Annotated in this window: 51 protein-coding genes (1 of these 51 running past the window's edge); 44 read left to right on the top strand and 7 right to left on the bottom strand. The window is 34.8% G+C overall.

The window, feature by feature from the left end:
• On the bottom strand, positions 1–235 hold a 235-nt coding region (locus HZY91_RS05450; RefSeq protein WP_197115240.1), incomplete at its 3' end, for a transposase.
• 758 nt (positions 236–993) lie between these two features.
• Here HZY91_RS05450 and HZY91_RS05445 point away from each other — a divergent pair.
• The 10 genes from HZY91_RS05445 (at position 994) to HZY91_RS05400 (ending at position 11,156) form a co-directional block, all read left to right on the top strand.
• The gene (locus tag HZY91_RS05445) at positions 994–2,316 is read left to right on the top strand and encodes an ABC transporter substrate-binding protein (protein WP_197115239.1); all 1,323 of its coding nucleotides are present in this window, start codon (positions 994–996) and stop codon (positions 2,314–2,316) included.
• A gap of 67 nt (positions 2,317–2,383) precedes the next feature.
• Positions 2,384–3,283, top strand: coding sequence for a carbohydrate ABC transporter permease (locus HZY91_RS05440; protein ID WP_197115270.1), 900 nt, complete (start codon positions 2,384–2,386; stop codon positions 3,281–3,283).
• Between the two features lie 80 nt (positions 3,284–3,363).
• A complete protein-coding gene (locus tag HZY91_RS05435) occupies positions 3,364–4,125 on the top strand; it encodes a carbohydrate ABC transporter permease (protein WP_438940336.1) in 762 nt (253 codons plus the stop codon).
• Positions 4,122–4,727, top strand: a complete 606-nt coding sequence (locus HZY91_RS05430) for a hypothetical protein (protein WP_197115237.1) — start codon at positions 4,122–4,124, stop codon at positions 4,725–4,727. Before HZY91_RS05435 ends, HZY91_RS05430 begins: the two co-directional genes overlap by 4 nt.
• A gap of 480 nt (positions 4,728–5,207) precedes the next feature.
• Positions 5,208–5,864, top strand: coding sequence for a hypothetical protein (locus tag HZY91_RS10970; protein ID WP_235991596.1), 657 nt, complete (start codon positions 5,208–5,210; stop codon positions 5,862–5,864).
• 488 nt (positions 5,865–6,352) lie between these two features.
• Positions 6,353–7,024, top strand: a complete 672-nt coding sequence (locus HZY91_RS05420) for a response regulator transcription factor (RefSeq protein ID WP_197115236.1) — start codon at positions 6,353–6,355, stop codon at positions 7,022–7,024.
• Positions 7,014–8,006 carry a sensor histidine kinase gene (locus HZY91_RS05415; RefSeq protein ID WP_197115235.1) on the top strand — a complete coding sequence of 331 codons (993 nt, stop codon included), beginning with the start codon at positions 7,014–7,016 and terminating at the stop codon, positions 8,004–8,006. Before HZY91_RS05420 ends, HZY91_RS05415 begins: the two co-directional genes overlap by 11 nt.
• Positions 8,007–8,105: 99 nt before the next feature.
• A complete protein-coding gene (locus HZY91_RS05410) occupies positions 8,106–8,870 on the top strand; it encodes an ABC transporter ATP-binding protein (protein WP_197115234.1) in 765 nt (254 codons plus the stop codon).
• Positions 8,860–10,857: an FtsX-like permease family protein gene (locus HZY91_RS05405; protein WP_197115233.1), complete on the top strand. Its 1,998-nt coding sequence runs from the start codon at positions 8,860–8,862 to the stop codon at positions 10,855–10,857. Before HZY91_RS05410 ends, HZY91_RS05405 begins: the two co-directional genes overlap by 11 nt.
• 17 nt (positions 10,858–10,874) lie before the next feature.
• Complete coding sequence (locus HZY91_RS05400; RefSeq protein WP_197115232.1) at positions 10,875–11,156, top strand: hypothetical protein; 282 nt, start codon at positions 10,875–10,877, stop codon at positions 11,154–11,156.
• A gap of 388 nt (positions 11,157–11,544) precedes the next feature.
• Here the strand turns inward: HZY91_RS05400 and HZY91_RS05395 are convergent, their stop codons facing one another.
• On the bottom strand, positions 11,545–12,216 hold the full coding sequence (locus tag HZY91_RS05395) for a metal-dependent transcriptional regulator (RefSeq protein WP_197115231.1): 672 nt from the start codon (positions 12,214–12,216) through the stop codon (positions 11,545–11,547).
• A 258-nt stretch (positions 12,217–12,474) separates the two neighbouring features.
• Here HZY91_RS05395 and HZY91_RS05390 point away from each other — a divergent pair, with 258 nt between their 5' ends.
• From HZY91_RS05390 to pepT, 20 genes are all read left to right on the top strand, one after another.
• The gene (locus tag HZY91_RS05390; protein WP_197115230.1) at positions 12,475–13,206 is read left to right on the top strand and encodes a metal ABC transporter ATP-binding protein; all 732 of its coding nucleotides are present in this window, start codon (positions 12,475–12,477) and stop codon (positions 13,204–13,206) included.
• Between the two features lies 1 nt (position 13,207).
• Positions 13,208–14,053, top strand: a complete 846-nt coding sequence (locus tag HZY91_RS05385; RefSeq protein WP_197115229.1) for a metal ABC transporter permease — start codon at positions 13,208–13,210, stop codon at positions 14,051–14,053.
• Positions 14,043–14,975 carry a metal ABC transporter substrate-binding protein gene (locus HZY91_RS05380; protein WP_197115228.1) on the top strand — a complete coding sequence of 311 codons (933 nt, stop codon included), beginning with the start codon at positions 14,043–14,045 and terminating at the stop codon, positions 14,973–14,975. The genes HZY91_RS05385 and HZY91_RS05380 overlap by 11 nt, the downstream gene beginning before the upstream one ends.
• 72 nt (positions 14,976–15,047) lie before the next feature.
• Positions 15,048–15,542, top strand: a complete 495-nt coding sequence (locus HZY91_RS05375) for an arsenate reductase/protein-tyrosine-phosphatase family protein (protein ID WP_197115227.1) — start codon at positions 15,048–15,050, stop codon at positions 15,540–15,542.
• A 192-nt stretch (positions 15,543–15,734) separates the two neighbouring features.
• A complete protein-coding gene (locus tag HZY91_RS05370; protein ID WP_197115226.1) occupies positions 15,735–16,604 on the top strand; it encodes a DegV family protein in 870 nt (289 codons plus the stop codon).
• A gap of 40 nt (positions 16,605–16,644) precedes the next feature.
• Complete coding sequence (locus HZY91_RS05365) at positions 16,645–16,983, top strand: hypothetical protein (protein WP_197115225.1); 339 nt, start codon at positions 16,645–16,647, stop codon at positions 16,981–16,983.
• A 113-nt stretch (positions 16,984–17,096) separates the two neighbouring features.
• The gene (locus HZY91_RS05360) at positions 17,097–17,696 is read left to right on the top strand and encodes an HAD family hydrolase (protein ID WP_197115224.1); all 600 of its coding nucleotides are present in this window, start codon (positions 17,097–17,099) and stop codon (positions 17,694–17,696) included.
• Between the two features lie 114 nt (positions 17,697–17,810).
• Positions 17,811–18,224 carry a hypothetical protein gene (locus tag HZY91_RS05355; protein ID WP_197115223.1) on the top strand — a complete coding sequence of 138 codons (414 nt, stop codon included), beginning with the start codon at positions 17,811–17,813 and terminating at the stop codon, positions 18,222–18,224.
• Between the two features lie 382 nt (positions 18,225–18,606).
• Positions 18,607–19,770, top strand: coding sequence for a DUF819 family protein (locus HZY91_RS05350; protein WP_197115222.1), 1,164 nt, complete (start codon positions 18,607–18,609; stop codon positions 19,768–19,770).
• 253 nt (positions 19,771–20,023) lie between these two features.
• Positions 20,024–21,211, top strand: coding sequence for a pyridoxal phosphate-dependent aminotransferase (locus tag HZY91_RS05345; RefSeq protein ID WP_197115221.1), 1,188 nt, complete (start codon positions 20,024–20,026; stop codon positions 21,209–21,211).
• 357 nt (positions 21,212–21,568) lie between these two features.
• Positions 21,569–22,468, top strand: coding sequence for a LysR family transcriptional regulator (locus HZY91_RS05340; RefSeq protein ID WP_197115220.1), 900 nt, complete (start codon positions 21,569–21,571; stop codon positions 22,466–22,468).
• Between the two features lie 215 nt (positions 22,469–22,683).
• Positions 22,684–23,871 (top strand): acetyl-CoA C-acetyltransferase, encoded by a 1,188-nt coding sequence (locus tag HZY91_RS05335; protein ID WP_197115219.1) that lies wholly within the window; start codon positions 22,684–22,686, stop codon positions 23,869–23,871.
• Between the two features lie 26 nt (positions 23,872–23,897).
• Complete coding sequence (locus HZY91_RS05330; protein WP_197115218.1) at positions 23,898–25,016, top strand: acyl-CoA dehydrogenase family protein; 1,119 nt, start codon at positions 23,898–23,900, stop codon at positions 25,014–25,016.
• A 24-nt stretch (positions 25,017–25,040) separates the two neighbouring features.
• Complete coding sequence (locus tag HZY91_RS05325) at positions 25,041–25,892, top strand: 3-hydroxybutyryl-CoA dehydrogenase (RefSeq protein ID WP_197115217.1); 852 nt, start codon at positions 25,041–25,043, stop codon at positions 25,890–25,892.
• Positions 25,893–25,911: 19 nt separating this feature from the next.
• On the top strand, positions 25,912–26,697 hold the full coding sequence (locus HZY91_RS05320) for an enoyl-CoA hydratase-related protein (RefSeq protein WP_197115216.1): 786 nt from the start codon (positions 25,912–25,914) through the stop codon (positions 26,695–26,697).
• Positions 26,698–26,715: 18 nt separating this feature from the next.
• Complete coding sequence (locus tag HZY91_RS05315; protein ID WP_197115215.1) at positions 26,716–28,014, top strand: acetyl-CoA hydrolase/transferase family protein; 1,299 nt, start codon at positions 26,716–26,718, stop codon at positions 28,012–28,014.
• 48 nt (positions 28,015–28,062) lie between these two features.
• The gene (locus HZY91_RS05310; protein ID WP_197115214.1) at positions 28,063–28,962 is read left to right on the top strand and encodes an MBL fold metallo-hydrolase; all 900 of its coding nucleotides are present in this window, start codon (positions 28,063–28,065) and stop codon (positions 28,960–28,962) included.
• Between the two features lie 44 nt (positions 28,963–29,006).
• The gene (fadE, locus tag HZY91_RS05305; RefSeq protein WP_197115268.1) at positions 29,007–30,209 is read left to right on the top strand and encodes an acyl-CoA dehydrogenase FadE; all 1,203 of its coding nucleotides are present in this window, start codon (positions 29,007–29,009) and stop codon (positions 30,207–30,209) included.
• A gap of 886 nt (positions 30,210–31,095) precedes the next feature.
• Entirely contained in the window at positions 31,096–32,682 is a 1,587-nt protein-coding gene (locus HZY91_RS05300) for a YfcC family protein (RefSeq protein WP_235991503.1), read from the top strand.
• 29 nt (positions 32,683–32,711) lie between these two features.
• Complete coding sequence (gene pepT / locus HZY91_RS05295) at positions 32,712–33,929, top strand: peptidase T (RefSeq protein ID WP_218957751.1); 1,218 nt, start codon at positions 32,712–32,714, stop codon at positions 33,927–33,929.
• Between the two features lie 256 nt (positions 33,930–34,185).
• On the opposite strand, the gene HZY91_RS05290 is transcribed toward pepT, so the two are convergent.
• Complete coding sequence (locus HZY91_RS05290) at positions 34,186–35,484, bottom strand: MFS transporter (protein ID WP_197115213.1); 1,299 nt, start codon at positions 35,482–35,484, stop codon at positions 34,186–34,188.
• Between the two features lie 164 nt (positions 35,485–35,648).
• On the opposite strand from HZY91_RS05290, the gene HZY91_RS05285 reads away from it, so the two are divergent.
• From HZY91_RS05285 to HZY91_RS05275, 3 genes are all read left to right on the top strand, one after another.
• A complete protein-coding gene (locus HZY91_RS05285; RefSeq protein ID WP_197115212.1) occupies positions 35,649–36,308 on the top strand; it encodes an ABC transporter ATP-binding protein in 660 nt (219 codons plus the stop codon).
• A complete protein-coding gene (locus HZY91_RS05280; protein WP_197115211.1) occupies positions 36,298–37,062 on the top strand; it encodes an ABC transporter permease in 765 nt (254 codons plus the stop codon). Before HZY91_RS05285 ends, HZY91_RS05280 begins: the two co-directional genes overlap by 11 nt.
• Positions 37,063–37,248: 186 nt before the next feature.
• A complete protein-coding gene (locus HZY91_RS05275) occupies positions 37,249–39,282 on the top strand; it encodes a DUF2079 domain-containing protein (RefSeq protein ID WP_197115210.1) in 2,034 nt (677 codons plus the stop codon).
• A gap of 47 nt (positions 39,283–39,329) precedes the next feature.
• Here the strand turns inward: HZY91_RS05275 and HZY91_RS05270 are convergent, their stop codons facing one another.
• From HZY91_RS05270 to HZY91_RS05260, 3 genes are all read right to left on the bottom strand, one after another.
• Entirely contained in the window at positions 39,330–40,292 is a 963-nt protein-coding gene (locus HZY91_RS05270) for an asparaginase (RefSeq protein ID WP_197115209.1), read from the bottom strand.
• A 123-nt stretch (positions 40,293–40,415) separates the two neighbouring features.
• A complete protein-coding gene (locus tag HZY91_RS05265) occupies positions 40,416–41,264 on the bottom strand; it encodes a YsnF/AvaK domain-containing protein (protein WP_197115208.1) in 849 nt (282 codons plus the stop codon).
• A 252-nt stretch (positions 41,265–41,516) separates the two neighbouring features.
• Positions 41,517–42,926, bottom strand: coding sequence for an aspartate ammonia-lyase (locus HZY91_RS05260; protein ID WP_218957750.1), 1,410 nt, complete (start codon positions 42,924–42,926; stop codon positions 41,517–41,519).
• A gap of 127 nt (positions 42,927–43,053) precedes the next feature.
• Here HZY91_RS05260 and HZY91_RS05255 point away from each other — a divergent pair, with 127 nt between their 5' ends.
• The 4 genes from HZY91_RS05255 to HZY91_RS05240 all read left to right on the top strand — a co-directional run bounded on the left by HZY91_RS05255 (position 43,054) and on the right by HZY91_RS05240 (position 48,101).
• Positions 43,054–43,995, top strand: coding sequence for a LysR family transcriptional regulator (locus HZY91_RS05255; protein ID WP_197115207.1), 942 nt, complete (start codon positions 43,054–43,056; stop codon positions 43,993–43,995).
• A gap of 88 nt (positions 43,996–44,083) precedes the next feature.
• Entirely contained in the window at positions 44,084–45,448 is a 1,365-nt protein-coding gene (gene fumC, locus HZY91_RS05250; RefSeq protein ID WP_197115206.1) for a class II fumarate hydratase, read from the top strand.
• A 17-nt stretch (positions 45,449–45,465) separates the two neighbouring features.
• Entirely contained in the window at positions 45,466–46,635 is a 1,170-nt protein-coding gene (locus HZY91_RS05245; protein ID WP_197115205.1) for an NAD(P)-dependent malic enzyme, read from the top strand.
• Between the two features lie 128 nt (positions 46,636–46,763).
• A complete protein-coding gene (locus tag HZY91_RS05240; RefSeq protein WP_235991595.1) occupies positions 46,764–48,101 on the top strand; it encodes an MATE family efflux transporter in 1,338 nt (445 codons plus the stop codon).
• 44 nt (positions 48,102–48,145) lie between these two features.
• Here HZY91_RS05240 and gdhA read toward each other — a convergent pair whose 3' ends face one another.
• Positions 48,146–49,492, bottom strand: coding sequence for an NADP-specific glutamate dehydrogenase (gene gdhA, locus HZY91_RS05235; RefSeq protein ID WP_197115204.1), 1,347 nt, complete (start codon positions 49,490–49,492; stop codon positions 48,146–48,148).
• A gap of 162 nt (positions 49,493–49,654) precedes the next feature.
• On the opposite strand from gdhA, the gene HZY91_RS05230 reads away from it, so the two are divergent.
• From HZY91_RS05230 to HZY91_RS05200, 7 genes are all read left to right on the top strand, one after another.
• Complete coding sequence (locus HZY91_RS05230; protein WP_197115203.1) at positions 49,655–51,007, top strand: HdeD family acid-resistance protein; 1,353 nt, start codon at positions 49,655–49,657, stop codon at positions 51,005–51,007.
• A 128-nt stretch (positions 51,008–51,135) separates the two neighbouring features.
• Positions 51,136–52,785, top strand: a complete 1,650-nt coding sequence (locus HZY91_RS05225) for a substrate-binding and vWA domain-containing protein (protein ID WP_197115202.1) — start codon at positions 51,136–51,138, stop codon at positions 52,783–52,785.
• Positions 52,786–53,409, top strand: coding sequence for a 5-bromo-4-chloroindolyl phosphate hydrolysis family protein (locus tag HZY91_RS05220; RefSeq protein WP_197115201.1), 624 nt, complete (start codon positions 52,786–52,788; stop codon positions 53,407–53,409).
• On the top strand, positions 53,399–54,460 hold the full coding sequence (locus tag HZY91_RS05215; protein WP_197115200.1) for a hypothetical protein: 1,062 nt from the start codon (positions 53,399–53,401) through the stop codon (positions 54,458–54,460). Before HZY91_RS05220 ends, HZY91_RS05215 begins: the two co-directional genes overlap by 11 nt.
• A 50-nt stretch (positions 54,461–54,510) precedes the next feature.
• Complete coding sequence (locus tag HZY91_RS05210; RefSeq protein ID WP_197115199.1) at positions 54,511–55,683, top strand: toxic anion resistance protein; 1,173 nt, start codon at positions 54,511–54,513, stop codon at positions 55,681–55,683.
• Between the two features lie 149 nt (positions 55,684–55,832).
• Entirely contained in the window at positions 55,833–56,639 is an 807-nt protein-coding gene (proB, locus tag HZY91_RS05205; protein WP_197115198.1) for a glutamate 5-kinase, read from the top strand.
• A gap of 16 nt (positions 56,640–56,655) precedes the next feature.
• A protein-coding gene (locus HZY91_RS05200) for a glutamate-5-semialdehyde dehydrogenase (RefSeq protein WP_197115197.1) crosses the window boundary here: on the top strand, positions 56,656–56,833 show its beginning. Its footprint extends 1,085 nt past the window's final position; the window shows 178 of its 1,263 coding nt (coding positions 1–178); its start codon is at positions 56,656–56,658; the stop codon falls past the right edge of the window.

The raw sequence follows: 56,833 nt of genomic DNA, 5'->3' as shown, positions 1-56,833 counted from the left end.
CCATTTTTAATTGTTGATTTTCTTTACGCAATTTTCTGAGTTCTTTTTCCTCATCAGTTAGATTATCAACAACATTAAATGAACCACTATTTTGATGATTCTTAATCCATTTATCTAAGGCCGAAGGTGTTAAATCATATTCTCTAACAATATCAGATTTAGATTTTCCGTTTTCAAATAATCGTACCATTTGAAGTTTAAATTCTGGAGTAAAGGTTCTTCTTGTTCTAGCCATAAATAAATTGCCTACTTTCTTAATTTAACAATACATTCTCTCAGGAGACTTGTCCAATTAAGTGTAGACGATTCAATGACGATTTATTTATTAATAGATAAGATCTGCCTTTTAGCGACATAATTTTTTCGATTTGATTAAACGAATGAATACGATAATATCTATGAGTTAAAGTTTATACAAAAAACGCCAAAAACAAAATTTAAATAAAAATTGATTGACTGTCACTACAGATTCGAAGAATGATAGGGTATAAAGAGATTTCTTTTATAAAAGAAAAGGTCAGTTTAATATTAATACTCAAACTCTTTTTATTTAAATAAAGTTAAATTTATCTCATTTCCTTTTATAATATTGAAGTTGAATTTCTTGTTATAGAAAAAGAGGAGTGCTATGATAATAATTGATATGATCCTTATATTGTAAGGGTTGTTGAGAAGTGGTTCAAAGGCGGAGTATACAATTATTTATTGTTCATTTAAGTTTAAATTATATTTTTAAATAAAAACTATAAAATAAAAATATCATTAGAAGATGGGGGGGTAAAGGGGAAGTAGCTGTAATGAATGATCTAAATATAGAAAGTTTGAATTTTTACTTATCTCCAACGAAAATATTTAATTAACCTAGAGTCTAGAGAAGAGAGGGATAAGTAAGAATTTCTGATAAAAAGGTTCCAATACCATTTTTTATCAGTGTTTTTTTATATTTTTTGTATGCGGTTTATTTAAAAATAAAAGAAAAGAGAGCGGATAATTATGAGAAAACTTAAAAATATCAAATGGATGCTTTTTTTTATGGCATGTATAAGCTTATTAACAGGATGTTTAAATCAAAATAAAGACGCAAACAAATCGTCGACAACTACGGATGGGAAGACAGTGTTAGAATTTTGGTCTTTTTGGGGAGCGGGACCGCGTCGCGAAGTGGTTCAGGAACTAATTGATGAATACAATTCAACACAAGATAAAGTAGAAATTAAATATGTCTATCAACCTTGGGGAGATATTTGGACAAAGGCACTATCAGCCACTGCTGCGGGAACTCCACCTGATATTATTGTGCAGGATATTAATACGGTTGCTCAACGTGCTGAAGCAGAGCAGTCAGTTGATTTAAGCCAATATATTGAAGAAGATTTAGAAAAAGAATTTTATCCTCAGTTATGGGACACGGTACAGTATGAGGAGGGAATATATGGTCTTCCATTTAATACTGATATGCAAGTGATCTTTTATAACAAAAAATTACTTGAAGAGGCTAATTTACAAGAGGCTGATCTTCCTAAGACATGGGAAGAATTAGAGCAAATTGCTCATCAGCTTGATGTAAAGGAAGGGGAGAGTTTCAAAAGAATTGGTTTTTATCCTTTATGGAACATAGGTTCAGAGGTTTGGAGCTTGAATGCGGATAATGGAATCTCATGGTTTGATGAGAATGAAGCAATTAAAATTAATACTCCGAAGAAAGTAGAAACGTTTGAGTGGTTGAAGAAATGGCAAAAGTATTATGGAAAAGATACTATTAATAATATGGAAGCGGATTTTGGAGATGGAATGAGCGATCCTTTTATATCGGAAAAAATAGCCATGTATGCAAATAATATTAATTACTATACGAGTTTAAAAGAAAATGCACCGGAGGATTTTGAATTCGGTATTTTCCCGCTACCGGCCAAAACAGCTAGTGACAAGAATTGGACTTGGGGTGGTGGTTTTGCGTTGGAGGTGCCTAAGGGCGCTAAACATGTTCAGGAGTCGTATGATTTTATAAAGTTTATGGTATCGCAGGAAGCGCAAGAGAAATATGGTGCTAATAGTTATGATGTCATGGCTAATCGCCTTGCAAACGAAAGTTTATTAGAGGGAGACATGCTTTCAGAAGAAGATAAAATAATTTATCAAATGGTTCAAGATAACTTCGATCAAACAGTCATTACGCCAACACCGCTTAGCGCACCTGATTATCTTAACTTAGTCAAAGAAGAGATTGATCGCATCATGATCGATGGTAAGGATCCGCAAGAAGCGTTGAAAAAAGCTCAGGAATCAGTGGAGAATCTTGTCCAACAAAATGAGTAAAGGAGGTAAGAATTTGAGAAAGGGGATAAATAAAGGGGGTTTTTACAATAGAAAAAGTCCTAGATTAATGTCAAAAAAGCGTAGAGAAGCGCTCTGGGGCTATTTCTTTGTGAGTCCTTTTATATTAGGACTAATTGTTTTTTGGCTGGGTCCGATTTTATTTTCTTTGTTCGGCAGTTTTACGGATTATAATTTAACTTCAAAAATGAATTATATCGGATTCGATAATTTCAAAAGAATGTTTAATGAAGATGATTTGTTTTGGAAAGCTTTAAAAAACACTTTTTATTTTACTCTATTCAATGTTCCTTTAACGACGCTTTTTTCTTGTGTTTTAGCTTTGATGCTTAATTGTCGTATTCCAGGGATTCGTATTTATCGGACCATTTTTTATCTACCAGCGGTTCTCACTGGTGTGGCTGTCTATGTTTTGTGGATGCAGCTATTATCTCCTAATCACGGGCTTGTTAACCTTGTGCTAAGTTGGTTTGGGATTTCTGGCCCTGCTTGGCTCAGTGATCCTAACTGGACGAAACCGGCCCTCATATTAATGAAATTGTGGTCGGCAGGGGGTTCTATGCTGTTGTATCTGGCAACGCTTCAATCGATCCCTAAAACTTTATATGAAGCAGCTGAAATGGATCAAGCGACGAGCTGGCACAAATTTCGATATATTACTTTACCTTTAATCACGCCTATTATTTTCTTTGATATTACAACTTCAACAATAGGGTCTTTTCAAATTTTCCAAGAAGCATATGTCATGACTGAGAATAGCCGTGGTGGCCCTGCGAATTCTTTATTATTTTATAATTTTCATATGTGGAATAAGGCGTTTGTGGCTTTTGATATGGGGTATGCGATGGCGCTCTCATTGTTCTTATTCTTTATCATTTTGATCATTACCATCATTAATTTAAAAGTAGCTCCTTATTGGGTTTTTTATGCTGGGGGTGATAAAAAATGAGAATAAAACAACAATATCGGAAAAATTGGAAGCTTTTTTGGCAATACTTATTTCTTAGTCTGGTTGGTGTGGTTTTATTGATGCCTTTATTATGGATGGTCGCTACCTCTTTAAAGTCGATGGAAGAGATTGTATCGTTTCCACCCAATTTATTTCCTGAGCAATTAAGATGGGAAAATTATCCGAATACGATTAAGGCTTTTCCCTTTGTGCGCTATACTCTTAACACGTTATTTATTACGATTTTTGTTGTGTTGGGAAATGTTTTGTCAAATTCATTTATTGCGTATGGATTTGCTAAATTAAAATTCCCTGGCAAGCGATTTTTGTTTATCCTCGTTCTATCGACCATGATGATTCCAGGTTTTGTGACCATGATTCCCCAGTATATTTTATTCTCAAAGATGGGCTGGGTTGGGACCTATTTGCCTCTGATTGTTCCTTCTTTTTTTGGAAGTGCTTTTAACATATTTCTGGTTCGTCAATATTATATGACAATCAATGATGAATTGATTGAAGCTGCTCAAATGGATGGTGCGAGTCATCTCTATATATGGTCGAGGGTCATGATTCCGTTAAGCAAGCCAGTCTTGGTAACTATCGCTTTAAACGCCTTTAATGGGGCTTGGAATGATTTCCTGGGTCCCTTGCTTTACATTCATAATGAAGAACTTTATACCTTACAAATTGGGTTACAAAGTTTTAAAAATCAATCAACGACTCAGTGGAATTATTTGATGGTGGGTGCATGCTTGGTTTTACTTCCTACCTTAGTTTTATTTTTTTTAGCACAAAACTATTTTATTGAAGGTATTGACTTAACAGGAGGATCAAAAAATTGATTTTTTCTAAAAAAGATTTGAGCAAAGTTTTTAATCTGTTTTTTATCAGAATTTATCAGATGCTTGCTCTGCAATTTTTATTTTTAATACGAGTCATTTTCTTTTGGAAATTAGTTACACTGTTCCGTGCTTTAATAGCTTCAGTGTTAGAGGTGATAGAAGGCTTTTCTAATACTGAAGGGATAAAGGAATTGTTTAATCAACAAGTGAAGTTTTTTCAGAAGCAATTTTTTCGTTTTGACTGGCTAATAAGCATCATTATTGAGCTTGCATTTTTAAACTGTTTACTTTTTATAGGTAAAATAGAATGGGGGACGATGGCCATCGGCTTCTTAATGATGGCCCTTCTTATAGTGATGTTAACCATTGTCCAACAAACGATTCTGATTAAAAAGCATCATCATTTATATAGTCTAATGATTAGCTATTATTTATTATTAAAAAAATGGCATCGATTGATACTAGCTATTTTATTAATAATGGGGGTATTATATATACTATTCAAGATTGGTATTATCTATTTAGTCTTTTTAGGCATGCCATTGACTACCTATATTTTGGTTTCTTGTTTAATGAAAGACCAAGTCATTCCCGTTGTTTAATAAAGCGAGAAGAATTTATGTGATACTAGCTGGAACTTTAAGCTATCCAATTGTATTTTTTCTAAGATTTTTTGTATTCAACCGAAAAACCGTTCTTTTTTTAAAAGAACGGTTTTTTATTATGAGCAGTCCAACATAGTCACTGGAAATTCATAATCTTACGTTACGATATTAATTAAAATAAATATATGATATGGGGTGACAAGTGGGTCTAATGACTCAAAAACTTTTATTAGCATTTTGTAGTTCAGTAGTTTTCATCAATGTTCTGTCACTATGTCTCAATGTCTTGAGAAATGATTAAATAATTAATGTAAATGATATGGCTAAGTACTATAATAAATAATAAGAAAATAATATTTTATCTATTGAATCGTTTAAAGTGAGTAGAAATATCTTTTATATCATGTTACAGAATGCTGGTATCGTATTTTCAAAATGTGAAGATTTTGTTTCCATAATGGATGGGGGGCTAAGGGATTGGACAAGAATAAGGAAGCAAATGGTCTGAATTTTCTCTGGTGTGCATTATATGCTTGTGCAGGTTTCGCTTTTGAGTTATTACTGGTTCAAATTGAAGGGTTATTTGGGCTTGATTATCGGAATTTCGCTGTTCATGAAAGTGTGATTCATTGGATTGTGACAAGTCTCTTCTGGATCTTAATCGGATTCTTGATTATCTATATCGGTAAGAAAACAACAGGATATCAAATTGTTGAAAGAGGAAAGCCAATGGTTAGTTGGCAATATTTAGCTTTGCTTGTTTGTTTTCTCGTCAATGGTTTTATTAAATATAACGAGTGGGATGGCTTTAAAGTTTTGAAAGAATGGGAATCCAACGGCCCTTTACTTTTTGTCTTTCAATATATGTATTATATTGCTGAAGGCTTTTTAATTACGCTTGTGATTATCTATGGGCAGAAAGCTTTTGAGAGCTGGTTCAAGAATAAAGCGTTTCCTTATGGTGGCTTAATGCTCGGTTTAATTTGGGGGTTGAGCCATGCCTTTACGAAAGGAGAACTTCATATTGGAATCCTCTCAGCTTTTGCAGGATTTTTGTTTAGTTCTGTTTACCTTTTGGTTAATCGAGATTTTATGAAGACTTTCTTGATCACCACATTAATATTTATTATTTAAGAATAGGGAATGATCTTCTACTAATAGTTTATTTTCGCAAGATCTTGTTGAGATTGGGCAATGATCTTCATTGGAGGAGAATGGTCTAATAAAAGTATAGGATGAGATAGATAGCATCAGAATTGGAAGTAGGTTAGATACTGGTTGTTAAAGCAATGGTTGATATTTATCAATCATATTGAAATCCTCGTTGTGAAGTGAAGATAGGTATTCGAAAATTTAAACATAATATTTATAAAATAGCTACCGAGAATGCTTTGTTGGCTATTTTATTTATATATTCAGAAATGGATAGTAGATGCTTCTTCGTTTTGAGAGGAATATAAACCGATGGGACGTTAATTCTACTGATAAACACAAGTATTCTTATTGCTTTATTTTATAATTTGTTAAAATTATTGATATAATCTAGATAACAACCTGTGTGAATTAAAGTGTAAGTAGCAGTTATTTTTGATCTCTATTTTGAGTAAGGAACAGGTGACCGTATGAAGATCTATATTATAGAAGATGATGTGTTAATAGCTAAAAATATTTCAACTTATCTTGAAAAATGGGCTTACCAAACTCAAATAACAGAGGATTTTAAACATATTCTACCTGAATTTATTGAATTTGATCCTCAATTAGTATTGTTAGATGTTAATTTGCCTTATTATGATGGTTTTTATTGGTGTGCTGAAATCAGGAAAATTTCAAACGCTCCTATTATTTTTATCTCTTCTGAGACGGAAGATACAAATGTGATTCGTTCAATAGAAAACGGTGCAGATGACTATATTACTAAACCATTTAAGTTGGAGGTTTTGATGGCGAAAATTAAGTCTTTATTGCGACGAACTTATGATTTTGGTACACAGTCGTCTATTATTGAACATAAAGGCTTAATCTTTAATAACCATAAATTTACGATGACCTATGAAGATAAAGTGAGTGACTTAACAAAAAATGAAGCTTTAATTTTGAATTCACTGTTGGAAAGAAAAGGACAAGTTTTAAAACGTCATTACTTAATGGATATCTTATGGGACTCTGAAAGTTATGTAGATGATAGTGCTCTTTATGCAAATATAACTCGATTAAGGAAAAAAATTAAAGATCTTGGCCTAGAAGAATTGATTGTCACTAAAAAAGGGGAAGGCTATTATATTGAAGAATAATTTTCATATTTTACTATCTTTTGTGAAAGATCATTCTAAAACAATTATCCTAATATGTTTATTTTCAGTGATAAATGTCTTGTTGGGGCTTCTCTATCGAGTTCCTTTTGAAAGATCGATGCTCTGGTTATTGATTGTACTATTTATTGGATTTTTGGTATCAATCTGGGAAATGTTCAACTATAAACATCAATATGAAATCCTTAAACAGCAGACGAACAAAAAAAGATTTCCAGCAGAGCTTCATCTTCCGAAAGCAAATGGTGTGATTGAAACAGAATATCAAAAGATGATAGTGAAATTAAAGAATGATCTGGTGAGTTTAGAAAGAGAGAAACAGTTAGAAATCAATGATACAAAGGAATTTATTCAATTGTGGGTACACGAAATAAAAAGTCCAATTGCTGGATTAGATTTAAGTTTTCAAAATAGTCATCATCCTAATATTGATGACTATCAAGAATACTTACAGCGGATTGAGAAGTATGTGGATAATATTTTAAATTATTATCGTATAAATAGTCATCAAACTGATTATAACTTTGAAACGGTTGAATTAGATCTCTTGATTAAAAAAAGTATAAAAAAACATCAAAAACTTTTCATTGAGAAAAATCTGCCCCTACACTATCACCAGATCAACCAACGGGTTCTAACGGACAGTAAATGGTTGCTTTTTGTGTTAGATCAAATTATTTCAAATGCGATTAAGTATACAGATAACGGGTCTATTTCAATCTGTGTTGAAGAACCAGAAACTTTAATTATTGAAGACACTGGGATTGGGATCGAAGCGGATGAATTGGCACGAATAGGGCAAAAACATTTTACTGGCAGAGTGGGAAGGCAATATCGAGAATCAACCGGTTTTGGCCTGTATTTTGCCTTTAAAATCCTTAGAAAATTGAATCATGAGATTGAAATAGTTTCTGAACCAAAGATTGGAACTAAGGTAAAAATAATTTTTAAGGACGCTATCTAACAAAAATATCAGATAGAAGAGAGAAATGTCTAACTAGAATATAGCTAGCATTTCTCTCTTCTTGTATTCTGACAGTAGAAAAGAAAAGGAGGAAAGATAATGAATTTATTGGAAGTCAACCATATTAGTAAAGTCTATACTTCAGGAAATAATGAGATACAGGCGCTAAAAGATATTAATTTTTCAGTAGATAAAGGTGAATTTGTTGCCATTATGGGTGAATCGGGATCAGGGAAATCCACTTTATTAAATATTTTAGCAGCACTCGATCGTCCCACAGGTGGAGAAGTACATATAAGCGGACATAATTTACAAAATATTAGTGATGATGAGCTTTCAAATTTTAGACGTGAGAATTTGGGTTTCATCTTTCAGGAGTTTAACTTATTAGATACGTTTAATATTAAAGACAATATCTTGTTGCCATTAGTATTGTCAGGATGGAAATCATCAGATATGGAAAATCGTCTGTCATTTTTAATTGAACGGTTAGGAATTAAAAAATTAATTGATAAAAATCCATATGAATTATCAGGGGGACAGAAACAAAGGGCTGCTGTGGCAAGAGCGTTAATTAATCAACCGCAATTAATTTTAGCAGATGAACCAACAGGAGCATTAGATTCACATACATCTGATAATTTATTAAAGCTCTTTTCTGAAATTAATCAAGAGGGTCAGACGATTATGATGGTTACTCATAGTACAAAAGCTGCAAGTCAGGCAAAACGGGTCCTTTTTATTCGAGATGGTTATATTTTTCATGAACTCAATAAAGGAGAGTCTTCAAATGAAGAGATGTATGAGAAGATCTCCAAAACCTTGACATTTCTAGCAAGTGGAGCTGATAAAAATGTTCAGTAAAATAAATCTTCAATTAGCTTTTAAAAACCTCTTTAAAAATAAAGAATTATTTTTACCGTTTATTATTTCAACAATTGTGACTGTAATTATGATGGTTGTTGTAATATCATTGCCATCGAATGAAGGAATTTCGCAAATACCAGGGGGGCATAATTTACAAACAATTTTGACAATGGGTAGCTTTATCATGATTGCTTTTTCGTTGATGTTTTTAATGTATATTAACAGCTTTATAACCAGTAATCGACAAAAAGAATTTGGTTTATATCATGTGTTAGGAATGAATAAAAGAAATATTTCCATTGTTCTGTTAGCTGAAATGTTATACATGTATTTAATTAGCCTTGGTATTGGCTTATTGGGCGGAGTCATATTTAATAAAATAACGATATTGGCTATTCGAATCATTATGAATGCTGAAATATCATTTGGAAGTGAGATCTCTCTATCAGCTTTAATTATAACGAGTTTAATATTTTTGATTTTTTTCATAATTATTTCTCTCATTCAAATTACTAAACTATATCATTTAAAAACGATTGAATTAATTCAGTCCGATAAAAAAGGTGAAAAAGAACCTAGCTCAAATCTACTATTAGTAATTGTAGGAGCTGCCATTATTGTTGAGGGAATTTACCTTGCCCTTAGTATTCAATCTCCTATAGGTGAGATCTTTAAAGCCTTTCTAGCTACTATCCTGGTTATTGTGGGAATCTATTTTCTATTTACTTCCATTACCACGATCGTACTTAAATTACTTAAAAGTAAAAAAGATTTTTATTATCAAGTTGAGAATTACATTCCGATCTCTAGTTTACTTTATCGGATGAAAAAGAATGGAATCGGACTGGCGAACATAACGATTATGTCAATTGCGACAATTTTAATTTTTTCAGTGGAACTTTCTTTAATATTAGCACCGAGTGATTCGTTAGATACTCAATTTCCGAGTGATGTTCTAATTGAAGCGGTATTGCCTGAAAATGGAGAGGAAGCAAATAATAAAGAAAATATGATTAATATTATAGACAAAACGGCTAATGATTTGGGAATTGAATTTCAAGATCTTAATCAATTAACCTACTTACAATTTCCAGGAATTGTTGACGGTAATACAATATATAATGATGGTAAGCTTTACGAAGAAGCGAATGTTTCACCCATATATATGACAGATCAGAAGAATTATAATTATTTTACTCAATCCAATATTAAATTAAACCAGGATGAAATAATCATTTCAGCCAGTTCAAAACAAATAAAAGATGGATCTGTTCAATTGTTCGAAACTAAATATAACGCAACGATTAATAATGACATTAAAACATTTCCTCTAGAGGAAGATAATAGTCCCGGATCAGAAAATGTAGTTCATATTATTGTTCCAAGTTTTGAAGATCTATATAAAGCCGAACAACAGCAAGCATCCACTTTAGGGGACTTTGCTAGTGAGATTACGATTTTGACGAAAATGAATCTTGAAGTGAATGATGAAAACGAAATACTATTTACTGACAGCTTGAAAGAAAATATAGAAATGGGAGGATATCACGCCAATGTTGGTAGTAAAGCAAATTCAACCCAAAATCTAATAGCTCTTCAAAGTGGAGTCTCTTTCGTCGTTATTAATTTAGGCCTTTTATTAATGGTGGCTACCTTCTTAACGGTTTATTTCAAAAATATTTCTGAAGCATTATATGAAAAAAATAGATTTTCGATTTTAAAGAAAATTGGCTTAAGTCAAAGAGAAATTAAAAAATCATTATCTAAACAGAATCTATTAATGTTTGTTTCACCGTTGATTATAGCTGGCATACTGATTCTGTTAGTGTATCCTCTAGCTGAAAAATATATGTTCCTACTTGTTATTGACGCGGTAAATATATTTAAACTAAATATTATGGTTGCTTTTACAATATTTACAGTATTTTATTTATGCGTATATCGTATAAGTTCTAAAAATTATTATAAAATCATCAATTCATAGTTAAGGAGGAAGTTGTTATGGGTGTCACTACCTTTGAATGGATCAGATTAATTGTCTTAATACTGCTTATGCTTGTAGGGCAGAGCTTATTATCTTCAACAAAGAATCAGTACATTGGCTTGGTTTTACCAATACTCATGGCGGGATATTCATTCTTTCATGTGTTTACCGATGAATTGTTCTCAACATTGGATTCAACTATTTATAAGTTGGGGCTGATTATTCAGGCAGTTTTTCCAGCAATTTTATTATTGGGTCTTCATTTGTTTATTAGAAAGCTTAGATCTAACAAACAATAAAAAGTTTGAACCAATGATTGTGATTGCTCAGGTCAGATTTTTAAAGTGTTCTATGATTTTGTTTACTTAAGGAAAATTAATAGAATTTGGTGCAGATTTTATTCAAACGGATTGGGTAGCAGCGCTTAGTAATTATCGAGAACAGAGAAAAAGTGAACAAAAAATTGAATTAAAACAGAGGCAATAAATTTTTAAAGATAAAGAAAATTTACAAAATTTGAACCCACTCTAAAGCTATTAGCTTTAGGGTGGGCTTATTTTGGCTTTTAAATATTAACTATTGGAGAAGGGTGAGGTATTAAATCAGTAATACTGAGCTGGGTGTTAAAAGAAATATTGAGTATGAATGTATAAAATTTTGAGAATAAAAAAGTTAGTGGGGCTTGTTTTAACTCTTTGATGATTCATTTGCTTTTTCGCAATAGATGAGCTCTGCCGTTTCAAAGCTAAAATTACCTGTTCGGTGATCATTATAAGAGAAACTAATGATTTGATTGGTTTCCTCGATATTCTGAATGGTGATAGTGTCTCCAATATTGAGTTGGATACTATCTAAAAATTTTAATAGGTCAAGTTGATCAAGGCAACGGCATACTGTCACAATATCTCCTGTTTTATAGTGAGTGAGCGGCGTTTGGTAAATTTCTTCATACTGATTTAGGCGGGGTATAATTCCTCCATGTGGACAGAATTGGGGATGATCTAGCAATATTTCTAATTTTTCAAAGAAAAAATCACTTTCTAAGTGTTCTAATACCTCTGCATCATCGTGAACTTCGGATAATTTATAATTTAAAACTTTATATAAAAAGAGTTCTGCTAATCGGTGCCTCTTAACGGTTTTGATTGCAATAGAGAGTCCCTTTTTAGTCAAGATCACTCCCTTATATGAAATGCTTTCTACTAATTTTTCTTTTGCCAAACGATTTGTCATCTCAGTCACTGAGGGAGCGGAGACATTGAGAGCCTGAGAGATTAATTTATTCGAAATATATAGCTGATAGCCTTTTAAAAGAAAGATCGTTTTTAAATAATTTTCTTTAACATTGGATTGTTTCATTTAATTGAATGCCCCTTTAATCGAGTATTGACGAGAGAGTTAAAAGATTTTTAATCATTATAACATAGGCAGGATTAAAGTGTATTTAAAATGATTTTTAGACTATCCTAAAAAAATGTTGAAACTCACCTAAAGTTATTGTAGAATTCGAATAAAGGAGGGATAATGTCACAAAACTTATCTTTCTTTTAACAAATGATCACTCACAACTTATAAAAGAGATCAGGTGATCGATTGATGAGAAAGAGAGGGAAAAGAATGATTCGAACAGAAAATATGAATGTTGACTATTTTGGAAATAAAGCGTTAGTAGATATTAATATAGAGATTCCTTTTGGTTATACCTACGGTATTATTGGGCCCAATGGAGCTGGAAAATCAACGTTAATGAAAGCAATGTTGGGAATTATCAAAAGTCGGGGGAAGGTTGAATATTGTGGTAATAATATTAAAGAACATTTACGAAAAATTGCTTATGTGCCACAAAAAAGTGATATTGATTTGACTTTTCCGATTACGGTGCAAGATGCTGTTATCACTGGAACTTATCCGACTCTTCCTTTGTTTAAAAATGCTGGAAAAAAAGAAAAAGAAACAGCAGAAAAGTGTATGGCAATGGTTTCGATCAGCGATTTACGTAATAAGCAAATAAATAATTTATCTGGAGGGCAGTTACAAAGAGTTTTCATTGCTAGAGCATTGGCACAGAATGCTGAAACTTTTTTCCTTGATGAACCTTTTGTGGGGGTTGATTTAATGAGTGAGCGAATTATTATTGATATTCTTAGAAAATTACGTGAACAAGGGAAAACGGTTTTAGTTGTTCATCATGATCTACATGAAGTGGAATCTTATTTTGATCGTCTGATTATTTTAAATCGAACAGTTATTGCAAATGGTAGTGTGAGTGGAGTATTTACGAATGAAAATATACAAGAAGCATATGGTGCTTCACTAGGGAATATAGAAATAAAAGGGTTGGGAAATTAACATGACAGCATATTTATCACAATTATTTGATTTGCCTGCCTATATTATTAATGCAGGACTATCATCCATTATATTAGGTATTGTATCTGGGCTTATAGGAACATATATTGTTTTAAGAAAAATGTCACTGATGGGTGATGCTTTATCTCATGCAGTGATGCCGGGAGTTGCTATTTCATATATGTTAGGAATTAACATGATTTTTGGCGCTTCTTTATTTGGGATACTGGCCGCAATTCTTATTCAATTTATATCGGAAAAAAGTCATCTTAAAAGTGATACGGCCATTGGCATTATTTTAAGTTCATTCTTTGCTTTAGGTATTATTTTAATTACTCAAGCCAAAAGTGGTATGGACTTAAATCATGTGCTCTTTGGCAATATTCTTGCCGTGCCAAATTCTGAGGTCACTCAATCATTGATGGTTTTATTGGCAGTGATCGTTATTGTTGGATTGTTTTATAAGGAGTTACTTATTTCTTCATTTGATCCTATCGTTTCAAAAGCATATGGATTGAACATTGGTTTTTATCATTATTTAATCATGCTGATGCTATCTGTTGTAACAGTCTCTTCTCTCTCCCAAGTAGGAATTGTGTTAGTTATTGCGATGCTGGTGATCCCTGCTGCCACCTCTTATTTGTGGACGAACAAAGTGTTAAATATGATGGTACTCGCTTCACTCATTGGAGCGACAATGGGGATTATTGGAACCTATATTAGCTTTACTCATAATTTACCAACTAGTGCTACGATTGTACTATTAGGGACACTCTTTTTTATTATTGCTTTCTTAACATCGCCAAAAAATAATTTCTTTAGAAAGGAAACTAAATATGAAAATTAAAAATAAATTATTATTAATGATAGGGTTATTATTAGCGTTCGGAGGATTATTTGTAACTAAGAATCAGGTTTTTGCTGAAGAGAATCAGCAGGAAAAGCTGAAAATAGTGACGACTTATTCAATACTTTCGGATATGGTGGAGAATATTGCGGGAGACAAGGCCGAAGTCTATAGTATGGTACCAATAGGCACAGATCCTCATATGTACGATCCATTACCTGATGATGCTCAAAAAGTATCTGAAGCTGATTTAATATTTTATAATGGCTTTAATTTAGAAACAGGTAAAGGATGGTTCCAAGATTTACTTGATGTTTCGGAGAAAAATGAACTGGCATTTGCTGTAACAGAAAATGTAGAGCCGATGTACCTCACAGAAGAGGGTAAAGAAACAGAACAAGATCCACATGCTTGGTTAGACGTCCAAAACGGTATGAAGTATGTTGATTTAATTACTGAAAAATTAATAGCGTTTGATCCAGATAATGAAGACTATTATCAAGATAATCATAACGAGTATATTAAGGCTCTAGAAGAATTGGACGAATATTCAAAAGAAAAGATTGCAACTATACCTGAATCTCAACGTGTCCTTGTGACAAGTGAGGGAGCTTTCAAATATTTCTCAAAAGCGTATGGTTTTCATGCTGCCTATATTTGGGAAATCAATACAGATAGCCAGGGAACGCCTGAACAAATGGAACAAATTTTGGCAACTATTAAAGAAAAAGACGTGCAAGCTTTGTTTGTTGAAACAAGTGTTAGTCCAAAAACAATGGAGACAGTTTCGGAAGAATCAGGAGTACCAATTAAAGGAACAATTTTTACGGATTCATTAGCGAAGAAAGGGACAGATGGTGATACTTATATAGATATGATTAAATGGAATGTCGATCATATTGTAGAAGGTTTATCAGAATAGTCATTGAGGAAAGCTCTTATAAGTGACTTTTCAATTTTTCTTTAAATAGCAAGAGAGAAAGGAGAGGGAGAAATGAAATGGTTTGGCTTTCAAAAGCCCAAATTAAAATTGTTATTTGTTTGTAAAGCAAATCTTTGTCGCTCTCCAATGGCAGAGTCTATTACTCAACATATTATTGAAGAATACGGTTATGATAAGTTGATTAAAGTGAGCTCTGCTGGTGTCGATCAAGGTTTTCAGGGAAGAAGACCTTTGCCAGTAGTGTTAGAATTATTGGAGGATCATGACTTTAGAACGAAAAGACTTAAAAGTTCAACTTTTAAAAGAAAAATGGGAAACTCATTTGACTATATTATTTGTATGGATCGAGAGGTAAAGGAGAATGTACAAAGTCGAGTGAAGGATTCAGAATCGAATCAAATCCTATTATTCAACCATTTTTTGAATGAAGAAACAGATGTTGAGGACCCTGTACTGACGCAAGCGTTTTACGAAACGTTTGTTCATATTCACGAAGGATGTTATCAAATTTTAACTAAATTAATGGCGACCTTGCAAGAAGATTGAGAATATTATTTAAAAAATAAAAGATGATGAGATTGGTAATGTTAAAAGAGAATCGTACCATCAAAGAAGCACTCAAAAGGACAAGAAATTACTTCTTGTCCTTTTTTATTTGATGAAATATAAAATGCTCACATATTTGTCTTAAACCATCTGATATAATGAAAAAAGAAAATCATGTGAGGATGAGAGAAGATGAAAAAAATAATTTTGGTAACGGAAAGTGGTTCAGATTTACCTTCTTATTATTGTGATCAATATCCAATTTATATTGTTCCTATGCATGTGGTGATAGAAGAACGGGCTTATGATGATGGGATTGATATTCAAGCGGAAGATGTCTTTAATTATTATGACTCTACTAAGAAACTTCCTACTACTTCAGGTAGTACACCAGAGGACTTTACCGAGATCTTTGACCAAATCAATCAGAAATATTCAGAAGTAGAAATTGTCTATATTGCCTATTCATCCGTTACAACTGTTTCTTATAATTCAGCTCGGATTGCAGCTGAACACTATAATAATGTTTACTTAGTAGATAGTAAGAATGTGAGTAACGGTTTAGCGAGTGTTGTAATTGCGGCTGCTCAATATTTAGAAAGCAATCCTAAAGCGAGTGCTCAGGATGTGGTTCGTTTTGTGGAACAAATTCGCGGTAATGTTCACTTTCATTTCTTACCCCAAACCCTCACCTATCTTCTTGCAGGGGGACGAGTATCCAATAGCTCTTATTTAGGGGCGAAATTATTGCGAATTTTTCCATCGATTGATCTGGTAGATGGTTATTTAGTAGCAGGTAAGAAATATCGAGGGAGCTTTGCTCGAGCTTATAAAAAACTGATTGAAGATTTTTTTGATCGATATGACTTAATTGAAGGAAGCGTACGTTTAACAGAAGTCGAAGGACTTTCTAGAGAAGATAAATTATCGATTGAAAAAATAATGAAAGAGTATCACCCTTTAAAAGTCGAATGGGTAAAGGCAGGAGCAGTCATTTCGTGTCATGGAGGACCAGGTGCTTTTGGAATTGTGGGAATCAGTAAATCTGACCATCAGCAATAAATGTAGAGAACAAAGGTTATTGTTTAAAAAGGAGAAAGCAATGAAGTTATTAGCGAATGAAACTTATGATGGAACTCAACACTTTTGGTACCAAATGAATTTAATGATTGAGCATGATTACGGTTTAATTTTTAATACTGATTTGGGGATTTTATCAACGATTGTCAATAAAGTGAAAGAAGATATCAACCATAATGCTTCAAGTAATGGGATTTATTGGTATTTAGGAAGAGAAGTAGACGAAATTGTTTGTATGCTTCGCTATCAACAGGAACAATTTATCATTCAGGTTAATTTGAAAGACTTCGATTTTGCTTTGAATATTGATAAAGTGGAAGGTTGGAAAGAATCTTTAAAAAATAAACTTCTTTCTGAATAATTCTTTTAAGTGGTTTAAAAGGTATTTATAAAAAAATGAATGAGAAGTTTCAAGTTGAAAAATTTGTTTTTATCTAGAGAGAAGTCACAAAGTAAGGATAGGAGCGAGAAAGCATGATTAAAAATTTCATTTTTGATATGGGAAATGTTTTGATTTTGTTCAAGCCAACTCTGTTTATTAAGCGTTTGCAGTTAAGCTCTGAAGATTCATTATTATTGGAGGAAGTCATTTTTAAGTCGCCAATTTGGTTAGAGATGGATCAAGGTTTACGGAATGAAAGAGAAGCTTGTGAACTTTATCAGTCCCAATTACCTGAAAGATTGCATGAATCTATGAGAAAATTAGTGATGGAATGGGACCAACCCTTGATCGAAATAGAAGGGATGGTTGAGCTTGTAGCGAAATTAAAAGCTAAAGGATATGGAATTTATTTGCTCTCGAATGCCAGTCAGCGTCAACATGAATATTGGGATCGGGTGTCCGCTTCGCAATATTTTGATGGAACATTGATATCTGCAGATGTCAAAATGATGAAACCGAATTGTGAAATATATGATTGCTTATTTAACACTTTTAACTTGAATCCTGAAGAATGTTTCTTTATTGATGATTCAAAGCCGAATATTATGGCAGCAAACAAAATGGGAATGAAGGGATATTGTTTTGATAACGATGTGGATAAATTAAGAGAAGTGATCTTGTCATTATTGTAAAAGTTCTGAGAAGAAAGAGAAAATGATATCTAAAAATCCAACCATAGTCGCAAGCCTTTGATACTCATTAAGTTATACTTTACTTAAGAATATCACGATAAGAAGGATGATAGCATGTCATATTCAATAGAGAATATCCAAGAAGCTCAAACTATATTAATAACCTGTCAAAAAGAAATAGAGTCCATATTAAGCGCTTTAAATGATATAAAAAGTCTTTCATGGATGGATATATTAGGAGGTGATTTCCTTTTATCTTGGTTGAAAAGGGAAAAGATTGCCAAAGTGAATGAGCGGGTAGAGGGGCTGAAGGCTTTATTAGTTTCTGCTCGTAATGAATTAAAGGATATCGATCCTTATTTGGATGTTGTCATCAGTAACACAACGACTGATTATTTTTGGGATATTGGATGTGATAATCTTTTGACGGATGTTCGAGTTCATGAAGAAATTAACCAAAATATTGAAAGGTTATCCACTCTCGCAGGAGAAATTAGTCTGATTCAGCAACAAATTGAAAGTTTGTAAATAAAATTTATGAAAAATTACGAGAATTTGATTATTAAAAAGGTCGCGATTATGAGAGAATAATATTTAAATTTTAAAAAATTTGATTTAAATGAGAATTTGATTGCTTGTATACCTAAAATAGACAAATATTAGCTTACCCTTAGATAATGCTTTTGAATATGAAGCTTTCTGAGGTGTTTTTTTATTTTACTTTATATTTTCCTCTATTTGAGATAGACGAATTTTCTGATGAAAATAGCTTATAGGATGTTATTTATTTTTAATGATTGACTATTATCATTATAAAATAATGTCAAAATGTTTATATACATTTAATTGTAACAGTTTTCATTATTATCTATACTTGAAAGCATAATTTATATTTATAGGAGGAAAATTTATGGAAGCTCTTATAACAAGAGTTGATGGTTTATTGTTTGTGATTCTGTTTATGGTCTCATTGTCGCTATGGTTACAAAAGTACAAGATTTTCAAGTCATTAGGACCCGTTTTAACAGTTGTTGTTTTAGGAATTATTTTATCAAATACGGGTGTTGTGCCAATTTCTCATGATGTATATGGAACATTAGCATCGATTTGTGTTCCGGTTTCAATATCTATTTGTATGTTAAGTATGAATTTGGCAGAGTTGAAGAAGTTGACTAAAAAGCCATTTATCGCCTTAGCTTCAGGAATCTTTTCAGTAATGTTAGTGGCAACCTTACTAGGGATTTTCTTTGCACCTAGAATGGATGAGGGATGGAAAGTTGCCGGGATGTTTGTTGGGACGTATACTGGAGGGACACCGAACTTGACCGCAATAGCGACAGGGTTGGATGCGACTCGTGCGACTATTGCAGCAGCGAATGCTGCGGACTATGTGGTCTCTACACCATTGATGATTTTTATGTTTGCTGCACCCGCAATTTTAAAAGCTTCTGAGAAATGGAATAAGTTCTGGCCTTATCAATTGTCAACGAATGAATTAGAAACAGGAGATAAGGAACCTCTGATGTCTGATAAAAAATGGTCGATTCGAGATATTGCTTGGTTATTAACCATTGGTTTTGGGGTAACCTATATAACAACTACTTTATCAGAAGCGTACGCTCCTGAAGCCATTTGGAAGGCAGTGCGCTTAATCTTATTAACGACTGTATCGATTATGATTGCTCAAATTAAACCTGTTCAGAAATTAAGAGGGAATTTAGATTTAGGATTATTCCTTTCATTAACCTTTTTAGCAACGATTGGTTTCGCAGTGGATATCCGTCAATTTATCGGTTCAGCTTTTGTGATGACATTATATGTATTCTTAATGTTAATTGGTTGTCTGCTACTACACTTAGTGATTTGTCGTTTATTAAAAGTAGAATATGAGTATATGATTTTATCAATCGTAGGTTGTATTGTCGATGGCCCGACGGCTTCGCTTACAGCAGCGGGAGCTAACTGGAAATCATTAATTAATGTCGGCTTAATTATGGGCGTTATTGCAGGAGCAGCTGGAAATTATGTGGGAGTGACGGTTGCTTACATCATTAAGGCAATTATCGGAGCATAGAAAAATTTCTGTGAAGAATTAAATCTTAAAGACATATGCAGGCAGGGATCCGAAATGGGTTCCTGTTTTTTTGTGTTGAGGTTAAATCATTTATGATTGAGGAAGTCTCAAAACTATTTTCAATTAATTGATGGACAGTAAGTATAAAGGATTAACTTTTATTAAAGAAGCATAAAAATTTCAAACTTTCCTTATGTCTATTTTTATTAAAATTTAGTAAGATGAAGGTTATATTATTAAAGGAGATTAAAGTATGAAGTTTTCAAATCGAATAGAGCAAATGGAACAATCCCCCATTAGACGGTTAGCCCCTCTGGCACAAAAAGCGAAAGATAAAGGGTTACAGGTTATTCATTTAAATATCGGTCAACCGGATATTCCAACACCACCTAATTTTCTACAAGCTATTAATGATTATAGTGTAAGTGTACTAGAGTATGCCCCTTCACAGGGACTTAAACGAACTTTAGAAACCGTTCAACTCTATTTACACAATTATGGATTAGATTATGATCTTGATGAGATTTTGATAACGAATGGTGCGAGTGAAGGATTGATTTTTTCCTTGTTAGCAATATGCGATAGCGGGGATGAGGTATTAACTTTTGAACCTTTCTATCCTAACTATAAGACTTTTGCTCAGATAGCAGATGTTCGCTTAGAGTCGATCACTACTAAGATTGAGGAGGGCTTTCGACTGCCTAGTAAAGAAAAATTATTAGAAAAAATAACAACAAAGACCAAGGCCATTCTAATCTCAAATCCTGGTAATCCAACAGGCCGTGTGTATACAAAAGAGGAACTTGATAATCTGGTAGAAGTTGCCAAGGAGAAGAATTTGTTTATTATTGCAGATGAAGTATATCGTGAATTTAACTTTACTGATCGTGAATTTATATCGTTCGCTAATTATTCAGAAATTGAGAAGAATGTCATCTTAATTGATTCAATTTCTAAAAAGTATTCGGCATGTGGAGCAAGAATAGGATCTGTTACGAGTAAAAATAAAGATTTTATGCATCATATCTTAAAATTGGCACAAGCTCGATTGTCAGTATCTACACTTGATCAAATTGGAGCAGGAGAGATGGATCGGGTAGATGATGAGTATGTTTATGAGAATCGCCGTATCTATAAAGAACGTCGGAATGTGTTACATGCTGAATTAGAGAAAATTCCCGGTATCGTTTATAGTCAGCCTGAGGGAGCTTTTTATACGATGATTGGCTTACCTGTAGAAGATGCGCAGGACTTTATTATTTGGATGATTGAAAATATCCAGATAGAAGGTTATACGGTTCTATTAACTCCGGCGGAATCATTCTATACGACGGAAGAGTTAGGTAAGAATGAGTGTCGATTATCTTATTGTGTGGAAGACCAATTATTAATAAAGGCAATTGCGATCTTAAAATTAGCTTTACAAAAATACCCAGGATAAATAATATTACCTAGCATCGTATGAGTGCTAGGCTTTTTCTTTTTTCAATGTGATTAATAGTTTGCTTAAGTTTTCGATAGTGGAGACAAAATAAATGAAGCATTTCTTGGAGATGAAGGAAAGGAAGAGAGGAGTCTCTAATTTTGGGTTTGAAGTTAAATAAATAGTCAAAATTGAATGAAAGGTTTAAATAGAAGGGTTTAAATAATAACATGTCGAAGTTAAAAAGACATTTAATTTTTTTATATTAAACTAATCTTATTAAGTGATGAGTAAATATACATTTGGTTTTAATATTTTAATAGATATGCAATTTTGATATAATTATGATATCAAATAAAGGAAAGGGAGAATGATTTGGAAATATCACAGTTATATTACTTGATAAAAATAGTTGAAAGTGACTATAACCTTTCTTTAGCAGCCAAAAATATACATATTAGTCAGCCGGCTTTGAGTCAATTTATTTCAACATTTGAGAAGGATAATGAGGTAGAGCTTTTTAATCGTAAGAATGGTCGTTTGCAGAATATGACGGAAGCCGGTAAGAATATTTATGACTATGCCATAAAAATTTTAGAGCTTTATGAAGAAATGGGAGATGTGATCAGAATTGAATCGGAAAAGCAAAAAGGAGCGACTCGGATTGGCCTGCCCTCAATGATTTTAGAAACTTACTTTGCAGATTATTTTCCCAAAATTCAAATCAAACATCCAGATGCTCATCTGAGTATTATTGAGGCAGGCAGTCATGAATTACGCAAGAAATTGATGACTAATGAGATTGATATTGCCATTCTTATCGAACCGACGAATTTAGAGGAAGATACTTATGAGCAGCATATTATTGAGATAGATGAAATTGTTGCTTTTATTCGTAAGGATCATCCGTTAAGTCAAAAAGAGATATTGTATTGGAAGGATTTAAATAAATTTCCTTTGGCCACTTTTCACAAGAAATATATGACGAATCAATTGATTACGGATAAATTAAAATTAAATCAATTGGAGACCCAGATTGTATTTACATCCGATTCATGGGGATATCTGATTGGAGCTTCGTATGAAACAGATATTGTTTCTATTTTACCTCGTCCGATTGAACAATATTTAACTAAGGAGCATTGCGTGAGACATTTTAAAGATTATATACCGTTTAATTTTTCGATTTGTCGACCTGTAAAAGATAAGTATAAACATTTTGAAAATTATATTTATCAAGATATTATCAAGACTTTTTACCGACCACTCAATTAATAAACTATCATTTTTATAAAAGCATTGGGCTTAATCCAATGCTTTTTTGCTTTTAAAAGACGCGTTACTAAAAGTGTATAAGCTAAAATTATAGTTTGAATAAATTACTCATAGATAAAATTAGTTAATTTCACTGTTAATTAAGGCTCAGACTATATATAATTACTGCAAACGGTTACAGATCCGTATAAATATTGAGTGATGGAGGAGATAGAATGAATAATGAGGTCGTTGTTGTTTCGGCGCAAAGATCAGCAATTGGTGCATATAATGGTATATTTAAAAACTATTCTGCAGTTGATTTAGGTGCAGAGGTCTTAAAAAAATCGATGGAAGGGATTAAACTTGATCCAAATGAAATTGATGAAGTGATAATTGGAAATGTCTTAAGTGCTGGATTAGGACAGAATGTTGCACGCCAAGTATCTATGAAAGCAGGTATTCCAAAAGAAGTTCCTTCTTATACTGTCAATCAAGTGTGTGGTTCAGGTGTTCGAACTCTGATGTTAGGGGCTCAATCAATACTGCTTGGTCATAGTGAAGTCGTAGCGATTGGTGGAACTGAGAATATGACGCAATCACCTTATGTTTTACCTAATTATCGTTGGGGTGGACGAATGGGTGACGGTAAAATTATCGACACTATGCTGAAAGACGGATTGACGGATGCTTTTGGCGATTACCATATGGGAATTACTGCTGAAAATATTGCTGAAAAATATGAGCTTAGTCGTGAAGAACAGGACGAATATGCTCTTCAAAGTCAGCAACGAGCAGAAAATGCCATAAATGCCGGAAAATTTAAAGAAGAAATCGTACCAATTTCAGTACCTCAAAGAAAAGGAGATCCAATAATCGTAGATCATGATGAAGGTGTTCGATTTGGACAAACGATGGAGGCATTAAAAAAGTTAAAACCAGCATTTAAACGTGAAAATGGAACAGTTACAGCCGGAAATTCTTCAACTATTAATGATGCTGCAGCAATCATTATTTTAATGTCTAAAGAGAAAGCTGAAAAATTAGGGCTAGAGATTTTAGCGACGGTTGGTTCTTTTGCGAGTTGTGGAGTGGATCCAGAAATTATGGGAACGGGTCCAATTGCAGCTACTAAGAAAGTATTAGAACTTGAAGGAATAACGGTAGAAGATCTTGAATTAATTGAATCCAATGAGGCATTCGCAGCTCAAGCCTTAAGCGTAAGCAAGACTTTAGGTTTTAATCCTGACATCACTAATGTTAATGGAGGAGCGATTGCGCTAGGTCATCCAATTGGGGCGAGTGGAACTCGAATTATTGTGACATTGATCCATGAAATGATAAAAGCAGATGCTAAAAAGGGTCTAGCGACTTTATGTATCGGTGGAGGTCAAGGGAATGCCGTAATTATAAATCGTCCATAAGAAATTGCGAAGGGATTTGGCAAGAAATGAAATGGGAGCTATTAAATGATGATCAGCGAGCGTTACTGATGAAAGTTAAAAATTACACAGAGGAAGTAATCTCTGTCAATTATCAAAAGTATGAAATCTCTGGTGAATTTCCATATCCCCTTTTTCAAGAGATTTGTCATTTAGGAGTTTTTGAATTACTCAAACAAGAAAATAATAATGATGATTTAACTTTTTTCGAATGTATTCGCATTATTGCATCCGGCTTTCCAGCTTTAGCAAGTATCGTGTTAACGCAAGGCTCATATATTATATATCCTTTACTCCAATTTGGAAATCATGAACAACAGAATAAATTTCTTAAGGATCTTATGACTGGTCACAAAATAGGAGGTCTTGCACTTTCCGAACAATCTGCAGGAAGTGATGTAGAATTAATTGAAACGGTTGCGTTAGAGACACAAAATTCTTGGATTTTAAATGGGCAAAAACAATTTATATCTAATGGAGCGATTGCCAATTTCTATTTCGTTGCTGCTAATGCCCAAATGTTAGATGGTTCGGTTGAAAGTGGGCTGTTTATTGTGGAACGCCAGTCTGAAGGGTTGTCAGTTGTGCCAGCTCCAGAAAAAACTGGTTTGAATTCTTTGCCTTTATGTGGCTTAGAATTGACCAAAGTAAAAATCCCTCAAACAGCTTTATTAGGAGAAAAACCTGGTGGAAATAATGAGATAGAGAAAATTTATAATCATTTAAAATTAGCAATTTCAATGCAAGCGATCGGTATTTCCCAAAGTGCTTTCCAACTTGGTTTACAAGAGTTACAAATTTTCAGAAGTTTTGGGAAACGTTTAATTGATGATCGGGCAACTCGTCATCGGATGGCCGAGTTACAATCTAAAATTAAAGCAGTACAAGTATTAGCTCAAGATATTATATGCAAACATTCGCAAGATACCTCGCAAGTTGCTATGCTTAAACTTTTTGCTTCAGAGCTTGCGGTAGAAACAACACAAAGTATTATACAGTTGCTTGGTGGTCAAATGATGACGGAAAATAGCAATTTTGAACGATTTGCATGTGATGCAGATTTAACTTTGTTGTATGGTTGTTCAGCAGAAACACAAAAAGAAATTATAGCGGAAGAATTTATGTAATAAATGAAAGAGGAGTCGATCATATTGGATATTAAAAAAATTATGATAATTGGTGCAGGTCAAATGGGAGCAGGAATTGCGCAAGTTTTTGCTCAGGCAGGATATGAAATTATCTTAAATGATATTAAGGAAGAGTTTGTAGAGAAAGGTATAAGTGGGATTGAAAAAGGGATGAAGCGTCGGATTGAGAAAGGGAAAATGGAAGAATCCGTGATGAATAAGACCTTGTCGTTAATCTCTCCTTCTACAAATTACTCAGATGCTCAAAACGCTGATTTAGTTATAGAAGCAGCTACTGAGAATGAGTCTATTAAGTTGGATATTTTTAAACAATTAGATGAATTTGCTCCAGAACACACTATTTTAGCTACAAATACTTCTTCACTATCGATCACTAAAATTGCAGCTGCAACAAACCGACCTGATAAAGTTGCTGGTTTCCACTTCTTTAATCCAGTACCCGTGATGAATTTGATCGAGGTTAACCTTGCTTTACAGACATCAAATGAAACAAAAGAGGCTTTAGAGGAATTGGGGAAATCTATTGATAAAACGGTGATCATTGCAAATGATACCCCAGGTTTTGTAGTGAATCGTTTATTAATTCCGATGATTAATGAAGCCATTTTTATTCTTGAGAGTGGAACTGTAACTGCTGAATCAATTGATAAAGCGATGGAGTTGGGAGCTAATCATCCCATGGGGCCTTTGTCATTAGCAGATTTGATAGGTCTCGATACAGTATTAGCCATTATGGAAACTCTTTATAAAGGTTTCAAAGATCAAAAATACCGTCCATCCCTACTGCTTACAAAGTATGTGGAAGCTGGGAAATTAGGACGTAAAACCGGAGAAGGTTTCTTCAAATACGATTAATGAAAGAAAGGTGAGAGGAATGAAACAATATAATACTTTGCAATTTAATGTAGAAGAACAGATCGGGACATTGACAATCAATCGTCCGAAAGCTCTTAATGCATTAAATACAGAATTGATGACTGAGCTGATTCAAATTTTAGATGACATTCAGGAGAATCAGGAAGTTCAAGTATTGGTCATTACTGGGTCAGGAGAAAAAGCTTTCGTTGCGGGTGCTGATATTAAAGAAATGGCCGATAAAAAGGCGATGGAAGGGAAAGAATTTTCTCATTTAGGGAATAAAGTATGCAAAAAAATTGCTAATTTAAGACAACCGGTCATAGCAGCAGTTAATGGTTACGCCTTAGGGGGGGGATTAGAAATTGCCAGTGCCTGTGATATTCGGATTGGTTCAAAAAATGCTGTTGTAGGACAACCAGAAGTTGGTTTAGGTATTATACCAGGTTTTGGAGGGACACAGCGTTTAAGTCGATTGATTGGTTTAGCTAAGGCAAAAGAACTAATTTATACAGGGAAAAATATTAAAGCAGAAGAAGCTTATGAAATCGGTATTTTTAATCATCTTGCTGAGCCTGAGAAATTAATGGAAGAGGTTTATGAGATGGCTCATCAAATTTTAAAAAATGCTCCTTTAGCTGTTGAAGGCGCTAAAAAAGCGATTGATAAAGGATATGAAATGCCAATTGATCATGCTCTTGCTTTTGAAGAAGATATTTTCGGTTTACTCTTTGATACTCAGGATCAAAAAGATGGTATGCAAGCATTTTTAAATAAAAAGGAAGCAAAATTTAATAAAAAATAATTGAAAAGGGGTCACGATATGGAACATGCTCAATTTGAAAAATTATATCAGAATAAGTTAACGACTGCAGAAGAAGCGGTTAAATTGATTGAACCTGGTGATGGAATCATTTATCCGCTAGGCGCTGGAGAACCAGCAGCCATGCATAAGGCTTTATCAGAATATGAAGGACTTGATGGCAATCGTCTATATACGATGCTTACCATGAATCCTGTTATTGATTTACCAAAAGAGAAATTAGAACAGATTTCATTTTTCTTATCAGGGTCAGATAGAGGAGCCTTCAATGAAGGATTAACCGAGTTAGTGCCAAATTCTTTCTCTGAAATTCCTAATATTATAATTGAAAGAGAGAAGGAGCCTGTTCTGATTGCAACAGTATCACCAATGGATGAAGATGGGTACTTTTCTTTAGGGGTAGGAGTGTCGTATTTTGGGCCGCAAATTGAACGGGCTAAAAAGATAATTATTGAAGTGAATGAAACAATGCCGTATACATATGGGATTCAAAATCATATTCATATTAGCCAAGTAGATGCTTTGATTGAAAATAATGAGCAAATACCAGTGAGTGCTGATCCGGAATTGAACGAAAAAGATGAAAAAATAGGGGCCTATATCGCAGATATGATCAATGATGGTGATACTATCCAAGTCGGGATAGGATCAATGCCGAATGCTGTGATGAACAATTTAGTTAATAAAAAAGGCTTAGGTCTTCATTCGGAAATGTTTACGCCTAAAGCGCAACTTTTGCATGAAAAAGGTGTTTTAACAAATCAGAATAAACAAAATTTCCGAGGGACTTCCATAGCTACGTTTGCGGTAGGCCCGAAAGAATTTTATGATTTTATGAATTATAACGAAGAGATTCTCATGATTCCATGTAATATGTCGAATGGATTGAAATATATCGCTGAAAACAACAATTTTGTATCGATCAATTCAGGTGTTGAAGTTGACTTATTAGGTCAAGTCAATGCTGAAAAAGTTCAGAAGAAATATTACTCTTCAACAGGCGGTCAAGCTGACTTTGCCAAAGCAGTTAATCTTTCTAAGGGTGGTCGAGGAGTTATGGCCTTATATTCAACCGCTGCTAAAGGGAAGGTTTCAACAATTGTTCCAACTTTATTTGCCGGGGCTCCTGTTACAACCACTAAAAATGATATTGATATGGTGGTCACTGAATATGGAGTAGCTAAGTTGAAGAATAAAACTATACGAGAACGAGTTGAAGCGCTGATCGCTGTTGCGCACCCTGATTTTCGTGACGAATTAAGAAAAGCCGCAATTGAAATGGGTTATATCTCTGAATAGTATGAGTTAGGTTTATATTCTGAATTGCTGATAGAAGGGAGGTAGAATATGTTAGATCAATTCATCTTTTATGATATGACATTTACTTGGCTAGAAGGATGTAAGGTGCTAACTGATGGTGGGACACTATTTGGCCCTGTCCCCAGAGCAGTTTGGGGTCGTTATTATCCCTATAATGAAAATAATCAAATGCCATCAGTTTGTGATCCGATTCTTATTCAATATTTAGGTAAAAATTATTTGATTGATGCTAGTTTTAATGTGGAAAAAATGCCAGAAAAATTAATCAAGAATACGGGAATTAAAAGTTCTTTTGACGTTGATTCTAATCTTTCTCAATTGAATTTAGGCAGAGAGGACATTGATGTTGTATTAATGACACATATGCATAATGATCATGCATCCGGGTTAACGTATAAAGAAAATGATTGTTTTTATTCAACTTTTCCTAATGCAGATATTTATATGAGTGAAATTGAATGGGATGAGGTTAGATCGCCAAATAACCGTACTAAGGGAACTTATTTAAAAGAAAACTGGCAAGCGATCAGCGATCAAGTAATCACTTTCTCAAATGAAATAGAAGTGACGCCTGGTATAACCATGGAGCACAGAGGTGGTCATTCGAATGGTCTATCAATTGTTCGTTTTGAACAGAAAGATGAGACAGTTATTCATTTATCTGATTTGTTATTAAGTTGTGTTCATACCAATCCTTTATGGGTTGGAGGTGTGGATGATTATCCAATGGACTCTATTGCGGCAAAAGAAGAATTGATGTTGGAAGCGTTGACAAAAAATTATCGGTTTATTTTTTATCATGATCCATTTTACAGAATGATTAGATATACAGAAGATGGGAAAGCAATACGTGAAGGAATGAAATGTTCAAGACCATCATTAATTCCTATTACTGAGAACCAAGATCGCTTTCCACAAGAAGCTTAAGCAAAAAATAAAACTATTTAATTATGGAGGAAATAAAAATGACAATGACAAAAGAACAAATTGTAAGAGAATTGTATCCTGAGGATGTATATCGTTATGCGGATAAATTAACTCAAGGTGAAGCAGAAGTGCTCTATGAAGTACGTCAGATAATTGAAAAAGAAATACGTCCAGTTATTAATGAATACTGGGAAAAAGCAGAATTTCCTTTTGAAGCTTTCTATAAATTAGCAGATGCAGGAATTATGAACAGTCCCAAACTATTTGAGGGACGTGACGATAAATTAAAAGCTAGTCAAATTTATAATGCGTTTTTATATTACGAATTAGCAAGCTTTGATACTTCGATTGCTACTTTCTATACTGTACATGGTGGGTTAGGATATAACACGATTCTTCTTGGAGGTAGTGAAGAGCAAATTGAGGAGTTTGGAACAAAAGTAAGAAATTTTGAATGGCAAACATGTTTTGCACTTACAGAACCTGATCATGGATCTGATATTGCGGGTGGGCTAGCTACTACAGCTGAGCGTAAAGGTGATAAGTGGATTTTAAATGGTGAGAAACGTTGGATTGGTGGGGCTGATTCTGCGGATATTGTGCCTGTATTTGCACGTGATGTGGAGGATGGTAAAATTAAATGCTTCATTGTTCGTAAAGGAGCACCAGGCTATAAAGCAGATCCTGTTCAACAAAAAATATCACTACGTTGTGTACAGAATGGACATATTACAATGGAAAATGTTGAGGTACCTGACGTAGATCGTTTACCAAATATTAATGGCTTTAAAGACGTGGCTCGAATCTTAATTCATACACGTGCTGATGTTGCTCATATTGCAACAGGGGTAACAGGTGGAGCCTATAAAGCTGCATTGAAATATACGACAGAGCGTGATCAGTTTGATCGTAAAGTAGCAGGTTTCCAATTAGTTCAAGAAAAATTATCACGCATGTTAGCCAATACTACTACAGCTATTAGCTTTTCTGTCAGAATTGCTGAATTAATGGAAGCTGGAGAATATGAAATGTTCAACTCTTCGTTAGCAAAAATGTCAAACTCGTTAAGAATGAGAGAAACAGTGGCATTAGCTCGTGAAACATGTGGCGGGAATGGTATTACTTTAGAAACAGACGTGGCACGTTTCTTCGCAGATGCAGAAGCTGTTTATACATATGAAGGGTCACATGAAGTGAATGCTTTGATAGTCGGTAGAGAGATTACAGGCATGGGAGCTTTTGTTTAGTTAATGAATCAATAGGCAAGACCGGATGATTAATCCGGTCTTTTTTTATTACATTATTTGAAGCGGTGTCTAAAAATTATTTTAGAAAATATGATTAGAAACTAAAGAATTGTTTCCCTTTTTAAGGTATTCATTTGTTCGATTTTTTTAAAAAAATAAAAAATGATGGTTAATAAATTATTAAAAAACGATGGGTTGATTTTAATTTGATCGATTTTTTAAAACAAAAGAAAAGCTATTTAATAGCTTGCGATGAATCTGATAATGGGTCTATATAGGTTATTTTAGTATGTTTAATTATAAAGTTTTTGAAATTAAAAAATAGGCTATCAATAATAAATGAATTTTTCACTTAAAATTTACGGATGCTTTTATTAATTTTTTATCATTTAATAATAAAATGTTTATACAAATTTTATTGTAACGGTTTTCAGCGTTGTATATACTAATTTTTGAAATGGTTTTCAATGCTTAAAGTAACACTTCCTTTAAGTCGAAGGGATATGATGTTTAAGTTTTTGGAAACAACTATTTCTTTAGAGGTTTTGGAATTGAATAGGTGGGAGCTGTTTTTATTGTCTTATTAATCATATAATTTTTATTTCATTTTGTTTCTTTGTTGCGGTGTTTCACAAGAATAAATTAAAAGAATTATGGAGGATTCTGTTTCAAAGATAGTTTGGCTTTTTATATCGGAAACTAAGTGAAAGTGATTATTATTGATATCGAGGTGTATATCGAGTTACTGAGGATGAGGTTGGAATTAAAAGGTCTTAGATGTTTCAAATGACGAAAATTATCTGATTATAATTTGGAAACGACCATAAAGGAAAGATGGGTTTTGAACTTTTATGGTAGTTAAACATAATTTATGGAGGAAAATAACATGGTAAATGATCGGAAAAATATTCCACAGGAAGAAAATGTTGTAAAAATGCAAGATAATAAATCAAGAGAAAAAATAAAAGAAAAAAAGAAGTTATCTTTTCCTACTGCCTTTACCGTCTTATTTATTATATTATTCCTAGCTTCAATATTGACTTATACTGTACCTGCAGGGTCTTTTGAACGCTTACAGTATGATCCAGAGACGAGTCAATTTACTAAGATAGGAATTGATGGAAGTGAAAGTAAACTTGAAGCGAATGAAGAAGTTTTGCAAGAACACAATATATCTATTCCTTTACAAAACTTTAAAGATGGAAAAGTTTTAAAACCGGTAGCTATTCCGGGAACTTACCAAAAGCTTGAACAGAGATCTCAAAATTTTATTGAAGTACTCAAGGCTCCTATCCAAGGTGTCGCAGAAAGTATAGGGATTATAACGTTCGTGTTAATTTTGGGCGGTATTATTGAGGTCCTGAACAAGACAGGGGCCTTTGCTGCAGGTGTAGCAGCATTGTCAAAAAGAACGAAAGGAAGAGAGTTTCTTTTAGTGACGATTATCATGTCATTAGTTTCTCTTGGGGGAACGACATTCGGTTTTGCTGAAGAAACTATTGCATTTTATCCTATACTGATGCCAATCTTCCTAGCGTCAGGATTTGATGCTTTAGTATGTATTTCTGGAATCTTTTTAGGTTCTGCTATCGGTACAATGTTTTCAACGGTCAATCCATTCTCTGTCGTCATTGCCTCTAATGCTGCCGGTATTTCATTGGCAGAAAGTCTCCCATATAAAATCATCGGTTTAATTGGAGCAACGCTCATTGCTCTTGTCTATGTTTATCGGTATGCAAAACGAGTTAAAGAAGATCCGAATAATTCTTTAGTCGCGGAAGAGATGCCTGCGATAAGGGAAAAGTTTTTAGAAAATTATAATGTCGATGAGGTTCATACTTTTAATTGGCGTAAAAGTATTAGTCTTGTTATTTTTGCTCTCGCTTTTCTTGTGATGATTTGGGGAGTAGTCGTACATGGGTGGATGTTTGAAGAGATGTCAGCGTTATTCTTGTTTGTTGCATTGCTGATTATGATTTTATCAGGCTTGTCTGAAAAAGAAGTGGTGGGAACGTTCCTAACCGGAGCTTCTAGTTTAGTCAGTGTTGCTCTTATTATAGGGGTGGCAAGAGGCATTAATATTATTCTTGATAATGGGATGGTTTCAGATACTTTCTTAAACGGATCGTCCGTCATTATTTCTAAAATGAATGGTTTTGCTTTTGCTGTGGTACAAATGATCTTGTATAGTTTTTTAGGGATTTTTATACCTTCTTCTTCGGGCTTAGCTTCTCTGTCAATGCCAATCATAGCCCCTTTAGCAGATGTTGTGAATGTGGGACGTGATGTAGTGGTTTCTGCCTATAATTATGGTCAGGGGTTAATGGCTTTTATAACACCGACTGGATTAATTTTGGCAACATTAGAATTAGTTGGAATCAGTTATGATAAATGGCTGAAATTTGTGCTTCCTTTGATGATTATTATCGGTATTTTTGCGATTATCATGTTGGGAATTCAAGTTGCTTTTTAAAAGAATATCATAAACTTTAGGAGGAAATTATGGATAAAAATATTGAACGTTTATTTAAATACTTCGCAATTGATAGTCAAAGTGACCCTAAATCTGAAACATGTCCATCATCAGAAGGTCAGATGGAATTAGGTAGAGTAGTGGTTGAAGATTTCAAAGATATTGGACTTACAGATATTGAACAAGATGAGTTCGGATATGTTTATGCAACGATTCCAGGTAATGTAAAAGAAGCTCCGACTTTTGGACTGATTGTTCACTTAGATACGGCTACTGAAATGGATGGGAAATGTACTAATCCTCAAATCGTTGATTATCAAGGTGGAGACATCAAATTAAACGATGACTATCAAATGACAGTTACAGACTTTCCTTTTTTAAAGGATTTAGTCGGAGAGCGATTGATTACGACCGACGGGACAACCTTGTTAGGAGCGGATAACAAAGCAGGAATTGCTATCTTGATGGCTGTTGCTGAACGATTGATCAACCACCCTGAAATCAAACATGGTGATATTCGTTTAGCGATTACTCCAGATGAAGAGATCGGACGAGGCCCACATAAGTTCAATGTTGAAAAATTTGGTGCTGAATTTGCATATACTGTTGATGGTGGTCTAAATGGTGGAATGGAATATGAAAATTTTAATGCCGCAACGGTGAAAATTAATATTCAAGGAAAGAATGTTCATCCGGGATCAGCTAAAAATGTGATGGTTAATGCTTTAAGAGTTGCGATGGAAATTGAGAGCCTGCTTCCTGTAAATGAAAAACCAGAGTATACAGAAGGTTATGAAGGATTTTATTTATTAGATGAATTGAAGGGAAATGTCGGAGAAGTGGAGATGGTTTATATAATTCGTGATCATTCCAAAGAATTATTTAATCAGAAGAAAAAAACATTTGAGCATATCATAGCTTATTTAAGTAGTAAATATGGGGATATTATAAGCCTAGAAATAGAAGATACCTATTATAATATGAAAGAAAAAATACTTCCTTATATGCATATTGTAGAAATGCTAGAGCAAGCCATGAAGGAAGCGGGAGTGGAGCCTGATATCAAACCCATCCGAGGAGGATCAGATGGAGCACAATTATCCTATATGGGCTTACCTTGTCCAAATATGTTTACGGGAGGTTATAATTTTCATGGCCGGTATGAGTTCTTGTCGCTAAATCAAATGGAAAAAGCTATTGATGTGATTATTAAATTAGCAGAAATTAATGCGAAAAATGAATCATAATAGATATTGACTTAATTGAAGATTAAATAGTACAGCAGCGTTCTACATTCCGAACAATGCTGTATTATTTTGTGTTCGTTCAACCTAGACTTTACTCGTGGGTATAGTAGAGTGATGCCGCATATTATGAATTGTCTTGATGCTTGAGTGATCAATAAAACGGGATGTGTTTATAAAAAAGAAATAAACGCTATCAACTGGGAGAAATTAGTTAACCTCACTGTTGATTTCTAGCTGAGCTCTACCAATGTTAGAATTATTGTTCTTTCAAGGTAGTGAGTCTTTTATTCTGAGTGCCTATAATAGTAGCTAAGATTAAAAGAATGCCAGCTAAACTGATTAATAATGCCGTTCCTCTGCTAGGTCCCGTTCCAAATATTTTTCCTATAGAAGAGGCTAAAGGGCCATTATTTACTAATAAGGGGTTAAAATAATGGTCGGCTAATAAACCTGCTGATATGTATGATAATAAATAAGCAAATTGCGAAATATTGAACGCCCAACCTAAAACTCGACCTAAATACTCATTGGAAACATTGACCCTAATTAGGTAGTCGAGTGACACATTAGTAAAAACGAGCGATCCGAACAACAAGAAGGCAAAACAAGTGATAATCACGATATGGTTAATCATACCTATCAACATAATCATTGGTCCAGCAAAAATGAGCGAAATAAAAACGATCTTGAGATAATGTTTTTGAATAGGACGTATACTGATATATATTCCAAAAACTAACATTCCACTTGCAGCAATAGTAAGAACGGTTCCATATACTTGTGGGCCAGCCATATCAATCAAGACGGGAGTGATTAAAACTTGAATAAAACCAATAAAAAATGTGATTAAACTGAGGTAGACAATGAGAAGTAGGACATTAGGATGGTTCTTTAGATAGCGATTCCCTTCTTTTAAATAGAACCAAGTATTGATGCTATGTGTTTCTATCGTATGATGGCTACGGATAGAGACTTTTACTAAATAAGTACAAATTAAAGTCACAATGATAGTTAAACAGTCAATCAATAAAATTTGAGTGAGAGGCATATACCTTAATAAAAAACTGGCGAGAATAGGCGAGATCAGATAGGTCGCGGAATCATTAATTTGTAACATACTTGCAGCTTGTGCGTATTGATCTTGAGTCAAAATATCAGAAATAGAAGCTTTCAAAGCTGGGACTGTCATTGAGGAAAAAATAGCGGAGATCGTTAAACCTAAAAGTACTAAGAATAGATGCTGGCTTACGGGGGAGTGACTTTTGAGTTGGAAATAGATGAGAATGACACCAAGACCTGAAAAACCATCACCCAAAATTAATAAAAGACGTCGATCGTACTGATCAACTAATGCGCCTGCTAAAGGAGAACAAATTATTCGGGGGAACAAGCCGATAATGGCTACTAGACTCATTAGAAAAGTTGAGTGGGTCTCTTGATAGATAGAGACTGTTAGAACAAATGTAGTGAGACCACTTCCAATCGTATTGATCAATGCACCTATCCATAAAATTAGAAACAAATAAAACGGTTTTTGCTTATTTAAAGTCTTCATTTACTAGCCTTCTTTCAATTTATTTGGATACCGACAAGCTGTCGGTTTAAATTATAAACTTCTTTAACGGAGTGTCAAGTTTATTTATAAGCAGAAACTTTGCAAGCTTATTTAAAATCAATATAATTAGAGTGGGTAAAAGAAAAAAAGTGGGGGGGAAAGGTGTGAAAGACGCCATTTTAAAATTAGAAAATGTCAGCTTTTTTGCTGATGGAAAACATATCCTAGAAGATATTTCCTTACAAATAAAAGAAGGGGAAAAAGTGCTTTTTTCAGGACCATCTGGAAGTGGGAAAAGTACTTTATTAAAATTGATTGGATCGGTCATTTCACCTAGTCAAGGGAAAATATATTATCAAGGAAACGATATTGAAAATATAAATCCTTATGATTATCGGAAAGAGGTTTCTTATTTTTTTCAAAATGCGGCCCTATTTGATCAAAGAGTAGAAGATAATTTGTCGTTCCCTGCTCAGATTCGAGGGGAAGAATTAGACATGACGAGAGCAGAGTTCTTATTAGAAGAAGTAGGGCTTTCTCGTTCCTATTTAGAAAAGTCCGTTAATGACCTTTCGGGGGGAGAAAAGCAGAGAATCGCTTTAGTGAGAAACTTAATGTATCAGCCTAAAGTTATTCTCTTAGATGAAGTAACCAGCTCGCTCGATCAAGCGAATCGAGATGTGATTAATCAATTGATTGATAAGTTAATAGTCGAAAATGGTATCACAGTGCTAGCAGTTACGCATAATCAAAAAGATATGGAAGAGGCCTCACGTTTAATTAAGATTGAAGCTGGGAAGGTGGTTGAAGAAAGTGACGAATAGTTTAGAGATTAGTAATCTTTCCTTATTCTTATCATCGATCTTGCTAATAGTGGCTTTGCTGATTGATTATAAGGAAAAGCTGGGATTAGGGAATGACATTTTGATAGCAGGTGTTAGAGCTGTTATTCAATTGTTCCTAATTGGTTATGTTTTAGCTTATGTCCTTAGAGTTGACAATACCATTCTAACCCTTGTTATGGTTCTTTTTATTATTTTCAATGCTTCTTATAATGCCCATACTCGAAGTGAAGGGATTAATAATTCATTTAAAATATCATTATTATCTATTGGAATTGGGACAGCCTTGTCTTTGGTGATATTAGTGTTTTCGGGTGTGATTGAATGGACACCTTCACAAATTGTGCCCATTACAGGGATGATTGCAAGTAATGCGATGACTGCAATTGGGGTAGTCTATCGGTCATTAAATTCAAAATTTACTGATCAAAGACAGCAAGTTTTAGAGAAATTAGCACTAGGTGCTGACAAAAAACAAGCCTCAATGTCAATTGTAAGAGAGAGTATTAAGACTGGAATGGCGCCATCTGTTGATCGAACCAAAACGGTTGGCTTGGTTAGCTTACCAGGTATGATGTCTGGTTTGATTTTTGCAGGAATTGATCCGGTTCAAGCGATTCGTTATCAAATTATTGTAATGTTTATGCTCATTTCAGTGACGGCTATTTCTTCTTTTATTGCTTGTTACATGGCTTATCAAGAGTTTTATAATAAGAGAAGTCAGTTGATGATTTAATAAAAAACACTAGTTAACGAATGCCACATGATGTTGTCAGCGATTGACGATGTTATGTGGTTTTGTTTTTGATGGAAGATATTGTATTTTTTTTACCAAATTACATATAATAATTCTGTGACTTTAATAAATCTCTTTGTTTAACAAAGGATAATACAGACCGTATAGAATGAGTGAGGGAATGTTTTGAGTAATTTAATACAATCAATATTGAAAAGTAAAGTTATTTTGTATGTTTTAAATGGATATCTAATGGTTGCGATTAGCTTATTAATGTTAAAGCCATATGTTTTGAATTTTACAGAATTAAATAATTTTTTTTCGTTAAGTTTCTTATTCATAGCCGTTTTGACATGGGCTTGTTTATTTGCTTTGCTAGATAAGATCTTATCGATCGGAGCCCCTCCATCTTTTATTTTTCATTGTTTATTATTATCTTATTTTATCTTAGTGATTTTAATTTCTAAATCTATTTTAATTTGTTTAGGTTTTTTAATTTTTTTATGCAGCTTGGTTAGTTATCTTTATTTGAATAAGAGTAGGTTATTTTATAGTTCGCTTTTAACAGTTTTGGTTGCTTTCCTTAAAATAATATGGCTGGTGCTCAATCAGCAATTCTATTTAAATGAAAAGTTTAAGCTAGACATTGCGGAACAGGATATTCAATATGGCATCATAATTGTTTTAAGTTTTATATTGGCCTTTATCATAGTGTTCCTTGGCGATAAAACAAAGCTTATCACCAAAATTGGTACGAAAAAATCGTTACAAATATTAAGTCATGCATTATTTCTTTTTGGCCTTCTGTATGTGGTTTTTCTTTGCATAGCAATGTATGCCAGAGCTGGCAGTTTCTCAGCTCCTAATTTTGATATGGGTATTTTTACTCAAGCCTTTGCGAATATGGCGAAGGGACTTGGGCCTGTGACAACGCTTGAAAGGGATAAAGTCTTGTCTCATTTTGCAGTTCATGTTTCACCTATTTTATATACGATTCTGCCTTTTTATAAACTATGGCCAAGTCCTGAGAATTTAGAAATATTGCAAGTCCTTATTACAATGTCAGGCATTCTTCCCTTGGCCTTGATTCTAAAAGAGTTTGATTTTTCGAGATTGATTAATAGATTATGTTTGCTTTTATATATAGTACTTCCAACCTTAACAACCAGTCATTTTTATGATTTTCATGAGAATTGTTTTTTAGCCCCTTTAATTTTGTGGGTGATTTACTCGAATCTAAAAGGTTGGAGGTGGAAGGGCTTAATTTTTACTATTTTAACCTTAATGATCAAAGAAGATGCTATCATTTATCTAGTCAGTATCTTTTTATATTTTACGCTTCAAGACCGTTATGGGGTGTTCCGACAGCATTATCGATTCTATTTGATTAGTCAGTTAATATTACCCCTTATTTATTTTTCACTTTGTCTATATTGGTTACAAAACTATGGTGATGGAGCTATGACCACAAGGTTTACTAATTTTATGTTGCCCGGTCAGGACAGTTTAAGAGAGGTTGTGGTTAATGCAATTACCAATCCGACCTTTGTATTAAGTAGCATTTTTATTCAAAGAAAGCTATCTTATCTGGTGCTTATCTTAGCGTGTTTAGGATTTTTGCCTTTGATACAAAGAAATTGGGAGACATACTTATTGATGTTACCGTTACTTGTAATTAATTTATTGAGTGATTACTTATATCAAGTTGATTTTGCTAAGCAATATAATTATGGATCGTCGGTCTTATTAATATTTATGGCATTAGTCTCATTAAAAGAGAATGGATCATTTGTGTCGAAGAATAAATTTATCCTTCACAAAAAGCTGTTGAGACCATTATTAAGTTCTGCGGTATTATGTTCTTCACTTGTTTTAGTAACATTTTTACCACGAAAAGTAGATACGATACAACTTTATTTGAAGGAGAAGGAAGATTTTCAGCAACTTGCTAAAGAGTTGAAAGAAATTCCTAGAGATGCTAAAGTCTTAGCCTATTCTTTTTATACCCCACACTTATCGGATATTTATTATCTATATGATGCCTTTTATCATAATGAGGGTAGGGTTGATCCTGAAATAGATCTAGTAGTCGTACCTAGATCTATGTTACAGCATTATTCTTCTAAAGAAGCACAGGTTGTAAGTGATTATTATCAATTAGGTTATCGGGAAAGTGATCGATCGACAGATCAACTTTATATTTTAGAGCTTAAAAGATAGTGAAAATAAAGAGCGGGGCGGGGGCTTTAGCACTCGTCCCACTTTTTTTATAGATTAAAAGCTTCTTCAACATCAATTTTATGATCCGAGTTTAATAAGACCATTAATTTTAATCTAGCCTTTACGCCACTTAGTCCCTGGGCAAAAATGATTCCTGCCTGACGAAGCTGTTTTCCTCCACCGAGATAATCATAGACATCTTCAGTCACCCCGTTAAAGGCTCTAGAGACCATTACGATAGGAATCTTCTTATCAAGGAGGCGTTTAATGGCGGGCAATGTCGCAGGTGGTATATTACCGGCTCCAAGTCCTTCAATCACTAATCCGTTGTAGTCAGCTTGGGTGATCGCTTCAAAAAGTTCACTTCCCATTCCAGCATAAGTCTTCAGTAAAGCGACTTTTTTGTTAATTTGAGTTAAAGTATAAGATTCATTGCGAATCAAATGCTGAAAATAATGGACTTGATTTTTAGAAATTAAACCGATCGGACCGAAGGTGGGAGTTTGAAAGGTAGCTAGATTGGTCGTGTGAGTTTTCGTTACGTAAGTCGCAGTGTGAATTTCCTCATTCATAACGACCAGCACCCCTTTGTTTCTAGAATGAGGTTCTATTGCTACAAAAATAGAACTTCGAAGATTGGCAAGACCATCAGATCCAATTTCATTGCTAGATCGCATCGCTCCTGTAATGACAATAGGGATATCGAGGTGAAGGGTGAGCTCTAGAAAATAAGCTGTTTCTTCAAGTGTATCCGTACCATGGGTAATGACAATGCCATCAAATAAATTAGCTTGCTTTGAAATATATTGAGATAGTTCGAGCATTTTTTGCTCAGTCATGTGAGGTGAAGGCAAATGGAAAAGATCGATAACCGTTAGATCTGCAAATTTACTAAAAACAGATCCTTGAAGATGGATAGGATTTTCAGATGAGGGAGAAACCTTCCCGGTTGTTTGATCTTCGGACATTGCAATGGTTCCACCCGTGTTGATGAGTAATATTCGTTTCATTTAGCATTCCTCCTACCAGATGTCACTTCTAGTATAACGTTTTCAATCTTGGCTCACAACAAAAAATAAAACGGTTATGGAGGATTCCATAACCGTTTATTAAGGGGTAGTCTTATTTAAAAATTATCTGCGATCTAAATCATTTTCATCAAGGAGATCTTCATCAGTTAAACGTTCTTTAGTGAGGTCACCTTGATCATGAATTTCTAATTCTTCACGACGAGTTTCTTCTGAAACAGTTTCATAATCAGTGTGAGCTGTTTTAGATACTTCCACTTCATCTGTTACCACTGTATCTTTAGAGACAGTCACTTCTTCTTCTGAAATTGGAACTACAATTTCTTCTTCAGTAAAGGCATCTGCATCTGCTGTTTCATCAGTTGGTGTCTTATGTTTGATATGGATTTCTTCGCGTTCTACTGGAACTTCAACGGTTTGAGTTTCACTGATTACTTCTTTAGTGATCTCTACTTCTCCAGCATCACGACGCTGCTTATCAATATTAATACGTTCTTCGTGTAAACGAATATTTTCTGTATCGTCAAAGTTGCGGTCACGTAAATCTAAGTCTTCTCTTTCATTATTATAAGTTGCTCCAGTGGCAGTGTAATCATTTCTTTCAACATCGTTATAATTAACATTGCGACCGTTTAAATCTAATAATTGACCTTCATAATCACGATCTACGACAACTAATACTTGGCCATCACGTAATGATGTTTCATATTCTGAAAAATCAACTGTATCACCATGATAATCTGGATCTTCTCCTAGGCCAAATAATTTTTCGAACCAATTACGGTTATCTTCAACTTCAATTGCATGAATGCTATCGAATCTTGAAGTGTGGCTTGAATCATTTGAAACTAGTGAAACTGCTGAACTAGGAACACCTGCATTAACAATTGCGTCTGCTTGAGCTTCTGCTTCTGCGAATGTTGGATAAACTCCATAAACGTAACGTTGTACCATAAATATCATTCCTTCTTTCATTAGTTTTTTTAGTTACAAGTTCATTATAAAACCTCCGAAAATAAATTGCGAAACGTATGAATTTTGATATATATTGAGGTTATTTTTATTACATAAAGCAATAAATTTCAACTAAGATGATTAGAGTGGGCTTTATAAATCTTTAGTAGGAGCATTCAAATGATAGAAAGATAAAAAAAGATTCCGATCAAAATTTTTTGATCGGAATCTTTTTTATTATAGGAGAGCAAATTATCGTTGACAAATACCTGGACTTGTCATTTGATCTGGAGAAAGAATACGTTCTAACTCTTCTTCAGACAGTAGATCTTCTTTGAGAATGATTTCTCTAACTGATTGACCAGTAAAGAGCGCTTCATTAGCAATTTCGCTTCCCTTCTGGTAACCAATATGAGGAACTAAAGCAGTTATAATCCCCACACTACTCTCAAGTAGTTCTTTACAACGATCTTCATTGGCTGTGATATCTATCAGACAATTATCAACAAAAGTTTTAATACCATTCTCTAATATTGATATGGATTCGAATAAAGCATAGAAAATAACGGGCTCAAAAGCATTGAGTTCTAATTGACCTGCTTCAACTGCCATTGCGATGGTTGTATCATTTCCCGCCACTTTAAAAGCAATTTGATTAATAACTTCAGGAATAACAGGGTTTACTTTACCAGGCATAATAGAAGAGCCATTTTGTTTTTTTGGTAAATTGATTTCGTTGAAGCCAGTTTTAGGACCTGAGGAGATCAAGCGTAAGTCATTGGCCATTTTGGATAAAGTTAAGGCGAATGTTCTTAGAACACCAGAAATCATACTGAAAGAATCGATATGTTGTGTACCGTCTATAAGGTCTTGAGCTTGAACCAAAGGAATCCCAGTGATGGAGGCTAATTCTGGAACAATTTGTTGAACATATTGGGAATCGGCATTTAATCCTGTTCCAATAGCTGTTGCCCCCATGTTAATGGTCAAAATCTCTTGGATAACATAGTCTAATCGTTGGCAATTACGTTCTACTGCCACGGCATACGCTTTAAATTCTTGGCCTAAGCGGATGGGGATCGCATCTTGCATTTGTGTCCGTCCCATTTTTAGAATATGGTCAAATTCTTCTGCTTTTTTTTCAAGCGTTTCTTGCAATCGAACCATTTCTTTTTGGAGTCCTACACATAATTGATAAGCAGTGATTTTACCGGCTGTTGGGATGACGTCATTGGTGGATTGACCGTAATTTACGTGGTCATTAGGATGAACGAGATTGTAATCTCCTTTATCTCCTTGTAATAGGGTATTGGCACGGTTTGCGATGACTTCATTAGCATTCATATTCATTGAGGTGCCTGCTCCGCCCTGGATAGGGTCAACAATAAATTCATTAAGAAGTTCTCCGTCAATGATTTCATCACATGCCTCAATAATAGCTTGTGACTTCTTGGGGTCTAAACGATTTATAGCTCCATTCGTAACAGCTGCAGCCTTTTTTATATAAGCTAAACTTTGAATAAAGGTAGGGTGAAGTTTGTTCCCTGTGATATTAAAATTTTCCTGAGCACGGAGTGATTGGACACCATAATAGGCTTCGATTGGGACTTGATGGCTTCCGATTGAATCGCTCTCGATGCGGTGATCGCTAATAATCTCCATATATATGCCTCCATTTTGTAAGATGAGTCGATTGATAAATTTAGTATAGAAATGAAAGGGCTTTATTACCAATACAATTTTGTTTATAATAGTTATAATACAAAAGCTATAAGAAGGAGCGATTTTTTTGTTTCAAGGAATGGAATATGTGATGGCAGTGTACCAAGAGCAAAGCTTTTCTAAAGCTGCTGCTAAATTATATATTTCTCAGCCTTCTCTGAGTGCTAATATCAAACGGATAGAGAAGAGATTGGGGCATGATATCTTTGATCGATCGACTATACCATTAAGAGTGACTGAATTTGGTGAGGAATATATTCGAAATGTTCGAGAGATAGAGCGAATTGAACTAGATTTTAAACATTTTTTATTCCAATATGATAATTTACAATATGGAAAAATAATTGTAGGAGGTACTAGTTTATTTGCTTCAATGATCTTGCCTAAACTGATGGCTAAGTATTCAGAAAAGTATCCAGCAATTCAATTGGAATTATTAGAAGCGACGACCAATAAGTTGATTTCTCTTTTACACGAAGGTGAAATTGATTTAATGTTAGATAATACCTATTTGGATGAAGTGATTTTTGATCGTCAAAATTATACAACAGAATCGTTAATGTTGGCTGTGCCGAAGAGTTTCGAGGTGAATGAAGTCCTTGACTCCTTTCAAGTTCAGGTCAATGTAAAGGATAAAATAAAAGAAGCTGTGACTGAGGTGGAACCTGTAAAGTTAAAAGATTTTACTGATTTGCCTTTTGTTCTTCTACATGAAACAAACGATACAGGTGTAAGGGCACGTTATATTTGTCAGCAGCAGTCTTTCCAACCGAATGTTGCTTATACCGTTGAGCAGCAACTAACTGCTTATAATATTGCTCTTTCAGGAATGGCAATTTGTTTCATTGGAGACACTCTACTAGTGAATGTTCCATACAATGAAGAGTTAGTTTTCTATCGTTTAGAAGGAGAACATGTGACTCGAGAGGTTAATATATATTGGAAGAAAGACCGTTATCAAAGTAAAGCCAGTCAGGCTTTTTTGGAAATGATACGAGAAGAAAAATGATAATATAGTGAAAAGGGTTCCAATCAAAATAAAAGTCAGTATAATAGACTTATAAGTTAAAAGTTATAATCTGTGGAGGAGGAAGACAGTGGAAGTGAGAATAGAGCATGATTCCCTAGGAGAAATTCAAGTGCCTGCTGATCGATATTGGGGGGCTGTGACTCAAAGATCCTATCAAAATTTTAAAATTGGTCAGGAATTAATGCCGCTAGAAGTAATAAGAGCGATCGCATTAATAAAAAAAGCAGCCGCCAAGACAAATGCTGAATTGGGGGTACTCGATCAGGAACGTTCAGAACTTATTCAAAAAGTATGTGATGAAATAATCGATGGTCAACATGATGAACATTTTCCTTTGTCAGTTTGGCAAACAGGTAGTGGAACTCAAAGTAATATGAATGTCAACGAAGTTGTGGCTAATCGTGCGAATGAAATAGCGGATAAGACCCTCGTTCATCCAAATGACCATGTTAATAAGTCACAATCTTCTAATGATGTCTTTCCTTCTGCTATCTATATTGCAGGTGTGCAGATAGTGTACCATGAATTGTTACCGGTCTTAGATCAACTGATTGATACTTTGGATGAGCTTTCGAATCGTTACAGCGAAGCAATTAAAACGGGTCGAACTCATTTACAGGATGCCACTCCTATCACTTTTGGACAAGAAGTGAGTGGTTGGTTGGCCAGTATAATTCAAGATCGTCTGATGATTACGGAGAGTATAAAGTCAATGTATGCTTTAGCATTAGGAGGAACTGCCGTTGGAACAGGTCTCAATGCGCCGGAAGGATACTCGGATAGAGTTGCAAAAGAACTAGCCGATTTAACGACTTATCCATTTGCTTCTTCATCTAATAAATTTCATTCTTTATCCAGTAAGGATGAAATTGTTTGGGTTCATGGAGCACTTAAGGCTTTAGCGAGTGATGCGATGAAAATAGCTAATGATGTCAGATGGTTAGCAAGTGGTCCACGTTGTGGTATTGGGGAAATTAATTTGCCTGCGAATGAACCGGGATCGTCGATTATGCCTGGTAAAGTTAATCCAACGCAATGTGAAGCACTTACCATGGTGGCCGTTCAAGTCATGGCAAATGATACAGCAATCGGAATGGCGAATTCACAAGGCAATTTCCAATTAAATGTTTATATGCCTCTAATAGTTAATAATTTCATCCAGTCAGTTCGTCTATTAAGTGATGCGCTTCGTTCTTTCGATGAAAAGTGTTTAGTTGGCATTAGAATCAATGAAGAGCGAATGCACGAATTTGTTGACCAGTCTTTAATGTTAGTAACCAAATTGACACCTCAAATCGGTTATGAAAAGGCAGCACAGATCGCTAAAAAGGCTCATCAAGAAAATACAAGTCTCAAAGAAGCTTGCTTAGATTTAGGTTTTTTAACAGAAGAAGAATTTACTCAGCTTGTAGATCCGTATACAATGGTATAAAGAAGAGGGGAAATGAAATGGATATTTTTGAAAAATCATTACAAATGCACTATGAATTGAATGGCAAAATTGAAGTAGTGAGTAGAACAAATATTGAAACGAGTGAGGATCTATCCTTGGCTTATTCGCCAGGCGTGGCAGAGCCTTGTCGCGCAATAGCAGCAAATTATGAAGAGTCTTTTAAACTAACTCGTCGATCTAATTTAGTCGCAGTAGTAACAAATGGAACTGCTGTTTTAGGTTTGGGAGATATTGGACCGGCAGCGGCCATGCCTGTGATGGAAGGTAAGTGTGCTCTGTTTAAACGTTTTGCTGATGTGGATGCCTTTCCGATTTGTGTAGATAGTAAAGATATTGATGAGATCGTAGAAACTATCGCCCTAATTTCTAAAAGTTTTGGTGGGATTAATCTTGAGGATATCGGAGCACCTGCTTGCTTTGAAATAGAGGCCAAATTAAAAGAAAAGTGTGATATTCCTATCTTCCATGATGACCAACACGGGACCGCAATTGTGACAGCAGCAGCTTTAATTAATGCAATAAAACTAACGGGTAAAGAAATGGGGAAATTAAAAATTGTCATTAATGGAGCTGGAGCGGCTGGAATGGCAATTGCTAAATTATTAATGCAAATGAATTTTGGTGAAATTATTATGGTGGATCGCCAAGGAATTTTGTGTGATAATGATCGAAGCCTTGAATCTACTAAATATGAAATGGCTAAGCTGACTAATCCAAATAAATTAACGGGTAGCCTAGCAGATGCTTTAAAAGGTGCGGATGTCTTATTAGGAGTTTCGGCTCCTAATTGTGTGAGTAAGGAAATGGTTGCTTCAATGAATGAGGGGATTGTTTTCGCCATGGCTAATCCTGTTCCAGAAATAATGCCAGAAGACGCGATTGAAGCAGGTGCTAAGATCGTTGGAACTGGCCGGTCGGATTATCCTAATCAAATTAACAATGTGCTAGCATTTCCTGGTATCTTTAAAGGTGCTTTATCGGTTAGAGCGATTGAAATAACCGATTTAATGAAGGAGAAGGCGGCTTATGCGATTGCTTCTCTAATTAGCGAGGAAGATTTAAAGCCTGACCATATTGTAGTGTCTGCTCTCGATCATCGAGTAGCGGATGCTGTGGCAGAAGCTGTATCGGCATGTGCAGTGGAAGAAGGAATAGCAAGAGTTTAGAATAGATAGGAGGTCAATTAGCAATGCTAATTGACCTCACAATTTTAGTGATGATTCTATATTAGAAATGAGTGGAAATATTGGCAGTTGTTGATAATAAGAAGGATTTTATGATAAGAGGACCGATCATGCCTGTAATATTAACGATATCGGCACCTCTAATGCTTAATAATTTAGTAAGGAGTTTATATACCGTAGCGGATGGTTTGTATTTAGCTCAATTGTCTCCTGAAGATTTTGCGGCTTCCTCTTTTACTTGGCCTTTGAATTTTTTGTTTATTTCGATCGGAATGGGAATCGGTGTAGCATCGACTGCTTTGTTGGCTCATTATTTGGGCTCTAAGCAAGGCGATAAGTTGCAAACATATGCAGATAACAGCCTACTTTTAACATTCTTGATTGGAATATTTCTATCTTTGCTTGGATTTGTGACGAGTCCTATTCTGCTGACCTGGATGGGGGGAGAAGGTCAATTTTTAGCAAAAGCTAATCTTTATTTAAAGATCAATTTTATTGGATTAGTTTTTGATTTTGCTTTTTTTACTTATCAAGCGATCCTAAATTCGCAGGGCAAAACTAAGGTGATGACAATGATTTCCGCCTGTTCCATGCTTGTTAATATTATTCTCGATCCTTTCTTTATATACAAAGAGTTACCGCTACTGAATTTAAATGGCTTGGGGTGGGGAATTGCAGGGGCAGCTTGGGCTACTGTGATTTCTAAAGTAGTTCTATATCTATTAGCAGTCTGGATGGTTAATCAGCAATCAGACATTCGGACACGGCTTCGAGAAATTCGTTTTGATTGGCAAACCTGTCAAGACATTTTACGTCTAGCATTACCATCTTCACTAGGTTACGGAGGATCTTCGCTAGGTTTTACGGTTATGAATTCTTTAATTACTTCATATGGGACGAATACTTTAGCAGCTTTCTCGATGGTGAATAGACTTTCTGATATTGTGATGCAGCCCCAAATGGGAATCGGTATGGCCTTAACAGCTTTAATTGGTCAGAATATGGGAGCGAAAAATTATGACCGAGCGGCCATGATTTTTAAACGATCGATTCAGTTGATCTTGGTAATGTCTATTATGGCCTCTTTAGTAATGATTTTCTTTAAGCAACCCATCTTAAGCCTATTTATTAAAGAAGGGTCTGACTTAGATCTCTGGCAACAAGCGAATGAATATCTGACTTATACAGCTTTTATTATTTTTTTTATGGGCCTATATGCGGCGCTTAATGGTTATTTCCAAGGATGCGGCCAAACTAAATATTCGATGTTTATGACGATTGGTCGTTTGTGGTTAATTAGAGTACCTATTGTCTTAGCTTTAAGATATTTCTCAAATTTAGGGTCAACGGGAATTTGGATTTCGATGTTGATCTCTAATTTGTTAATTGTCGTATGGGGCTTTATTATTTATTGGCGCAATGATTGGCATGAACTGTCAAAATTATAAGAAAGAACCCGAACCATGAATTTTTCCTGGTCCGGGTTCTTTTTTTAGATGATGCCGTGTATATTCATTAATTCTACAATATTTTTAAAGGCGTAAATATCAGCCCCAGCAGCATAGTTATTTCCTAGGTGATAGGTTTGACAAGCGGCTTTGCATTGGAGGAAGATCTTATTCATTATTTTCTCTAATTCTTGGTCTACTTCTTCAAAAGACCATTTTAGTCGCATGGCGTTTTGGGTCATTTCTAAGGCAGAGACAGCCACTCCACCGGCGTTAGCTGCTTTACCTGGTGCCCAAGTAAAGTCATTGGTTTGATTGTAGATAGCCGTTGCGTCGGTATTTGAAGGCATGTTGGCGCCTTCAATCAGATAGCGAATGCCGTTTTGAATAATATTTTGTGCTTGTTCACCATTGATTTCATTTTGAGTGGCACAAGGAAGGGCAATGTCCGCTTTGATGGAACGACTCCAAACGGATTCTTTTGAGAATATAGCGTGAGGGTATTTAATCACATAATTGGCAAAATTCTGTTCATTTGTTGCATTAATTTCAGCAATTATTTTAAGATCAATTCCTTCAGAATCATAGATAGAGCCTGTAATGTTAGACATTGCAATAACTTGGCCGCCTAATTGTTGAGCTTTTTGAGCTGCATAGAAAGCGACATTTCCGGCTCCTGATATGATTATTTTTTTCCCTTTTAGGGTCTCCTGATCTTCTTTTAAAACTTCATTAGCGAAATAGACCACCCCGTATCCCGTTGCTTCCGTTCTGGCAAGTGATCCATTGGCGGAAACTGGTTTTCCCGTTAACGGTCCCAGTTCAACGCCCTTTAGTCGTTTGTACTGTCCTAACATATAGCCAATTTCACGATGACCAACCCCAATGTCTCCAGCGGGAACATCTTGTTTCTCGCTAATATATTTACTTAATTCAGTCATAAAAGATTGACAAAAGCGCATGATTTCATTGTCAGATTTTCCCCGTGGATTAAAATCTGCTCCACCCTTTCCTCCACCAATAGGAAGATTCGTGAGTGAGTTTTTGAAAGTTTGTTCAAAAGCGAGAAATTTTAAGACACTTTCATTTACAGAAGGATCAAATCGTAAACCTCCTTTATAAGGACCTAATAAGGAAGAGTGTTGGACACGAAAGCCATGATTGATATGAACTTGACCATTATCATCTAGCCAAGGAACGCGGAAAGAGATAATCCTTTCTGGTGTGACGAGTCTTTCTAAGATTGCCTTACTTTCGTATTCGGGATGAGAATCGACAATCGGTTCAATCGCCGAGAAAAATTCTTGAATAGCTTGGAGATACTCTGTTTGATGACCAAATTTTGTCTGAAGTTCTTGATAAACACGGTTCATATAGTTGTTTTTTATCATAGGGGAGTCCACCTTTTCTCATTAGCTAAAGTTTGGGACAATTATAGCATAGTTGAGATATGATCAAAATCTTTTTATTAATTCGTTTCATTGGAAGCGTTTAACAAAATGAGCCTATGGTACACTAAGGATAGTAAATATAGGAATAAGGAGTTAAAGGAAGTGCAGACAAGTGAAGCGAAGCGACATTGGTTATATATCTTCTTGGGTCTGGTCTTTATGATAGTTGGGATCGCTCTGATAGTTCTGAAGTTTGCCATGATAGAATTGATGATGGAATTGTTTTCTGTGTACATTGCTTTTTCAGCTTGTGTGAGAGTTTGGGAAATATTAAAAGGTCAGAAATATAGTTCTTCATCACGAGACCGTACTTTTCAATTTTTTGTTGCAGTGGCATTATTCTGGATTGCAGCACTTGTCTTTATTCTTCGTGATAATAGTGCTCTTTGGTTAGTGAGAATCGTTGGTTTCTATCAATTGTTAATGGCTTTAATTAATTTTATTTCTTTTTATTTAATGCGGAGTGATCAAGCTCCAGAGCGATACCATCGGTTTATTTTTGCGATGGTTCATTTGGTGATGGGGCTAGGAAGTTTGATCGCAAATGACCAGGGAGAGAATGCCATCATTCGAATTGGAATTTATACGATTTTAGTAGGAATGACATATATTCATGATGGACGCGCGGTAATAATTGATCCAGATAGAGAAAATGAATTGAGAAGAACGATTCGAATTCCATTGCCAGCGATTTTCTCTGCTTTTCTTCCTCAAAGTCTCATTCAAAGAATTAATCGCTTAATTGCAGGTGAAACAGATAAATTTGATGAGCAAATGATTGAAGATCCATTGCTTCAAGGAAATAAATGTGATGATGCAGATGAAACAGAAGGAAAATCTCTATTGGTTCAAATTCATGTGGGAGAGAAAGAAATCGATATTATTGGACATATGAATGTCACTTACGATGGAACGGTTTATTCTTATGGTAACCATGATGTTGATTCAAGGCGTTTGTTTGATGCAGTAGGTGATGGAGTCCTGGTACTATTAGATCATCAAGAATATTTAGATTTTTCGGTTCAGCATGGGACAACCATTGTGGAATATGAAATTGAATTAAATGATTACCAACGTCAGTCTCTTGAACGGAAATTGACAGAGATAAGGAGGCAATTAACCGCTTGGGTTCCTCAGTCCAAAAGATTATTGAATGCTTATGCTGGTAATTTAATGAGGAATACCCATGCTAAATTTTATAAATTTAAAGAAGGGCAGTATCGCACTTATTTCGTTTTTTGGACGAACTGTGTGCTGTTTTCTGATGAAATACTGAGGTCAACTGGGACAGATAGATTTCCTCTTGTTGGGGTACAAACACCAGGGACTTATTATGATTATTTTGAAAGGGAGTTTTCAAAAGAACCTTCTATTATTAAAAAGCGTCGTGTATTTAATCTTGAATTAAGAGATTATATGGCTAAGCGCCTGTATCCGATGGAAAAAAATGATTAAGTGAATCGTTTGACCTCTTAGACTAAAGGCTGAATTTTAAATATATATATTTTTTTAAGGCGTTCCCTATTTAAAAAATGGTATAATTAAGTCGTAATAACAAGTGAATAATGAGGGAGAGATGATGCATGGAAAGTGAGTTTTCGTTTCGCCGTTTTGGGTCACTGTGTTTAAAAATGATACTGATGGTTGGAATTGCCTTTTTTGCTTTATCAGCTTGTGATAGGGAAGATGAGGAGAAGGTAAAAGAAAGTGATTTTGCGGTCACAGATTTTTCAGGTGATGTGTTAAGAATTGTAGCAGGATCTGAGAATAAAGAATTAGAACCGATTATTGAAAAATATGCACAGGATAACAAGGTTAATATTACGATTGACTACTTAGGCTCACTCGATATTATGCGTCAGCTTCAATCTGGTGAAATGGAATATGATGCTGTATGGCCAGCTTCCTCGATTTGGCTAACGCTAGGAGATGACCATCGACTACTGAAGCACAGTCAAACAACTTCAATATCACCCGTGGTTTTTGGAATTAAACAATCTTTGGCAGAAGAACTTGGTTTTGTTGGAGAAGAAGTGCATACAGAAGATATTATCGAAGCGATTAAGAAGGATCAATTAGAATTTGCGATGACTTCTGCGACGCAGTCCAATTCAGGCGCCTCAGCTTACCTTGGTTTTTTAACTGCGATAGCAGGAAGTGAAGGTGGCTTAACAATGGAAGAATTGCAAAAACCGGAAACGGGAGAGCAAATTCAACAATTATTAGCTGGGGTCAATCGATCGTCAGGTTCTTCAAATTGGCTGGTCGATCTCTTCTTAACGAGTGATTATGATGCGATGGTAAATTATGAAACATTGATTATTCAAACCAATAAGGAGTTAGAAGCCCAGGGGCGAGAGACGCTTTACACTGTTTATCCGGTAGATGGTTTAGCCATTTCGGATTCTCCATTAGCTTATGTCGATCATGATGATCAGAAAAAAGAGGAGACTTTCCTTGCGTTTCAAGAATACCTTCTGAGTGATGCAGCCCAGAAAGAAATAGAAGCCACCGGCAAAAGGTCACGATATGGGACCGTAACGAATGATAATAAAGAGAGTTTTAAGCCGGAATGGGGGATTAACGTTGATCAAGTTATTTCACCTATTAGATGGCCAAGTTCTGATGTGATTAAAGAAGCATTAGGGCTATATCAAACACAATTTAAAAAGCCAGCTTTAACGGTGTACGTCCTAGATTACTCAGGCTCTATGCGCGGAGAGGGACATCGTCAAATGTTGGAAGCTCTTGAAGAAGTATTACTGCCTGAGAAGGCAGAGAAAAATCTTTTATTAGGGACTTCTAAAGATCAGACGATTTTGATTCCTTTTGCGGATGAAGTAGAGCCTTCACTGGAGGCAAAAGGGAACGATCAAGAGATGATTGAGCTGAATTCTGACGTACAAGAACTCGACGTTGGAGGAGGTACCGCTATGTATGAGGGAATTCAAGCTGCTTACGATTTAATTGAAGAAGAATACGGAACGGAATTAGATCAGTATACTCCCGCTATTGTTGTATTAACAGATGGACAGCCTAATGGTGAATTGACTTTTGAAGACTTGGATAATTTTTATCAAGATTTTAGTCACGATGTTCCAGTATTTTCAATTTTGTTTGGAGATGCCAGAGAAGAAGAGATGGAAGAGATTGCGAGTTTAACCAATGCAAGAGTTTTTGATGGTCGCAGTGATTTGGTCAATGCCTTTAGACAAGTGAAAGGATATAACTAGATGACAGCTTCAGTTAAGCAAAATTTATATGCATTTTTAGCGGGTGTGGTGGCTTTTATTCTCACTTTTCTAGTTTTAAAGTGGCCTATCCTAGTTGCGGGTCTCATTTCAATTGGAACTTTTATTGGAGTATATCTTCTTGCTACTCCCGTGATACGAATTGGTGATTTAGAATTAGCCCAACTGGAGAATGGTGAAGAACTTAAGCTGTTATTTGATCAAAGTGTTAAGAAGGTTCAGGGAATGAAAGACTCTGTGGCTCTGATAGAAAATAAGGCGGTTAAAGATCAAGTGGCTGAATTGGCTGAAACAAGTCAGAGTATTCTAGCTTATTTAGAAGAGAACCCTCGTGAAATATCGGGGTCCCGCCATTTTCTTGATTATTATATCAAGACCGGGCATAAAATTATTCATAATTATGTAGAAATGGAAGAAGCTAAGATTTCTCAAGATAAATTTACGTTAATTACAGCTCGAACTGAAGAGTCTCTGGATATTTTGAATGAAATTTATGCTAATCAAAGAGACGGTTACCATTTGGATCGTATGCGAGATTTGGAAGTAGAAACAGAATTATTAGAAAAGACACTGAAGTTGGGGGGAGGATATATCGATGAAAAATAAGTTTTGGGGATTCGTTGCTTTATTATTAGTTATTGCTGGAATCTTTGCTTATAGTTTATTTAAAGGGAATAAACCTGCTCCGGTTGATATTACAGGCTTATTAGGTGGGGAAAAAATAGGCTTATTTGAGAATCCGAAGTTCCAAGAATACCTTAAAGATGAATATAATTTAACGATGGATTATCGGAAAGCAGGATCTTTTGAAATGGTTAAAGGAGATCTTTCGAGTCAAGATTACCTTTTCCCCTCAAGTCAATTAGCCTTAGAATTATTTAAAGAGGAGGGTCAAAAAGCTAGTCAAGATGAAATAGTTTTTAATACCCCCATTGTCCTTTATTCCTATAAACCAGTAGTAGAGGCTCTAATGAAAGCAGGACTTGTGACCGAACGAGACGGGGTACACTATGTGGATATGCAAGCTTTATCAGAATTAATATTAGAGAATAAAACCTGGGCAGAGATTGGCTTGCAAGGGCATTATGGAGAAATTCTAGTGGATACAACGGATCCTGCAGCCTCTAATTCAGGAAATATGTTTTTAGGACTTTTAGCTAATGCGATGAATGGAAATAAAATGGTGACCAAGCAAGAGGCAGAAAAAATTCTGCCAGACTTAAGAAGAATTTATCAATCAATTGGCTATATGAACACATCATCAGCAGATTTATTTAATCAATTTTTGACGCTTGGAGTAGGGTCTTATCCGTTAGTGGCAGGTTATGAAAGCCAGTTGTTAGAGTTTTCAGTTCAAGAACCAGACACCTATGAACGAGTTAAAGATAATTTGTTTATCCTCTATCCCGAACCTACTGTGTGGTCTAGCCATGTTTTTATTGCCTTAAATGATCAAACAGAAGTAGCCATTGATGCTTTAATGGATGAGAAAGTTCAAGATTTAGCTTGGACAGAACATGGCTATCGCACAATTGTATCAGGATCTGCTAATCAAGACCAGTTTAAGGTGCCAGGTTTAGCAGGTGAAGTGACTCAGATTATGCAAATGCCACCTTATGAAGTGATGAGTTATTTGGTTGAAGGAGTTTCTCCTTAATTATCAAAAGATTGTCTGATGTTAAAATCAAAAAAAGAAAGAGGTATATTATGTCTGAAGAAAATAAAAACATTACTCTTGAAAGTTTGATGCAAGCGAAACAGACTGAATTTGCAGGTGTAGAGACTCTGAATACAGATAAACAGGAAATTGCTGCTATGGTGGAGCAAGAGGTAGCCACTCTATCAGAAGAAGATCGTCAAAAAGTCGATAAAATAAAAGAACAGTTGAATTTGCAAGATACACAATTACTCTCTCTCTATGGTTCTAATACGCAGAAAGGAATCGCTCAATTTAGTGATCAAATCCTTTCTGAGGTCCGATCAAAAGATGTGGGAGCGGTCGGAGATTTAATGGCGGATTTAATGGTAAAAGTAAAAGATTTAAATGTTTCTGAAATTGGGGGCAATGGTTCATCTTTTCTAGATAAGTTACCTGTTTTTAAGAATATGCGCCAATCAGTAGAACGTTACCTCGCTAAGTATGATGTAATGGAATCGCAAATTGATAAGATCCAAGCACAGTTAGAAAGTTCACGTATGATGCTATTGAAGGATATCGGAACGTTTGATAAATTATATGAGAAGAATGTGGAGTACTTCCAAGAATTGCAATTATATATTGTAGCTGGTGAAGAAAAAGTTAAAGAAATGCGCGAAGAAGTTTTACCGACTTTATTTAAAGAAGCGGAAGCAAGTGGCGAAACGATGGCCATGCAAGTGGTAAAAGACTTTGAAGATACTGTCAATCGCTTTGAAAAGCGGGTATTTGATTTGAAAACTTCTAAAACGATGGCTATCCAGACAGCCCCACAAATCAAGCTGATTCAGAACAATGATAAATTGTTAGTAGATAAAGTAACAGATGCTGTTAATAATGTGATTCCATTATGGAAATCACAAGTTGTCATTGCTTTAGGATTAAATCGTCAAAGCCAGGTAATTCAAATGCAAAAGCAAGTGTCTGATACAACGAATGAGCTTTTAGAAAGAAATGCTAAAAATTTAAGGCAAAATACAATTGAAACAGCTAAAGAAGCGGAACGGTCTACCATTGATGTTGAAACATTGAAAAAAGTTAATGATGAATTAATTGCGACAATTGAAGAAACGATTTCTATCCAGAATAATGCTCGACAGGCACGTAAGGAAGCAGAATCGGAATTGACTCATATTGAAAATAACCTTAAAGATGCTGTCGCAAAGGCCATTCAGATTAGCTAGTGATTATTAACGGGAGTAACAGGAGAGAACCTCTATACAGCTAGTTTTTTAGCATGTTGGAGGTTTTTTTCTTGCTTAAGATTATTTCTTTACCTTAGTCATTTTCTTACCTATAATAGAAACAATGATGTGTAGATTGGGGAATAGGTATGAAACGAGAAAAATTGAAAAATGCTAAGCGTATTGTGATTAAGTTAGGGACGAATACGATTTTGTCAAGCCAAGGTATCAACTTTCAAAAGATAGATCGTTTGGCATACGTCTGTGCAAGTTTGCAACAAACGGGAAAAGAGATTATCATTGTTTCTTCGGGAGCGATAGGAGTTGGATCGTTAGAATTGAAAGAAGAACAGTATCCCCAAACAATTGCTGACCAACAAGCAACTTCTTCAGTCGGTCAAACAATCCTAATGGGGCATTATGCACGTTTTTTCAAATATTATGGCTTGAATGTCGGACAAGTTTTGCTTACAAGGGATGTCGTGGATTTCCCCCAGTCATTAGAAAATGTGAGAGTCGCCTTTGACACTTTACTGGCTAAAGGGATTGTTCCCATCATCAATGAGAATGACGCCATTGCGGTAGATGAATTGAATCATTTAACAAAATTTGGGGATAATGATACCCTATCGGCAGTTGTGGCGAAAATCGTTTCAGCTGATTTATTAGTTATCCTATCAGATGTTGCGGGATTATATGAAGAAAATCCCCAAATAAATCCCCAAGCTAAACTCATTGATCAAGTTGAAGAAATAACCGATCAAATTAGTCAAATGGCAGCAGGTAAAGGATCGGAATTCTCAACGGGTGGAATGGCGACTAAATTAAGTGCAGCCAAAATAATATTAGAGAATCAGCAAGGGTCGATGGTCATTACATCTGGAGAAGACCCGTCGATATTGTTTAATATTTTAAACGGAGAAAAAATAGGAACTTTATTTACGAATAAAGGATAAAAGAGGAGGACTGCAAATGACGGTAGAATTTTCAGAGAAATTAATTGATATGGGAAAGCAGGCAAAAGAGGCTGCCCGCTTTTTACGTAAGGCAACTACTTTAGAAAAGAAAAAAGTTTTAAACTTAATGGCAGATTCAATTGAAGAAAATGCGGAAAAAATTAAGCAAGCAAATTATCAAGATGTCTTGAATG

The sequence above is a fragment of the Facklamia lactis genome (assembly GCF_015863205.1).
GTDB lineage: Bacteria > Bacillota > Bacilli > Lactobacillales > Aerococcaceae > Facklamia > Facklamia lactis.
The sequence above is the reverse complement of the archived record's forward strand: the minus strand, read 5'-3'. Positions and strand labels throughout refer to the sequence as shown.

Bases quoted from the DNA above. Each gene is read 5' to 3' on its own strand.
- HZY91_RS05445 (WP_197115239.1), top strand. From the start codon at position 994: ATGAGAAAACTTAAAAATATCAAATGGATGCTTTTTTTTATGGCATGT.
- HZY91_RS05440 (WP_197115270.1), top strand. From the start codon at position 2,384: ATGTCAAAAAAGCGTAGAGAAGCGCTCTGGGGCTATTTCTTTGTGAGT.
- HZY91_RS05435 (WP_438940336.1), top strand. From the start codon at position 3,364: ATGCCTTTATTATGGATGGTCGCTACCTCTTTAAAGTCGATGGAAGAG.
- HZY91_RS05420 (WP_197115236.1), top strand. From the start codon at position 6,353: ATGAAGATCTATATTATAGAAGATGATGTGTTAATAGCTAAAAATATT.
- HZY91_RS05410 (WP_197115234.1), top strand. From the start codon at position 8,106: ATGAATTTATTGGAAGTCAACCATATTAGTAAAGTCTATACTTCAGGA.
- HZY91_RS05405 (WP_197115233.1), top strand. From the start codon at position 8,860: ATGTTCAGTAAAATAAATCTTCAATTAGCTTTTAAAAACCTCTTTAAA.
- HZY91_RS05400 (WP_197115232.1), top strand. From the start codon at position 10,875: ATGGGTGTCACTACCTTTGAATGGATCAGATTAATTGTCTTAATACTG.
- HZY91_RS05395 (WP_197115231.1), bottom strand. From the start codon at position 12,216: ATGAAACAATCCAATGTTAAAGAAAATTATTTAAAAACGATCTTTCTT.
- HZY91_RS05390 (WP_197115230.1), top strand. From the start codon at position 12,475: ATGATTCGAACAGAAAATATGAATGTTGACTATTTTGGAAATAAAGCG.
- HZY91_RS05385 (WP_197115229.1), top strand. From the start codon at position 13,208: ATGACAGCATATTTATCACAATTATTTGATTTGCCTGCCTATATTATT.
- HZY91_RS05380 (WP_197115228.1), top strand. From the start codon at position 14,043: ATGAAAATTAAAAATAAATTATTATTAATGATAGGGTTATTATTAGCG.
- HZY91_RS05375 (WP_197115227.1), top strand. From the start codon at position 15,048: ATGAAATGGTTTGGCTTTCAAAAGCCCAAATTAAAATTGTTATTTGTT.
- HZY91_RS05370 (WP_197115226.1), top strand. From the start codon at position 15,735: ATGAAAAAAATAATTTTGGTAACGGAAAGTGGTTCAGATTTACCTTCT.
- HZY91_RS05365 (WP_197115225.1), top strand. From the start codon at position 16,645: ATGAAGTTATTAGCGAATGAAACTTATGATGGAACTCAACACTTTTGG.
- HZY91_RS05360 (WP_197115224.1), top strand. From the start codon at position 17,097: ATGATTAAAAATTTCATTTTTGATATGGGAAATGTTTTGATTTTGTTC.
- HZY91_RS05355 (WP_197115223.1), top strand. From the start codon at position 17,811: ATGTCATATTCAATAGAGAATATCCAAGAAGCTCAAACTATATTAATA.
- HZY91_RS05350 (WP_197115222.1), top strand. From the start codon at position 18,607: ATGGAAGCTCTTATAACAAGAGTTGATGGTTTATTGTTTGTGATTCTG.
- HZY91_RS05345 (WP_197115221.1), top strand. From the start codon at position 20,024: ATGAAGTTTTCAAATCGAATAGAGCAAATGGAACAATCCCCCATTAGA.
- HZY91_RS05335 (WP_197115219.1), top strand. From the start codon at position 22,684: ATGAATAATGAGGTCGTTGTTGTTTCGGCGCAAAGATCAGCAATTGGT.
- HZY91_RS05330 (WP_197115218.1), top strand. From the start codon at position 23,898: ATGAAATGGGAGCTATTAAATGATGATCAGCGAGCGTTACTGATGAAA.
- HZY91_RS05320 (WP_197115216.1), top strand. From the start codon at position 25,912: ATGAAACAATATAATACTTTGCAATTTAATGTAGAAGAACAGATCGGG.
- HZY91_RS05315 (WP_197115215.1), top strand. From the start codon at position 26,716: ATGGAACATGCTCAATTTGAAAAATTATATCAGAATAAGTTAACGACT.
- HZY91_RS05310 (WP_197115214.1), top strand. From the start codon at position 28,063: ATGTTAGATCAATTCATCTTTTATGATATGACATTTACTTGGCTAGAA.
- fadE (WP_197115268.1), top strand. From the start codon at position 29,007: ATGACAAAAGAACAAATTGTAAGAGAATTGTATCCTGAGGATGTATAT.
- HZY91_RS05300 (WP_235991503.1), top strand. From the start codon at position 31,096: ATGGTAAATGATCGGAAAAATATTCCACAGGAAGAAAATGTTGTAAAA.
- pepT (WP_218957751.1), top strand. From the start codon at position 32,712: ATGGATAAAAATATTGAACGTTTATTTAAATACTTCGCAATTGATAGT.
- HZY91_RS05290 (WP_197115213.1), bottom strand. From the start codon at position 35,484: ATGAAGACTTTAAATAAGCAAAAACCGTTTTATTTGTTTCTAATTTTA.
- HZY91_RS05270 (WP_197115209.1), bottom strand. From the start codon at position 40,292: ATGAAACGAATATTACTCATCAACACGGGTGGAACCATTGCAATGTCC.
- HZY91_RS05265 (WP_197115208.1), bottom strand. From the start codon at position 41,264: ATGGTACAACGTTACGTTTATGGAGTTTATCCAACATTCGCAGAAGCA.
- HZY91_RS05260 (WP_218957750.1), bottom strand. From the start codon at position 42,926: ATGGAGATTATTAGCGATCACCGCATCGAGAGCGATTCAATCGGAAGC.
- HZY91_RS05245 (WP_197115205.1), top strand. From the start codon at position 45,466: ATGGATATTTTTGAAAAATCATTACAAATGCACTATGAATTGAATGGC.
- HZY91_RS05240 (WP_235991595.1), top strand. From the start codon at position 46,764: ATGCCTGTAATATTAACGATATCGGCACCTCTAATGCTTAATAATTTA.
- gdhA (WP_197115204.1), bottom strand. From the start codon at position 49,492: ATGATAAAAAACAACTATATGAACCGTGTTTATCAAGAACTTCAGACA.
- HZY91_RS05225 (WP_197115202.1), top strand. From the start codon at position 51,136: ATGGAAAGTGAGTTTTCGTTTCGCCGTTTTGGGTCACTGTGTTTAAAA.
- HZY91_RS05220 (WP_197115201.1), top strand. From the start codon at position 52,786: ATGACAGCTTCAGTTAAGCAAAATTTATATGCATTTTTAGCGGGTGTG.
- HZY91_RS05215 (WP_197115200.1), top strand. From the start codon at position 53,399: ATGAAAAATAAGTTTTGGGGATTCGTTGCTTTATTATTAGTTATTGCT.
- HZY91_RS05210 (WP_197115199.1), top strand. From the start codon at position 54,511: ATGTCTGAAGAAAATAAAAACATTACTCTTGAAAGTTTGATGCAAGCG.
- proB (WP_197115198.1), top strand. From the start codon at position 55,833: ATGAAACGAGAAAAATTGAAAAATGCTAAGCGTATTGTGATTAAGTTA.